The organism is Streptomyces sp. NPDC093221, assembly GCF_044753885.1.
In the GTDB taxonomy this organism is placed as follows: Bacteria; Actinomycetota; Actinomycetes; order Streptomycetales; family Streptomycetaceae; genus Actinacidiphila.
On sequence record NZ_JBIVOA010000013.1, the window covers coordinates 68606 to 126276 of the forward strand.

Sequence of the window (57671 nt, forward strand, 5' to 3'; positions counted from 1 at the left end):
GTGTGCTGCTTGGGGCGCGGGGGGGCGTCTCCGGTTGGGTTATGTCTCGCCCGCGGGGGCGGCCCCTTTTGTTCGACCGGGGGGGGGGGGGGGGGGCCCGGGGGCCCCCCCGCCCCCACCGCCCTTTTCCGGCCCTTCCGGTCCCTCACGCGATTGCCTCCCCCGCACAGGGACGATCTCCGGCGTCAACGCCACTACGATGGCGCGGTGTTGGTGAAGTGGATGCGCTGCGGGGTTGTGGATCAGGCGGGGTTCGACCGGGGGCAGCGCAGGTGGGCGGCGCTCAAGGACCAGCCCGGCTTCCGAGGGCAGGGCGGCGGCTGGAGCCGTGCCCAGCCCGGAATGGCGCATCTCTTCGCCTTCTGGGACAGCCGGCGGTCCTACGACGCCTTCATGGCCGGGCCGCACGATGGGATCGCCGCGTCGCAGGGCGACACCTACGAGATGCTCGCGGTGAATCTCTTCGAGCACCGGCTGGACGTCAAGGTCGGCTTCGAACCGACCTTCGCCGACGTCGATGTCCTGCGCGTCGCCCTGTGCAAAGTGCGGCCGGACCGTGTCGACCACTTCACATCGATGCAGCAACGGGTGTGGAATCCCGCCATGGCGGGTTCTCCCGGCATGCTGCGCGGCGTCTTCGGCCAGGGTCCGGGAAACGACTTCCTGGTGCTGTCCATGTGGAATTCGGCGACGGAGCGCGGTAAATACCGCGAGGGAGCGGTGACGCGGCTGTCGGAGCGCGCCGAACTCGACACCGATGTGGTGTCCGTGGCGGGTGACGTGGTGGATGTGGTGCAGGGGTGGACGGTCTGAGAGCGGATGGCTCGGGTGACACGGGTGGTGCCGACCGCCCGCCGGATATAGGCGGCGCTGTCACGGGTGGGGTGGAAGCCACCGCTGTGACAGCAGTGGCGGCCGACGATACGCAAGCCCTTTCCCCGCACCAGGTGCGGCTTTTCGGGGCCGCTTATCGGATGCTCGGATCGGCGTGCGCGGCGGACGAGGCCGTACGGCACGCGCTCACCCGTACGGCCGACACCGGCGCGGGTGACGCGCTGCCCGAGCTGGTCCGCGAGGTCTTCGGCGCGATACGGGCCGTGCCCGAGCAGGCGGCGCGGCACCGGCGTGAAGCGCACGCGGGCTCCTGGCTGCCGGAACCGGTGCTCACCGAGGGCGGCGCGATGGGCGCCCTGGGCGCTCTGGAGACGGTCGAGAGCCGGGAATCGGTGTCCATGGCGCGGCTGGTCGCGCTGGAACGCCTGTCGTCGGCCGAGCGGGCCGCGTACGTCCTGCGGGAGACCTTCGGCTACGGGTCGGCGGAAACCGCCGTCGTCCTCGGACTGCCCGAAGTGCAGTGCCGCGCCCTGCGGCGCCGGGCACGGCAACGGGTGCGGGAGTCCGCCACCGGCGTTGACCTGCCCTGGCCGCAGCGGCGGCAGCTGGCCGAGGACCTGATGCGGGCCGCTTCGCACGCGGACCAGCAGGCGCTGGCGGAACTGCTCGCCGACGACGTGGTGGCCTGGTCGGACGGCGGCGGTGTCCCCGGGACGGCCCGGCGTCCCGCCCTTGGAGCCGCCAAAGTGGCCCGTTTCCTGGCCGGACTGATCAGCCAGGCACCGGCGGGAACGCGCGGCCGGATCGTCGAGATCAACGGCGACGCGGCGGTGCTGGCGACGACCGGGGATGTCGTGGTGGCCGTCGTGGCGCCGGAGTTCGGGCCGCAGGGGCTGGTCGGCATCCGCACGGTGGCCGATCCGGGACGACTGGTGTTCCTCAACCGACAGTGGGCGCGGCGGGGGTTGCGGCGCTGACCGGTGCCTGCTCTTTCGCCTGCGCGCTCACCTGCTCTTTCGCTTGCGCGCTCACCTGCTCCTTCGCCGATGAGGCCGCGCCTGTGCTCGCGTCTACGCTTGTGGTCGCGCGTGCCCCGGTGGGTCCGTCCGCGCTCAGCAGCTTTGCCAGGGCGGTGGTGATCTGTTCCCCCAGGCTCGCGTCCACCGGCGCGTGGTGGCTGATCAGCCGGTACCACATGGCGCCGAAGGCGAAGTCGACCGCGAGGTCCAGCGTCCGGTCCTCCCCGGCCAGTTCACCGCGCTCCACCCCGCGGGCCAGGAGCGCGCGGAGCGCCTGCCGCCGGGGCCCGATCACCGTGGACTGGAGCCGCTGTGAGAGGTCCGGGTCGTGCTGGGCATCGGCCATCAGTCCGACCAGGGCCTTGCCGGTGAGTTTGCGGGTGAGCACGAAGGTGGCGTCGAGCAGCGTACGGACGTCGCGCAGCGTGTCGCCGCTGTCGGGGTCCAGGTGCTCCGCCTTGCGCAGACCCAGGTCGCGCAGGGCGTCGAGCAGGACGTCCTGCTTGGCGGGCCACCAGCGGTACACAGTCTGGCGGCCGACCCCCGCGTTCTCCGCGATGCCCTTCATGGTCAGGGCCTGATAACCGCCGTCCTGGCAGAGCCGCAGGGCCGCGTCGAGCACGGCGCGGCGGGCGGTCTCACTGCGGGGTCTGCCCCGCGCGGGTGTCTCGTCCACGAATCCACTTTACAAGGCATGGTGTCTCGCATACTCTTAACGAGTCAGCATGTCTCGTAAATGGAGCTCGCAATGAACGAACGCGTTGTCGGCGGCCGGGGGGAGCGCCCCGAGGGCAAGGCCGAAACCGACTCCCGGCGGACGATCCTGATCACCGGTTCCACTGACGGCCTGGGTCGCTGGCTCGCCATACGCCTCGCGACCGACGGAGCCCGTGTGCTGATCCATGGCCGCGACGCCCGCCGGGCCGAGGAGGTTCGCGACGCCATACGGGAGGCGACGGGTGAGGACCGCGCGGAGGTGCTGCTCGCCGACGTCTCCGATCTCGGGCAGGTCGACCGGCTCGCCGACGAGGTGCTGGCCCGTGCCGACCGGCTGGACGTGCTGGTCAACAACGCGGGAATCGGGACCGCCTCGCCGGGCGGAGCGCGGGAGGCGGACGAGCACGGCGTGGAGCGGCGGTTCGCGGTGAACTACCTGGCGGGGTACCGGCTCACGCACCGGCTCCTGCCCTTGCTGACGGCGTCGGCGCCGTCCCGCATCGTCAACGTCGCCTCCGCGGGTCAGCAGGCGATCGACTTCGGCGACCCGATGCTGACCAAGGACTACGAGGGCGGGCGGGCGTACACGCAGAGCAAGCTCGCACAGGTCATGTTCACCTTCGACCTGGCCGAGGCGTTGAAAGGCACCGGTGTGACGGTGAACGCGCTGCATCCGGCCACGTACATGGACACCACCATGGTCAGAGAGGGAGGCATAGCGCCGTGGAGCTCGGTGGAGGAGGGCGGGGAGGCGACCTTGCGGCTCATCGAAGGCACCGATGTCGGCACCGGCCGGTACTTCAACGGCACCCGGGAAGCCAGGGCCGACCGGCAGGCGTACGACGGGGACGCCCGACGTCGGCTGCGGGAGCTGTCGGAGGAGCTGACGGCGCGACTGTGAGGCGGATGACCCCCGGATCAGCGCGCCGGAGCGACAGTCGCGCAATAGGCTGATCGTCATGGGACGCCCTCGCCGCATTGTGCTCATCCGGCACGGCGAGTCCCAGGGAAACAGGGACGACACCATTTACGAGCGGGTGCCGGACCACGCCCTGGAACTCACCGCCACCGGCCTTCAACAGGCGAGGGAGGCGGGAACGGGTTTGCGTGAGCTGTTCGGCGAGGAACGGGTCCAGGCATTCGTCTCTCCGTACCGCCGCACCTGGCACACCTTCCGGGCACTGGGGCTCGACCCCCGGCTGACCCGGGCCAAGGAGGAGCCGCGCCTGCGGGAACAGGACTGGGGAAACTGGCAGGACGTCGAGGACATCCAGCGGCAGCGCAAAGCCCGCGACGCCTACGGCCACTTCTTCTACCGCTTCGCGATGGGGGAGAGCGGCGCGGACGTCTACGACCGGGTCGGGGCCTTCCTGGAGACGCTGTACCGCGCCTTCGACAAGGAGGACTTCCCGCCGAACGTGCTGGTGGTCACCCACGGGCTGACGATGCGGTTGTTCTGCATGCGCTGGTTCCACTGGACGGTGGAGGAGTTCGAGGCGCTGTCCAACCCCGACAACGCCGAGACCCGCACACTCCTGCTCGGCCCCTCCGGCGGCTATACCCTGGACCGTCCGTTCGCGAGGTGGCGGACGCCCGGCCCGCCTGGCGGCGGGGAGTGGTGAAGTCGGCCGGTGACTTTGGGCACACGGAGATTGACCGGGATTGAACACGATGTCAGAGTTTCCGACGCCATGACCCCTCACACCACTGAAACCGACCGCGCCGCGCGCGCCGTGGCCAGCCTCCGCGGGCTGGCCGTGGGCGACGCCCTGGGCTCCCAGTTCTTCGTCCCCGCCAACTACCCGGCACTTCAGAACGGCCAACTGCCACCCGGCACATGGGAGTGGACGGACGACACGGAGATGGCCTGCTCGGTGGTCTCGGTGCTGATCAAGCACGGACGCGTCGACCAGGACGCCCTGGCCCACTCCTTCGCCGAGCACCACGACTTCGACCGCGGCTACGGCCCGGCTGTCAACCGGATGCTGCGGCTGATCCGCCAGGAAGGCGGCGACTGGCGGGAACTCGCGGCCGGCCTGTTCAACGGGCAGGGCTCGTGGGGCAATGGCGCCGCGATGCGGGTCGCGCCCCTTGGTGCCTGGTACGCGGGTGACGCCGTCCAGGCCACCCACCAGGCGGAGATCTCCGCCTACACGACGCATCAGCACCGTGAGGCGGTCGTCGGGGCCATGGCGGTCGCCGCCGCGGCGGCCCTCGTCGCCGACCCCACGGGACCCCAGGCACCGTCCGACCTTCTCGGCGCGGTTCTCGACCTCGTACCGCGCAGCGCGGTGCACGCGGGTATCCGACGGGCCAGGGACATGCTCGACTACGCGGACGTCGCCACGGTGGCCGCCGTGCTGGGCTGCGGGCGGCGCACCAGCGCCCATGACACCGTGCCCTTCGCCCTGTGGGCGGCGGCCCGCCATCTCGACGATTACGAGCAGGCGTTCTGGACCACCGCCAGGGCCGGTGGAGACGTGGACACGACCTGCGCGATCGTCGGCGGCATCGTCGCGTCCCGGCCGGGCGGCCAACCGCCGGTCGACTGGCGGGAGCGGACCGAAGTCCTCCCGGACTGGGCGTTGTCCGACTGACCGACCACCGTGGGACGGCGTGAAGCAGCGGGGTAGGCTTGGTACTGCCATGCCGTACGAACCACCCACCCACAGCGTCGAACGCTCCCTTCGTGCCACCCTCGGGGCGCGGACCGTGGCGGGTGTGGACGAAGTCGGCCGCGGCGCCTGGGCCGGACCCGTCACCGTGTGCGCCGCTGTCACCGGACTGCGTCGCGCGCCCGAGGGGTTGACCGACTCCAAGCTGATCACCCCCAAGCGCCGGGCCCGGCTGGCCGCCGTCCTCGGCGACTGGGTCACCTCCTACGCCCTCGGGCACGCCTCACCCGAGGAGATCGACGACCTCGGGATGACGGCCGCGCTCCGGCTGGCGGCCGTACGGGCGTTGGAGGGACTGCCGGAACGGCCGGACGCGGTGATCCTCGACGGCAAGCACAATTACCTCGGCGGTTCCTGGAAGGTCAGGACCGTGATCAAGGGCGACCAGTCCTGCGTCGCGGTCGCCGCCGCGTCCGTCATCGCCAAAGTGCAGCGGGACACGGCGATGGCCGAACTCGGCGCGGATTACACGCCGTTCGCCTTCGCCGACAACGCCGGATATCCGTCTCCTGTTCACCGTGCGGCCCTGGAGGAGTTGGGGCCCACCGCGCAGCACCGGATGTCGTGGTCGTATCTGGACGCGCTGCCCCGCTGGCAGCACCTCAAGAAGGTCCGTCAGCCGGTCGAGTCAGGGGAACAACTCGGTTTCGATTTCTGATCCACACGCCACCCCCCGCTGCGCATCCGTGCGGCATTTGATAGACATCAACTCATGCCTCTCATCCCCGAGGAGCCTCAGATTCACGAGAGCGTCCCGGGTCCCCGTACAGCTCCGGCCACCGGCCGCAGTGCGTCGACCCCCCGTCCTGTCCCCGGTCCGCCGCGGCCCGCAGCGCCGCGTCCCGCGCCGCCGAGGGAAGCCGCCGCAGGCGTCGGTCCGGGCCGTCACGGCCCCGCCCGTCCCATCGGTACCCCTGGTCCCGCCGCACCCTCCGGCCCGGTGACCCCGGCCGCGACGGCGGTTCCTCCCACCGTGCCGCAGCAGCGCACCCAAGAGCCCGCCGCCGCCCAGATCCAACTCATCCCCGCGCCGACCGACGGTGCGCTCGACGCCGCCGACGAGACGGTCGACCTGCTCCTTGACACGGGTCGGGCACCCGGCGAAATCCTGGTCCTCACCACCGGTGACCAGCACCCGTGGGCGGCGCACGAACTCACCTTCGGCGAAGCGTCCTACTGGGCGCAGTACGACGCGGCCGACGATGTCTTCTACGCAGACATCTCCGCCGAACGCACCGCCGGGCGACCGGTCGTGGTCGTCGCCGTCAACGGCGGCAGCGACGACACGCTGCCGAGGGCGCTGGCGGGCGCATTGGCCAACGCGGGCGTCCTGCTGATCGTCTGCGGCGACCCGGCCAGGGTCAATTCCCTGCTGGGCGCCAGCGCCTGACCGTCAGCGCGCGGCCGCGCGGCGAAGAGCCTGCGTCGTCCCACCGGGGATGCCGTGCGCCGCGTCGCCCGGCCGCCGCGACCACGAAGCGGCGTTCGGTGTGCGGCCGACGCGATTCTCGCCGATCACATTCCAGCCGTCGGCGGTCAGGGTGACGTACGACCCGGAGCGAAGGCCGTGCAGGGTGCAGGCGTCACGCAGCCCCCACATCCACGCCCCGTCCTCCTCGGTCCAGCCGGGACCACCGTCCCGGCAGACCATCAGGACAGCGGTGCGTACCGGTTTGCGCAGTCGCAGATCGTGCGGGATGACGCGGCGCAGGTGCGAGAGCAGCGCATTGCGCCGCTCCCAGCCGTCGACCACCCCGCTGCGGGCGGTGAAGGAGGCGCTGGCCCGGATCCGGCCGTCCGGGTCGTACACCGCGATCACCGCGGTGGACGGGGACGGCAGGTGCCGGGCGTGCAGGTCCTTGATCACGTCACGCGGATTGGCCAGCAAAGGTACGCCGATGCCTGCCCATTCGGCCGGCTCCAGAGTGCGCGACGCGAGGGAAGTTGCGGCGGAGGACGTCTCCGGAACGAAGCCGATGGTCACGGTCCTCCTTTCATGGATGCACCCGTAGACCGGGCGCGGGCGCACGCCGGTCAGATGGCTCGATGAGCCGATAGGGGATCCGGCATCAATTCTCGCTCCCGTATTGCCCCGCGGCAACGGGCAATTGAAGCCGCCGACCGGTATGGACCTGTCCGCCGCTTAGATCCTGTCCCGTCCGGCGCCTCGCCACGCACATTCACCCCTGAACGGCCAGGACCAGCGGGAAGACAGCCGTCGCACCGGCCCGCCGCAGCAGCCTGGCCAGGACCGCCAGTGTCCAGCCCGTGTCGGAGAGATCGTCGACCAGCAGCACGGGACCGGGATTCGCCTGAAGGGCCGCGGCCAACTCCTGCGGTACGACGAAAGCCCCGTGCAGGGCGCGTACCCGCTGTGCGCTGTTACTGCGCGGTACGCCGCCCGGGTCTCCCTGATCCGCGTACTCGACCCGGCCGAGCAGGGGCATTCTGCCGACCTCGGCGATACGGGTGCTAAGCGATTCCACCAGCACGCCGTGGCGGCGAGAGGCGACACCGACCACGCCGACCGGGCGTGCGGGGGCGTCCGGCGCGCCGCTGGCCCAACCGCCGGGCCCCTTGGCCCAGTCGGCGAGCACCTGGATCACGGCGTCCACCGCTTCCGGCGAAACCGGCTGGTCGACGGCTCCTTCGGCGAACAGCGGCCGCAGCCGGTTGCCCCACCCGATGTCGGACAGACGGCCCAACGCCCGCCCGGTGGACGCCTGTTCCGTCGCCGGAATACGCCCCTTGAGCGCGACCCCGATCGCCTCGAGACCGGTCGGCCACATCTTGCGTGCTTCCAGCTCGACTCCGGGGCGCCCGAGCGCCGCGCGTGCCGCGTCCAGCGCGGCGTTCGACACCTCCAGCGGGAAGCGCGCGCCCGCGCAGTTGTCGCAGCGTCCGCAGGGCGCGGCCTGCTCGTCGTCCAACTGCCGGCGCAGGAACTCCATCCGGCATCCGGTGGTGGTCGCGTAGTCCCGCATGGCCTGCTGCTCGGTCTCGCGCTGGCGGGCCACCCACGCGTACCGCTCGGTGTCGTACGCCCACGGCTGCCCGGTCGCGGTCCAGCCGCCGCGCACCCGGTGCACCGCGCCGTCGACGTCCAGCACCTTCAGCATGATCTCCAGGCGGGAGCGGCGCAGATCGACGCGTGTTTCCAGCGCGGGGATGGACACCGGGCGGTCGGAGGCCGCGAGCACTTCCAGGGTGCGGCGCACCTGCTCCTCGGGCGGGAAGGCGAGCGACGCGAAATACCGCCAGATCGACTCGTCCTCGCGCCCGGGCAGGAGCAGGACCTCGGCGTGGTCGACGCCGCGTCCGGCGCGGCCCACCTGCTGGTAGTAGGCGATCGGCGACGAGGGCGATCCGACGTGCACGACGAATCCGAGATCGGGCTTGTCGAAGCCCATGCCCAGGGCCGAGGTGGCCACGAGTGCCTTGACACGGTTGGCGAGCAGATCCGCCTCGGCCGCCTGCCGGTCCGCGTTCTCCGTCTTCCCCGAGTAGGAGGCGACGGGGAAGCCGCGCTGCCGCAGGAACGCGGTGATCTCGTCGGCCGCCGCCACGGTGAGGGTGTAGATGATGCCGGAGCCCGGAAGCGTTTCGAGGTGGTCGGCCAGCCAGGCCAGCCGGTGGGCGGCGTCGGGCAGTCGCAGCACGCCGAGCGACAGGCTCTCGCGGTCCAGCGGGCCGCGCAGGATGAGGGCGCCTTCCTGACCAGCCCCGCTGGCGCCGGTACCGAGCTGCTCGGCGACGTCGGCGGTCACGCGGGCGTTGGCGGTGGCCGTGGTCGCCAGCACGGGGACGCCGGGCGGCAGATCGGCGAGCATCGTCCTCAGCCGTCGGTAGTCCGGGCGGAAGTCGTGACCCCAGTCCGAAATGCAGTGCGCCTCGTCGACGACGAGCAGGCCGGTGGTGGCGGCGAGCTTGGGCAGCACCTGATCGCGGAAGTCCGGGTTGTTGAGGCGTTCCGGGCTGACGAGCAGGACATCCACCTCGCCCGCCGCGACCTCCGCCTCGATCTCGCCCCATTCCTCGGTGTTGGACGAGTTGATCGTGCGGGCCCGGATGCCCGCGCGTGCGGCGGCTTCCACCTGGTTGCGCATGAGGGCCAGCAGCGGCGACACGATGACCGTCGGGCCGCTGCCCCGCTCGCGCAGCAGAGCCGTGGCCACGAAGTACACGGCCGACTTCCCCCAGCCGGTGCGCTGGACGACCAGCGTTCTGCGGCCGTGCGCGACCAGCGACTCGACGGCGAGCCACTGGTCCTCGCGGAGCCGTGCGGTGCCCGGCTCGGCGCCGACGAGTCGGCTCAGTACGGTGTCGGCCGCGGAACGCAGCGCGGTGGGGGTCTCGGTCATGCCCCCATGCAACCTGATCGCACCGACATCGCGCCAACCCCGCTCCGTGGCCTGTGGATAACTCCACCGAAAGTTATCCACAGGTTTTTGGGGGGTCTGGTGTGATTCGCGCGATTACGGCATCGTCGATCTCATGACACAGAGCAACGAGATTCAGCACGGAGAGTCATCATCCGAAGCGGCCGACGTCAAAGTCACCTTGCGCGGGCCCGCCGACCTGGCCGACGCATTGCCGTACTTGATGGGTTTTCATCCCAATGACTCCGTCGTGCTCGTCGCACTGCACGGCGAGCACGGCCGCTTCGGCGGCCGACTGCGACTGGGCCTGCCGGAGGACCCGAGTGAGTGGCCGGAGACCGCCGACCAACTCGCCGACTGCCTCGTGAGAAACAGCACCCGGCGCGGTGGGCGACCCGACGCCATCGTGCTGTTCCTGTGCCGGGACCCGCGTGAAGGAGAGCGCGCGTCGGCCGTGATGGAAAGGCTGAGGCCGCTCGCCCAGCGGATCCGGGTGGCCTGCGGGGCGCTGGACGTGCCCGTCGTCGAGGCGTTGTGCGTCTCGGCCGGCCGTTGGTGGTCGTACTGCCGCCCCGCGGAGACCGTCCCGGCGGAGGGAACGGTCCTGGCTCCGCCCGGCCGGTCCACGATGGCGGCGGCCAGCGCCTACGCGGGAATCCCGGCGCCGGGTTCGCTGCGGGACATGGAAGCCAGGCTGAAGCCGTCCGAGGCGCGGAATCGTGATCACGAGATCGCCCTCGACGCGGCCTGCGCCGAATTGGTGCCCCGCATGCTCGACGACGGTGACTGTGAGAGCGTCCGGCAGCGAACACTCGCCCTGGCCCGTGCGGCACTTGAGAAGTTCCGCTCCGCGCCGCGGATCGACGATCCCGCGCGTGCGGACCGGCGGGACGACCGGCTCCTCTCCGACGACGAGGGCGCGGCGGTCATCCTCGGCCTCCAGGACCGCACGGCACGCGACCGCGCCGCCGAATGGATGGAGCCCGAGCGAGCGGACGCCGCCCTTCGACTGTGGCGGGCGCTCGCCCGGCGCTGCGCAGGACCGTACGCGGACCATGCCGCGGCCCCGCTCGCCCTGGCGGGCTGGGTCGCCTGGTCCTCGGGGGACGAGGCCGAGGCGCGGGTCGCCCTCGGCCTCGCGCTGGACCTCGAACCCCAATACACCTTCGCGCGGTTGCTCCACCACTCCGTCAACGAGGGTCTGGACCCTGAGCTGTTGCGGCGGAGCCTGCGGCAGGAGCGGCGGCAGCGCGTGATCGCCTCGACTACAGCTCGCCGCGGGCCAGTCGGATCAGCCGGTCGAGGACCCGGCCGCCACTCACCCGGAGACCGTCGTGTTCGAACTCGTCGGTGACCCAGGTCCGCAGCCCGCGCACCGCACGCGCGGTGGCCAGCGAGTGGGCGGTGTCGACGTACATGTCGTCGTGGTAGATCGCCGCCGCCACCGGAATCTCATTGGCCGCCAACTGGCGGGTGTCATAGAGGTCCGGCCACTTCTCGCGGCGCGCGACAAGCTCCGCCGTCTCGCGCAGTGGTGCGAGCGCCGGATCGGACGTGAACATCCACGGATGGATGCTCTCTCCCGTGAACAGCACGGGAGCGTCCCCTGCCAGCGCGCGCTCGGCGTCGAACCGCGGGAATTCACCGCGGACGGCCTCGGCGGCCCAGCCGGTGCCGTGAGGAGAGACGGACCCCTGTCCGTAGACCGACTCGTGCAGCACCGCGTAAAGGGGATTCGCGGCGAAGGACAGATGCTGCTGGACCTGGGAGAGAAAGGAGTCGGAGAAGACGGGACCGGAGGGACCCGTCACGAACGCGTACTCCAGCAGGTAGTGCAGGGTGTGCGAACCGGTGCCGGTGCCGAGCATGAGACCGAGGGACTGGAACGCCTCAGGTGTGAGGCGGCCTCCGCCGGGCAGCGACACCGCCTCGTCGCGCAGGCGGCGGACGATGGTGCGCACCGTCTCGACGTCTTCGGGGTAACGGGCGTAGTGACCGGCGTTCTTGCGCTCGATGCGGGGATAGGCGGCGCGGTAGACGGCCTCGGCGGTCACATCAAGACCCGGCAGGCCGCCCGTGACGAACACCTCCCGCAGACCTTCGGGCGCCGACGACAGATAGGTGACCGCGCAGAAGCCGCCGAAACTCTGGCCCAGCACGCTCCAGCGCGCGTCCTCTCCGAGGAGCTGACGCCTGATGAATTCGCAGTCCCGGACAATCGAGTCGGCCCTGAAGTACGACAGGTAGTGCGCCTGGGCGGCGGCGTCGCCACGGGTGGGCAGCGTCTGGCGGGTGGCGGGCGTGGAGCGCCCGGTGCCGCGCTGGTCGAGCAGCAGCACCCGGAAGTCGTCGAGCGCGCGCGGCAGCCAGCCGTCCCGTCCCAGCGGGCGCGGCGAGCCGAAGCCCGGACCGCCCTGGAGATACAGCAGCCAAGGCAACGACTCGCGCTCCCGGCCCGCCGCCACGACCTCGCGGGCGTAGACCTCGATCCGCTCCCCGTCCGGGGAGGAGTGATCGAGCGGTACGGCGAACGTGTGGTCGGTGATGACGGTGCCTGGCTGGCGGTGGACGGTCATGGAGTCTCTTTTCGGGGGTGCGGGCCGTGCGGGGAGCCGGGGCTCCCGTTCAGGAACGGTAGACGGGCCGTGACCTGTGCGCTCGGCGGGGCGTTCACCCGGCGTGCAGCACTCTCCCGGAAGACGAATCCCGTACGAGCGGGCGGCGGCTCCGGCCGTCGCCCGGGCCGCACGCGCGGCGGAGGACGGAGCCCGGTGAGCACGCCGCCGGTCGTCGCACCGCGCCGGGCGGCACCCGGCCCGGTACCCGTCCACGACGCCGTCATCTGCGTGGCGGCGCCGGCCCTCGCGGTGTCCGCACAGCACGGGCAGATGCGCGGCGACGGTCTGGACGGCTTCTACCGCGACGGCAGGCGACTGCTGAGCCGCTGCGAGCTGACGGTCGCGGGAGCCGAACCGGTGACCGTGCAGGCCAGGCTGCTCGACGCGGGACGGGCACGTTTCCTGGCGGTCGTCCGGACACCCGGCGACCGTGGCCCCGACCCGGTCGTCACGGTGGAGCGTGTCAGGACCGCCGAGGGCGGTGAGCGGATCACGTTCGCCAACGCGGGGCCGGTACGGGTGGCGCTGCCCGTCGAGATCGCGTTCGGCACGGATCTCGCGGCGCTCTCCGCGGTGGCCGCAGGGCAGGCCGGGGCGGATCTGACGGCCGGCGTCAGCGGCTCGGGGCTGCGCTGGTCGAGCGGCGGGGGATCGGCGCGGGTCACCGCGACTCCCGCGCCGGACGCGGCGCTGGGCGCGTCGGGACTGCTGAGGTGGGACCTGGAGGTGGCGCCGGGAGCGGCACGGACGATCGAGCTGCGGGTGGAGCCGGCACCGGCGGCCACGGCGGCGGGCAGCGCGCGGTCACCGGTCGGCGACAGACCGCCGCCGATGTGGGCCGACGCGCGGCTGGAGGGCGACGACCCCAGAGCCGGTGTCCTGCTGGACGCCTCGCTCGGGGACGCACAGGCCCTGCTGCTCCGCGCGCCGGAACATCCCGCCGACCTCTACGTCGCGGCCGGGGCGCCCTGGCGGATGGGGCTGGCGCCCGTGGACGCGTTGTGGGCGGCGCGGATGCTGCTGCCGTTCGGCACGCGGCTGGCGGCGGGCACGCTCCGCATGCTGGCCAGGTTGCAGGACCCCGCGACGGGCCGTGTGCCCGGAGTGCCGCGGCACTCCGGACCGCACCTGCCGCCGTTGGACTCGGGCGTGGAGGCGACGCTGCTCTTCGTGACCGTGCTGGCCGAGGCCCGACGCTGGGGGCTTCCGGCTCGCGAGGTGGAGCCGTTGCTCCCGGCGGCGGAGCGGTGCCTCGGCTGGATGCGGGCGGCGACGACGGATTCCGGCCTGGTCGTGGACCCGTCGGCGGAGGGTCCGGTGCGGGCGGAGGTACAGGCGTACGCGTATCGCGCGGCGGTGCAGGGTGCGGATCTGCTCGACGCCCACGAACGGAGTGGGGCGGACGGCTGGCGGGAGTACGCGGCGGCGCTGCGGGCGGGCTTCCGGCGGGGATTCTGGCTGGAGGATCCGGGCGGTGGGCGGCCCGCGCTGGCGCTGGCCCCCGGGGGAAGACCGGTGCCAGTGCTGTCCTCGTCGCTCGCGCACCTCCTCGACACCGGGCTGCTCGGCGAAGGGGTGCTCGCTCCCGGGTTGTTGGACAAGGGGCAGACGGAACAGCTCGGCAAGCTGTTCGCCGCGCCGGACATGAACTCCGGGTGGGGTCTGCGGACGATGTCGGCGAAGACGCCCGGCTTCAGCCCCTTCGGCCACCGCGGAGGCGCGGTGCGCGTCCATGAGACGGCGCTCGCCGTGTCCGGACTCGCCGCGGCGGGGCTGGAGAAGGAGGCGTCCGCGTTGGTGGGCGGGGTGCTGGACGCTGCGGCGGAGTTCGGACTGCGGATGCCGGAGATATACGGGGGCGAGCAGCGTTCTGCGGGCGGTGCGCCGTGCCCGCACCCCATGGCGTGCCGTCCGGCGGCGGTCGCGGCGGCCGGGGCCGTCCATCTGCTGACGGCGCTCGCCGGGGTGCGGCCGGACGCGCCGGGCGGCACGGTGGCGGTCCGGCCGATCAGCGCCGCGCCGCTGGGAGCCGTGCATCTGACGGGGTTGCGGGTCGCGGAGCAGCCGTTCTCCATTCGGGTCAGCCGTCTGGGGATGGCCATGATCGAGGAGGCGGCGCCGGGACTGCGCCTCGGGACCTGACCATGGGCGGGGACCGAGCGGAGAGGGACGGGAAAACGTATCGATCCGATAGGGATCAGGCTCCCGATCCGGCTGATTATCGTCAGGCAGACGACTATGATCGCGCCATGTCGCCCTACGACCCGTCGGCTTTCCCGCCCTTCGCCGTCACCGTCGACCTGGTCGTGCTGACCGTGCGACATCACGCGCTGTGCGCACTGTCGGTAAGGCGCGGCGAGCCGCCCTTCCAGGGGCGGTGGGCGCTGCCCGGCGGATTCGTCCGCGAGGACGAGGATCTTTCCCGGGCCGCGGCGCGGGAACTGGCCGAGGAGACGGGGCTCCGGGCGCAGAGCGGCGCTCATCTGGAGCAGCTCGCCACCTACGGGGATCCGCAGCGCGATCCGCGGATGCGGGTGGTCAGCGTCGCGCATCTGGTGCTCGCGCCCGACCTGCCCGCGCCCCGGGCGGGCGGTGACGCCCGCAGCGCGCGCTGGGCGCCGGTCGGGACGTTGCTGGGCGAAGGGGGACAGGAGCACGCGGGGGAGACGGCGCCGCTCGCGTTCGACCATGCCCGGATCCTGGGGGACGGGGTCGAGCGCGCGCGGTCGAAGATCGAGTACTCGTCGCTGGCCACCGCCTTCTGCCCGCCCGAATTCACGGTGGGGGAGCTGCGGCGGGTGTACGAGGCGGTGTGGGGTGTCGCGCTCGACCCGCGCAATTTCCACCGCAAGGTGACCGGCACGGTCGGTTTCCTCGTGCCGACCGGGGGGACGACGACCCGTCAGGGCGGCCGTCCCGCGCAGTTGTTCAGGGCGGGCGGGGCCGCACTGCTCAATCCGCCGATGCTGCGGCCCGAGGTGTAGAACCGGCTCTTTCCGCAAAACGCCCATTTGCGGAGCTATGGTGCAAGGGTGATCCAGGCCATCGGGTTGACCAGCATGCCCCGCCGCAACGCCCCGCCCGCCGTCACCGACCTCACGTTCGACATCAGGGCCGGTGAAGTCACCGGCCTGCTCGGTCCCGCCGGATCGGGAAAGTCCACGGCGCTGCGCCTGCTGCTCGGGCTGGAGGGCGGACGCGGCGCCACCCTCGTCGACGGCCGGCCGCTGCGCGACCTCCCCCACCCCGCCCGCGTCGTCGGCGCCCTCCTGGGTGACGTGCCCGGACATCCCGGACGCACCGCCCGAAGCCACCTCCGCATGCTCTGCGCCGCCTTCGGACTGCCCGCCACCCGCGCCGACCAGGTGCTCGACCAGGTCGGCCTCGCCGAGGTCGCCGAACAGCGGCTCGGCACGTACTCGCTGGGCATGGACCGCCGTCTCGGTTTCGCCGCGGCCCTGCTCGCCGACCCCCGCGCGCTGATCCTGGACGACCCGGTGCGCGAACTCCCGGCCCGCGAAGCCGCCTGGGTGCACGCGCTCGTACGACGGCATGTCGCCGCCGGGGGCGCGGTCCTGCTCACCGGCCGTGATACCAAAGCCCTCGCCCGTACCGCCGACCACGTGATCGCGATCGACAAGGGGCGCCTGGTCGCGGACCAGTCGGCCGCGCACTTCGCCCGCACGAGGATGCGCCCGTACGTGGCCGTCCGCTCGCCCTACGCCGAGCGCCTGGCCACGCTGCTCACCGAGGACGGCGCCGAGGTGATCGCCGCGACCGGCAGCCGTATCGCCATCTACGGCACCAACTCTGCCGCGGTGGGGGAGACCGCCTACCGCCACGGCATCCTGCTGCACCACCTCGCCGACGAGAGCGGAAACGGCGTCACAACCCCGGACGTCACCCCCGAGGCAGAAGGCGGCGTGGCGGCCGCCGTACCGCCCGCCCTGCCGCAGCCGCGGCGGCGTCCGGCACGGCAGCACGGCCCGGTCCGGCCGCTGCGGTACGAACTGCGGCGCGCCTTCGGGGTCCTCACGCCGTGGCCGATCGCCGGAGCGGCGCTGGTCGGCTCGGTGCTCGGCACGGTCCTGATGGCACGCACCGGGGCTGTGTCCGTACCGCCGTTGCGGTTGATCTCCGGATGGGCGGTCCGGCTGCCGCTGCCCGCGGCGGCCGTGGGCGCGGGCGTGCTGGGCGCACTCGCCTACGGGCAGGAGTTCCGCTACCCCGCCCTCGCGCCGGGGTACGGCCCCGAGCCGCGGGTCCTGCGGCTGCTCGGCGCCAAACTCGCCGTGAGCGGAGTCTGCGCGCTGCTGCTCGCCGCGTTCGCCGCCGTCGCCGACACCCTGGTGCTGCGGCTGACCCTCGGCCCGGGAAAGGCGCCGGATCTGACGACGCTTCCTGCCGCGCTCGGCGGGTGGGCGGCGCTCGCCGTCGGCTGCGCCTGGGCGGGGGTGCTCGCGGCGGGCGTGTTCCGTACCACCGCGCTCGGTGTGGCCGCCGTCCTCGCCGTACCGCTGCTGGTCGCTCCGGCCGTACGGGGACTGTTCGGTGGGCCGGTGGCACGACAACTCGCCGACGCGGGCGGAGCGTTGTGGTCGGTGGTCAGCGGGGTCTCGCAGGGCGGCGGCGGAACGGTCGAGGGACTGCTGCGCTTCGCCGCCCAACCGGTGGTCTCCGCGCTGTCGTTGTCACTCACCGTGCTGGTATGCGCCTATCTGGCAACCGCGTTGCGCGGACGGCGACGCTGGCGCCGCCCAACTGCCCCACGCGTCAGCCGAACTGCGCCGCTTACCAGCAAGAAGGGATGATTCATCGCCATAAAACGTCAATTATGAGGTGATGAGCGCTCACCCTTTCGTGTGCTTTTCAGCAAAGCCCTCAAGGCGCGCATCGGCATCGCCGACAAAGGATGCGTGAGTACCCTTGCGCACACCATGATGACCGCGGCTCGTTCTGCCGACTCCGGAATCGCCGGATCGGGCGAGCTGGACCGCTATTCGTACGCCGAAGCCCCTGGCACCGACCGACCTGGACTGACGTCCTGGGAGGGCATGGAGCCGGATATGAACCGGATGGGCCGCCGGGCCGGCGGCAGCCGTGGCCGGGGACTGCACGGACAACTCGTCCAGCAGCTCGGGCAGATGATCGTCTCCGGCGATCTGGGCGCCGACCGCCCGCTGGTCCCCGAGGAGATCGGCCAGCGCTTCGAGGTCTCCCGCACCGTGGTGCGCGAGTCCCTGCGCGTGCTGGAGGCCAAGGGCCTGGTCAGCGCCCGGCCCAACGTCGGAACCCGGGTCCGCCCGGTGAGCGACTGGAATCTGCTCGACCCCGACATCATCGAATGGCGTGCCTTCGGGCCGCAGCGCGACGACCAGCGCCGCGAACTGCTCGAACTGCGCTGGACGATCGAGCCGCTGGCCGCCCGGCTCGCCGCGGGCCACGGCCGCGAGGACGTACAGCAGCGCCTCGCCGACATGGCGGAGATCATGGCGCACGCCGCCGCACAGGGCGACGCGCTGACCTTCTCCAGGGCCGACGCCGAATTCCACGCCCTGCTCCTCCAGGTCGCGGGCAACCGGATGCTGGAGCACCTGTCGGGGATCGTCTCCTCCGCGCTGCACGTGTCCGGCGGCCCGGTGACCGGCTGCGACCGCCCCGGCGACACCTCGGTCGGCCTGCACCAGCGGATCGTCGAAGCGCTCGCCGAGAGCGACGGCGGCACGGCGGAGGCGGCGATGCGCCAGCTCCTCACCGTCCTGCCCGAGCAGCCCGAGTCCGCTCCCGCCGACCACGTCGTCCCCGGTCCGCGCGAGCAGCACTGACCGTGTCGCCCTCCGCCGCGGGCCCCGGAACACCTGGGGTCGGCGGCGGTCCCATGTGGTCCCCCGTGGCTCTCCCGGCCGGTCTCCCGCGCCCTCGCACGACCGAACGGGTCATGTGTCCGGATTTATGACCGATCTGCACGATTTAGGGTGTGACTCGGGCCACGTAGGGTGGGCGTAACGCTTGGCGAGGCAGCGCGATGACTTAAGAGGTGGCCACGGCACAAGGAATATTCAGCGACGATTTTGACGCTGAGTGGCTGTGCGGTTCCACCGAGTCGTTCCCATCGTTCCGAGAGGTTGTTCGTGTCGGCCAGCACATCCCGTACGCTCCCGTCCGAGATCGCCGAGTCCGAGTCTCTGATGGCGCTCATCGAGCAGGGTAAGGCCCAGGGGCAGATCGCCGGCGACGACGTGCGTCGGGCGTTCGAAGCGGACCAGATTCCGGCAACCCAGTGGAAGAACGTTCTGCGCAGCCTCAACCAGGTCCTCGACGAGGAGGGTGTGACGCTGATGGTGACTGCCGCTGAGGCGCCCAAGCGCACCCGTAAGAGCGTCGCAGCCAAGAGCCCGGCGAAGCGTACTGCCACCAAGACGGTCGCCTCCAGGGCGACCCCTGTCAAGAAGACCGCTGCGCCCAAGGCCGCCGCCCCGGAGGCGGAGGCCGAGGCCGAGACCACGGTGGAGCCATCGGTGGAGGCGGAGAGCCCAGCAAGGAAGGCGCCGGCGAAGAAGGCCGCCGTCAAGAAGACCGTTGCCAAGAAGGCCCCCGCCAAGAAGGTGGCGGCCAAGAAGACGGCCGCAGGCGAGGACGAGGCCGTCGACGCGGAGGAGACGGTCGAGGAGGCCGCCGCGGGCAAGGGCGGCGAGGAGGAGACCGAGAAGTCGGAGTCCGAGAGCTTCGTGCTCTCCGACGACGACGAGGACGACGCGCCCGCACAGCAGGTCGCCGTCGCCGGTGCCACCGCCGACCCGGTCAAGGACTACCTCAAGCAGATCGGCAAGGTCCCGCTGCTCAACGCCGAGCAGGAGGTCGAGCTGGCCAAGCGCATCGAGGCCGGTCTCTTCGCCGAGGACAAGCTGGCCGCGGCCGACAAGCTCGCCCCCAAGCTCAAGCGCGAGCTGGAGATCATCGCCGAGGACGGCCGCTGGGCCAAGAACCACCTGCTTGAGGCCAACCTCCGCCTCGTGGTCTCGCTGGCCAAGCGCTACACCGGTCGCGGCATGCTCTTCCTGGACCTGATCCAGGAGGGCAACCTGGGTCTGATCCGCGCGGTCGAGAAGTTCGACTACACCAAGGGCTTCAAGTTCTCCACCTATGCCACCTGGTGGATCCGGCAGGCGATCACCCGCGCGATGGCCGACCAGGCCCGCACCATCCGTATCCCTGTGCACATGGTCGAGGTCATCAACAAGCTGGCCCGCGTACAGCGCCAGATGCTCCAGGACCTGGGCCGCGAGCCCACCCCGGAGGAGCTGGCCAAGGAACTCGACATGACCCCCGAGAAGGTCATCGAGGTCCAGAAGTACGGCCGCGAGCCGATCTCCCTGCACACCCCGCTGGGCGAGGACGGCGACAGCGAGTTCGGTGACCTCATCGAGGACTCCGAGGCGGTCGTGCCGGCCGACGCGGTCAGCTTCACGCTGCTGCAGGAACAGCTCCACTCGGTGCTCGACACCCTCTCCGAGCGGGAGGCGGGCGTGGTCTCCATGCGCTTCGGCCTCACGGACGGGCAGCCGAAGACGCTGGACGAGATCGGCAAGGTCTACGGGGTCACGCGCGAGCGGATCCGGCAGATCGAGTCCAAGACGATGTCCAAGCTGCGTCACCCGTCGCGGTCCCAGGTGCTGCGCGACTACCTGGACTGACCCGGCCGGGCTGACCCGACGTCATTTCCGCGGAGTTCTCCGGAGTCCTTCGGGCCTCCGGAGAACTTCGCGGACGTCTTTCGGGCGACATGGCCTCTTTGCGGATGCGGCCTCCGGCCCTATCGATCACTCTGGGTGTCCAGAGTGCTCCACAGGGTCAGGAGGCCGCATGCGTTTCCCCTTCCGTGCCGTGACCGGTCGTCGTCGTGCTGTGATCGGCGGTCTCGCGGCGGCGCTGTTGCCGACGCTGGCCGTCCCGCTGGCCGCGCCCGCGACCCCGGCCGCCGCCAACGGCGTCGTGATCGGTGGCAACCCGGCCAGCACGGACAGCACGCCATGGGTGATGGCCCTGGCCAGCCGCAAGCGCTTCGGCTCCGGCAGGTCCGGCCAGTTCTGCGGCGCCGTGGCCGTCGGGCCTCGTACGGTGATCACCGCGGCCCACTGCTTCGGCCGTGAGGCGCTCGGAGTGAGCGACTGGCACCAACTGCCCGACCTGCGTGTGATCGCCGGTCGTACGGACCTCAGCGGCGGTCGTGGGCAGGAACTGGGCCTGTCGCAGGTGTGGGTCAACCCCGGCTTCGACTCGACGACGAACTCCGGCGACATCGCGGTCATCACGCTGGCGACAGCGCTGCCGAAGGGCGCCACGATCCCGATCGCGGACTCCTCCGACGAGCAGGACTACCGGGCGGGCACTCAGGCGCAGGTCTACGGGTGGGGTGACACGACCGGCCGCGGCACGTACTCGAACACGCTGCGTTCCGCGACGGTCACGGTTTTCGCGGACACGGTGTGCGCGCAGGCGTATCCGGGGAGTTTCGACGGCACTTATGTGCGCGCCTCGATGATGTGCGCGGGCGCCAAGGGCGGCGGCCGGGACGCCTGTCAGGGCGACAGCGGCGGCCCGCTGGTCGTGGGGGACCGGGTCGTCGGTCTGGTCTCGTGGGGCAGCGGCTGCGCGGAGGCGGCCTATCCAGGGGTCTACACGCGCGTCTCGGCGATGGCCTCACTGGTGGCGGCGCACAGTAGCTGAGCGCTGGCGCAACGCGGTCGAGTGCTGGCGGAAACCAGCTGAGCTGCGGCGGGCCGCGGTTGAACGGAAGACGGCGGGCGGACACCCCCTGGAGGGGTCTGTCCGCCCGCCGACTCGAATTCGTCGCTGATGCGAAGTGTCAGCGCTCGTCTTCTCCCGCCGTTGCCGGGGTGTCGGTCAGCCGTCCGGTCTCGTCCTGTATTTCCGAAGCGATCTTCTTGAGCTCCGGCTCGAACTTGCGTCCATGGTGTCCGCAGAAGAGCAGCTCACCACCGCTGATGAGGACAACGCGCAGGTATGCCTGAGCGCCGCAACGGTCGCAGCGGTCTGCCGCTGTCAGCGGACTCGCGGGGGTCAGAACAGTAGTCACGTCGCCTCTTCTCTAGCTCGACGAGCTGTCGTACCAGGGTCAACATCCAACCAGGCCGAAAACGTTCCCGCTCTCAGCTTTTCCTCGAAAACCGACCTCGGGGTGACTGGATGTTACCGATTGGCGGCGAATAGGAGTCAGTTGCGTCAGATGTCGCTTATGGAGCTGTTGTCCGGACTTGCTCCCGGCTGGCTTGCCGGTTGTTGCTGAGGACGTGCCCGGAGCCTAAATGGTTCATGCCTCTTTGGGAACGTGACATGTGTATCACTCGCGCGGGTTATCGAACGCATGCTCGAAGAGGGCTAGCATGGAAGCCGGGACGAGGGCCGTGTTGAGGCCCGGATACCGGGTCGCGGCGCTGTCACCCCTCCCGGCATCGGTACCCTCTCACCGACACGGCTGAAAAAAACTTCAGAACATTCCTGATCGAGGAGCTGCCCGCGTGACCGCCGAAACATCCGTGCCGTCCTCTGCGCTGCTGACGGGTGCAGATCGCGACGGCTCCAACTACACCGCGCGGCACCTGCTCGTCCTCGAAGGGCTGGAAGCGGTTCGCAAGCGGCCCGGTATGTACATCGGGTCAACAGACAGTCGCGGTCTGATGCACTGCGTCTGGGAGATCATCGACAACTCCGTCGACGAGGCGCTCGGCGGTCACGGCGACCGCATCGAGGTCATCCTGCACGAGGACGGCTCGGTCGAGGTCCGGGACAACGGCCGCGGCATCCCGGTGGACGTGGAGCCCAAGACGGGCCTGTCCGGCGTCGAGGTCGTCATGACCAAGCTGCACGCCGGCGGGAAGTTCGGCGGCGGCTCGTACGCGGCCTCCGGCGGTCTGCACGGTGTCGGCGCGTCCGTGGTGAACGCGCTGTCGGCCCGGCTGGACGTCGAGGTCGACCGCAACGGCGCCACGCACGCCATCAGCTTCCGCCGCGGGGTCCCCGGGATCTTCACCGAATCCGGCGCCGAGGCGCCCTTCGACCCCGCCAGCGGGCTCACCAAGGCCAAGCGGGTCCCCAAGACCCGCACCGGCACCCGCGTGCGCTACTGGGCCGACCGGCAGATCTTCCTCAAGGACGCCAAGCTCTCCCTGGACCACCTGCACCAGCGCGCCCGCCAGACCGCCTTCCTGGTGCCCGGCCTGACCATCGTGGTGCGCGACGAGCGCGGCATCGAGACCGACAAGCCCGTCGAGGAGGTCTTTCACTTCGACGGCGGCATCAGCGAATTCTGCGAGTTCCTCGCCCCCGACAAGCCGATCTGCGACGTCCTGCGCCTGTCCGGCAGCGGCACCTTCAAGGAGACCGTGCCCGTCCTCGACGACCGCGGCCACATGACCCCCACCGAGGTCACCCGCGAGCTGGGCGTCGACATCGCGCTGCGCTGGGGCACCGGCTACGAGACGACCGCCAAGTCCTTCGTGAACATCATCGCCACCCCCAAGGGCGGCACCCATGTGACCGGATTCGAGCGCTCCGTCACCAAGACGATGAACGAGGTGCTGCGCTCGGCCAAACTACTGCGCGTCGCCGAGGACGACATCGTCAAGGACGACGCCATGGAGGGCCTGACGTCGGTGATCACCGTGCGTCTGGCCGAGCCGCAGTTCGAGGGCCAGACCAAGGAAGTGCTCGGCACCTCCGCCGCCAACCGCATCGTGGCCAATGTCGTCGCCACCGAACTGCGCGAGTTCCTGACCTCCACCAAGCGGGACGCCAAGGCCCAGGCGCGCGCCGTCCTGGAGAAGACCGTCGCCGCCGCCAGGACCCGCATCGCGGCCCGGCAGCACAAAGAGGCGCAGCGCAGGAAGACCGCGCTGGAGACCTCCTCGCTCCCCGCCAAGCTGGCCGACTGCCGCAGCGACGCCGTCGACCGCAGCGAACTGTTCATCGTCGAGGGCGACTCGGCACTCGGCACCGCCAAACTGGCCCGCAACTCCGAGTTCCAGGCGCTGCTGCCGATCCGCGGCAAGATCCTCAACGTCCAGAAGTCGTCCATCTCGGACATGCTCAAGAACGCCGAGTGCGGCGCGATCATCCAGGTCATAGGAGCCGGGTCCGGCCGCACCTTCGACATCGACCAGGCCCGCTACGGCAAGGTCATCTTCCTGGCCGACGCCGATGTCGACGGCGCCCACATCCGCTGCCTCCTGCTCACCCTTTTCCAGCGCTATATGCGCCCGATGGTCGAACAGGGCCGGGTGTTCTCCGCCGTCCCCCCGCTCCACCGCATCGAACTCGTCCAGCCCAAGAAGGGCCAGGACAAGTACGTCTACACCTACTCGGACAACGAGCTGCGCCAGACCCTCCTCGACCTCCAGCGCCGCAACGTCCGCTACAAGGACAGCATCCAGCGCTACAAGGGCCTCGGTGAGATGGACGCCAACCAGTTGGCCGAAACCACCATGGACCCCCGCCACCGCACCCTGCGCCGCATCAACATCAGCGACCTCGAATCCGCCGAGCAGGCCTTCGACCTCCTGATGGGCAACGAGGTCGCCCCCCGCAAGGAGTTCATCACCAACTCCGCCACGACCCTGGACCGGTCGCGGATCGACGTCTGACCTGCGGCCGGGCCGGGCGTCAGGGGGTTGTTGGGTTCTGGAGGGTGCGGCGGAGGCGGGCGGCGGGGGCGGGGCGGTCGGCGGCGGTGAGGAGTTCTATGAGGCGGGAACCGACGCGGTGGTGGAGGGCCGGGCCGCCCTGAGGGGAGATCGCGTAGAGGTCCATGATCTCGGTGGCCTCGTCGAAGAGGGTGAGGGCTTCGTCGAGGCGGGGGTCGGCCGGGGTGACGCGGACTTCCGCGGCGATGAGCAGGGCCCCCGCGAGGCGGTGGAGGGCCACGGGGTCCTTCTCGGTCATGCGGCGGCAGACCATGACGCACTCGTCGGCTGTGTCGGTGGCCTCGGCGAAGCGGCCCGTGACCATCAGCGCGCCGAGCAGGACGCCGAGAGCCTCGGCCAAGGTGTGCTGTTCGGCGATCGCCTCGCGGGCGCTGACGCGGCGGAGGATCGCGACGCTCTCGTAAGCCGCGGTCAGGCTCTCCTCCGGGCGTTGGGCGACGAGCAGGCGTACGGCGAGTCCGTTGAGCCCGTCGGCGAGTTCGCGCTCGTAGGCGGCGGGATTGACCCGGGCGAGGTCGCGGTAGAGCTCGACGGCCTCGTGGGCCAGCGGGACGCTGTCGGGATCGCCGACACGTTCGAGGGCGGCGGCCAGGTGATAGAGCGCGTTGGCCAGGGACATGGCGTGGGCGGACGGGTCCTTCGCGTGCAGACGGCGGCGCAGGGCGACGCTCTCCCGGCCGTGTGAGACCGCCGACCGCGGACGGTCGATACGCAGGTGGCACACGCCGAGGGCGGCCAGGGCGGCGGAGAGGTTCGACTCGTGCTTGCCGGGCTCTTCCGCGGCCAGCGCGCGCAGGAGCGTCACGGACTCCTCCAGGGCAGCCGTCGCGTCGTCCCAGCGCTGCGCGTACGACAGATCCCGTCCGATACCGAGCAGGCCGCTCGCCAGGTCGGGGCGGTACTGCTCGTCGTACGCGGCCAGCCTGCGCTGTACGGCGACGGCTTCCTCGGTGGCGGCCAGGGCCTCCGCCCGGCGTCCGACCTCGCCCAGGCGGTCCGCGTACGCCTTGAGGGCGAACGCCAGATTGCCTTCGACCACGGGGACGAGCGAGGGATTGGGGACGCCGTCACGGGCGATGGCCCGGAACTGGGCCAGGACGGCCTCGGATTCGGCCAGCGCCTCCTCCAGCCGACCGGCGTGGTGGAGGCGGACGCCGTGTTCGTGCCGCTCCGCGGCCTGGTCGTTGGGGTTTCTGGCGCGCTCCAGGCGGTGCGGGAGCAGCCGGGTGCTGACGGCGGCGATTCCGGGGTCCAGGTCGGGACTGCGCCGGTTGAACGGCGGGAAGAACATCGCGACGGCTTCGAGGAGTTCGGGGCTGATGTCGTCAAGGGCGGCGAGCGTGGCCAGCGCGGCGCTGCCCCCGATGACGGCGAGTTGAGGGGCCGTGCCGAGCAGCGGGAACAGGTGGAGGGGGCCGACGTGGGGCCAGCGCTGGGCGGCGGCGGTCAGAAAGACCACGGCGCGCGGCATCCAGCTTCCGGTGACCGCGTCGCTCACCACGTCGGTGCCGCTGAGCATGGCGCTGACGGTGCGCCCGGCCCAGTCCTGGGCCGGGTAGTCGGCCCGGTGGCCGGGAAGGGTCAGCGCCAGGAAGTCCTCGGCGAGCCGGTCCGGGTACAGCGGTTCCAGGACGGTGTCGCGGTCGGCCTCGGCCGGTGGGTAGCAGACCGCGTGATCCGCGAGGATGCGATCGGCCGGCAGCCGGACCGCGAGGTCGCTGATGGCCACCCGCCCCTCCTCCGGGCTGACCGGCCCGGTGAGCGCCGCGGTGAACACGGTGCGGTTCATGAGCGCGGGCGAGGTGCGGAACGCTGGTGCGGACGGGGCGATCTCGTGATCCGGGTCCCCGTACAGCCGCGCCCAGTGCAACTGCTCCCGGTCCAGCAGATAGCTGGACAGGCCCGCGAGGTCGGTGGGCGCGCGCAGCCCGTGGGCGTCGGCGTCCACGGCGACCAGGGCGGCCATGTGCACGGCCAGGGTCAGGCCGAAGGCCGCGTCACCGAGCGGGGCCGGTGCCGCGATGCCGCCGGGGGAGACGCCGTAACGCGCGGCGAAGCTGTCGCGGGCCACGGCGAACATCTCGGACCGCGGGGACGCGGCGGCGCCGTCACCGCCGACCTCGTCGGACAGCGGCGCGAGCCGTTGCAGCGAGGTCCTGGCCTGCTGGTTCGCGAGAGCGGCGCGCACGCTCGGCCAGACCTCGTCGCCGCGGGCGATCAGCAGCACCCGGGCGCCGCGCCCGCTGTCGCGGTGCACCAGCGCGTTGCCGAACAGCCACATGAGATGGGTCAGCGGCCAGCGGTCGGCGTAGTCGACGACCAGCAGCACACCCGCGTCGCCCCGGTCGCGGAGGTCCTGACTGCCAGGAGGCGGCAGCACGCTCCCCGGTCCGTGGGTGGCGGTGACGACCTGCCAGCCCTCGGCCAGCGACTCCTGCGCGAAGCGGTCCGCGAGACGGGTCTTGCCCTGTCCGCCCGGCGCGCACAGCCACTGCACGGCCAGCGGACCGCCGCCGTCGCGCCAGCGCCGCAACGAGGTCAACTCGGCGGTGCGTCCGGTGAACTCCACGACCCGGAAACGCGCGTTGAGCATCCGGCTCGGTACATTCAACAGAAAGCCGTCGTCCGGCAGGACCGGCGGCTGCCAGCGTTGCAGCAGGTAGACCGGGACGCCGTCGCCGAACACGTGGATGTCCGCGCCCACGACCCCGTAGGCGAAACCGCTCTCGGCGCGTACGGACTGGCTCACGCTCCCGCCTCCCCACCGTGCGGTGTCCGGCGCTCCACGTTCCGCTGGCCGAGATCCGACACGGTGCCCTCCCCGTTGTCCGACGATCCGATCGCCGGTCGCTGGAAAAGCGTACGCAGCGCCGCCCCCCGGACGCAGGGGATCCGCTCACCGGGCGGGCGCTCGGACCGGTGCCGGACCGGCGCCGGAACGGCGTGGTCGCCCACAGCACGGGGGCGTTGGTGGAGGGGGCTCCACCCGGGGGTGGAGAGGGAGATTCAACCCCCGGTTTGATCCGCTGAGCTGGGGGTTTCCGTAGATTCTGAGATGTCGGCGAACCCGCCGGCCTCGTGGGAGTCGCTTTACGGAGGCGTCCGTCATGTCCGGTCTGATCGATGCGCTGGTGATCGTGGCGGTCATCGGTGTGGTGGTCACCCGCCAGTTGCGGCCCAGGAAGGTCACGGGCGGCCGGCGGTGGTGGCTGATACCGGCGGTGCTGGTGTTCATGTCGCTGCGGCAGCACGGGCTGATCGACCCGGAGCACCGGCAGACGGCGGTCGCGCTGCTGGCCGTGGAGTTGGTGGTCGCTGTGGGGATGGGGTTGGCATGGGCGTGGACCACACGGTTGTGGACCGAGAGGGACGGGACGGTCTGGGCGCAGGGAGGGAAGGTCACCGTCGCGGTCTGGGCGGCGGGGGTCGCGGTGCGGATCGGGCTGTACGGGGTGGGTACGGCGATGGGGGTCCACCAGGACAGCGGCTCGTTCCTGATAGCGCTCGCGGCCACGCTGCTGATACGCGCCGGGGTGCTCGCCTGGCGGGCCCAGAGCGTGGCGCCGTCGTACCGTACGGCCTCATGAGCGGTTGGACGTCCTGGCCTTCGAAGGAGGCGCTGTCCCGCGAGAACCGGTCGTCCGCGCGGCGGGCGTTCGGCCGGGGAGTGCGGCTGCTCTTCGCCGCCGCGGCGCTCTGGGGGATTTTGGCCCGCACGGACCTCAACGGGTGGCTGACCGCGGCGTCCGTGCTGGGGCTGGCGGTGGCGGCCGTCGTGGTGTGGGCGTTCTTCCGGTTCACGCTCGCGCACCGGGCGGCGCCGTCCGTCGCACTGATCGCACTGATGTTGGGCGCCGCCTTCGGGCTGCACGCGGCGGGCGCCGATGTGCCCGCGACGTTGCTGTGGTGCGGCTGCGCGGTGCTCGGGATGGAGCGGCTGCCGCTGGCTGCGGCGGCGCCCCTCGCCGGTACGGCGCTGGCCGCCTACGCACTGGTCGGCGACTCCGGCGGCTGGCTGGTCACGTCGCTGACGGTGGCGGGGCTGGGGCTGATCGGGTACGTCGTGCGGCTGGACGCCGAGGCGCGGGGGAACACGCAGCGGTTGCTGGTCCAGGAGCGGGCGGCGCGGGCGGCGGAGGCCGAGTCGGCGGCGTTGGCGGAGCGGGCCCGGATCGCGCGGGAGATCCACGATGTGCTGGCGCACAGCCTGTCGGCGCAGACGGTGCACCTGGAGGCGACGCGGCTGCTGATCGAGCGGGGCGTCGAGCGGGACGTGGTGCTGGGGCGGGTGATCGCGGCCCGGCAGATGGCGCGGGAGGGGCTGGCCGAGACGCGGCAGGCGCTGTCGGCGCTGCGTGGGGAGATGGCATCGGTGGAGGATTTCCTGCGGGAGCTGGTCGCTTCGGAGGGGGCGGACCTGGAAGTGGAAGGGGAAGCGCGGTATCTGCCCGCGGAGGCGGGGTTGGCGGTGCGGCGGGTGGCACAGGAGGCGATGACGAATGTGCGCAAGCACGCGCCGGGAGCGAAGGTCGCGCTGCGGCTGGAGTACCGGAGTGAGGAGGTGGAGCTGGAGTTCCGGGACTTCGGGAGCAGGACGCCTGTGGATAACTCTTTGAGGGCATCCGGATCGGGCTACGGTCTTCTGGGGATGCGGGAGCGCGCGGAGCTGCTGGGCGGCGCGCTCGACGCCGGACCGGCCGAGGAGGGCTTCGTGGTGCGCTTGCGGGTGCCCGCGTGACGCGGGTGGTGGTCGCGGACGACCAGACAGTGGTGCGTGAGGGAATTGTGATGCTACTGGGGCTGCTGCCCGACATCGAGGTGGTGGGAGCGGCGGCCGACGGGGAGGAGGCGGTACGGCTGGTGGGGGAACACCGGCCGGAGGTGGTGCTGATGGACCTGCGGATGCCGCGCTGCGACGGGGTGGAGGCCACGCGGCGGATCAGGTCGCGGTATCCGGGGACGCAGGTGGTGGTGCTGACGACGTTCGCGGACGACGGCTCGCTCTTTCCCGCGCTGCGGGCGGGGGCGCGGGGATACCTGACCAAGGACGCGGGAGGGGAGGAGATCGCGCGGGCCATCGCGGAGGTGACGGCCGGGCGGGCGGGGCTGTCGCCCGCGGTGCAGGGCAGGATGCTGGACGCGCTGACCGGGGCGGGCCCCGAGCGGCGGCCGGAGGGACGGGGGAGCGGACCGGGCGGGGCGGGAGAGCCGGGCCAAGGGGCGGCGGGACGGGGGGAGTTGCCCGACGGGCTGACGGCCCGGGAGGCGGAAGTGCTGGCCTTGGTGGCCGAAGGGCTGTCCAACGCCGAGATCGCCGCGCGGCTGCACGTGAGCATGGCGACGGTGAAGACGCACATCAACAACCTGTTCGCCAAAACCGGGGCGCGGGACCGCGCACAGGCGGTCGGATATGCCTACCGGCACGGCATCACCTGATGGGGTGAAGGTTTCTACTTGTTCGTTCTGGATCTTCCCGCTCTGTCCATGATTGGGCACATCGGCCGATCGGCCGATGGAACGAGGAGTGTTCGGTGGACAAGCACGACGGGGGCGACCCCGGGGCGCTGCGGGTGAACGACCCGTGGCAGGACGCGGCGGACGCCGGTCTCTGGGTCCCGGATCAGACGGCCCCCGACCCCGCGCCGGGGCGGACCCGGCCCGAGGGCACACCGCAGGCGGGCCAGGACGGACGGCCGGTGGACCGGTCGGCGGTGTATCTGGAGGTGCAGGGCAGCGCGGCGTTCCAGGAGGTGCGCGACCGGTACCGGAGCTTCACCTTCCCGGTGGTGGCGGGCTTCCTGGCCTGGTACCTGCTGTACGTGGTGGCGGCCACCACGGCACCGGGCCTGATGGGACATCAGGTCGCGGGTGACGTGAATGTGGCGATGGTCGCGGGGCTGGCGCAGTTCGCCACGACGTTCCTGCTGACGTGGGCCTACGCCCGGCACGCGCGGCTGCGCAGGGACCGGGCGGCGCTCGATCTGCGCTGGACGCTGGCGACCAGGACCGGGCAGGAGCGGGTGCGTTGAACAGCGGTCGGTTCAATGGCGGGTATCTGGCGGATTCGGCCGGGGAACATCAGGGCCTCGCGATCGTGCTGTTCACGATCTTCGTGTCGGTGACGCTGGCGATCACGGCGTGGGCGGGACGGCGGCGGAGCTCGTCGGTGGAGTTCTTCGCCGGGGGACGGTTGTTCACCCCGATGGAGAACGGCCTGGCCATCGCGGGCGACTACATGTCGGCTGCGTCCTTCCTCGGCATCTCCGGGCTCATCGCGCTCTTCGGGTACGACGGCCTGCTGTACTCGGTCGGGTTCTTCGTCGCGTGGCTCGTGGTCCTCATGCTGGTCGCCGAGTTGGTGCGCAACTGCGGGCGGTACACGCTCGCCGATGTGCTGTCCGCGCGGATGAGACAGCGGCCGGTGCGGATCGCGGCGGGCACGTCGTCCGTGGTGGTGTCGATCCTGTATCTGGTGGCGCAGATGGTCGGCGCCGGGAGCCTGGTCGGGTTGCTGCTCGGCGGGCACGGCGCGGCGCGCACCTGGACGGTGGTCGGGGTCGGCGCGCTGATGGTGTTCTACGTGTCCTTCGGCGGGATGCGGGCGACGACGTGGATCCAGATCGTCAAGACGGTGCTGCTGATCGGCGGCACGGTGACGCTCACCGTGATGGTCCTGGTCCGCTTCCACGGCAATCCGGGGAGTCTGCTGCACGCCGCCGCGGCGGGCAGCGGGCACGGCAACGCCTTCCTGGCTCCCGGGTTGAAGTACGGCGGGAGTTGGGCGTCGAAGCTGGACTTCATCAGCCTCGGCCTGGCGCTGGTACTCGGGACGGCGGGCCTGCCGCACATCCTGTCCCGCTTCTACACGGTGCCCACGGCACGCTCCGCGCGGCGGTCGGTGGTCTGGGCGATCGGGCTGATCGGCGCCTTCTACCTGATGACGATCGTGCTCGGTTTCGGAGCGGCGGCGGTCGTCGGCACCGACACCGTCCGCTCGTCCAACGCCGCGGGCAACACCGCGGTGCCGCTGCTCGCCGAGATCCTGGGCGGCGGGGAGGGGACGACAGGGGGCACCGTGCTGTTCGCGGTGGTCGGCGCGGTGGCCTTCGCGACGATCCTGGCCGTGGTGGCGGGCATCACCCTGGCGTCGTCGGCCTCCGTGGCCCACGACCTCTACGCCACGCTGCGCCGCCGCCCCGTCGCGGAAACGCAGGCACGGCAGAACAGGCGCGCCAAGCGCGAGGCCGCGGCCCCCGGCACCGCGCGGGTCACCGCCGACGCGGTGGAGGAAGGGGCGATGGAGGAGGACGAGGTGCGGGTGGCCAGATTCGCGGCCGTCGGGATCGGCGCGGTCGCCATCGGGCTCAGCCTCTTCGCGCAGGACCAGAACATCGCCTTCCTGGTCGGCCTCGCCTTCGCCGTCGCCGCGTCCGCGAATCTGCCCGCCCTGCTCTACTCCCTGTTCTGGCACCGGTTCACCACCCGCGGCGCGGTCTGGTCGATCTACGGCGGCCTCGTACCGGCCCTGCTCCTGGTGGTGTTCTCGCCCGTCATCTCCGGCAGGCCCGACGCGCTCTTCCCCGGCGTCGACTTCCACCTCTTCCCGCTGGAGAACCCGGGCCTGATCTCCATCCCGCTCGGCTTCCTCGCGGGCTGGCTCGGCACCCTGCTGTCGCCGGAGGAGGCGGACGCGGGCAAGTACGCGGAGACGGAGGTGCGTTCGCTCACCGGCGCCGGGGCCGCGTAACGGCGGTTCAGCCGGTGGCGGCCCAGGCGTAGCGGTGTTCGGGACGGCCCGTGTCGCCGTATTTGAGGGTGAGGCTCAACCGCCCCGCCTGCTCCAGGTACTTCAGGTAGCGCTGGGCGGTGGAGCGGCTGAGCCCGGCGCGTTCGGCGACCTCGTGGGCGGACAGCGGGCGGCCCGCCTCGTGCAGGACGCGGCGGATCAGGTCGGCGGTCGGCGCGGAGTGCCCCTTGGGCAGTTCGGCCGAGGACGCGCCCGCCGTACGCAGGGCGCCGAAGATCCGGTCGACCTGCTCCTGCCCGGCCTCGCCGCGCCCGCCCACCCCCTCCAGGGTGCGGCGCAGCGCCGCGTAACCGTCCAGCTTGGCCCGCAGACCGGCGAAGCTGAACGGCTTCACCAGGTACTGCAACGCGCCGAGCCGCATCGCCGCCTGCACGGTGGCGACATCACGCGCCGCCGTCACCATGATCACGTCCGCGTGGTGCCCGTGCTGCCGCATCCGGCGGACCAGCGTCAGACCCGTCTCGTCCGGCAGATAGTGGTCGAGCAGCACCAGGTCGATCCGGGTGCGCTCCAGCACCGACAGCGCGTGCGCCGCGGTGTGGGCCCGCCCGGCCACCCGGAAGCCCGGCACCTTGCCCACATAGGCCGAGTTGATCTCCGCCACCCGGAAGTCGTCGTCCACCACCAGTACGTCGATCATCGCGCCGCCTCCCCAGCCGCGGAAAGCACTCCTCCGGCCAGCGCCCCACCGGCCAGCACTCCTTCGGCCAGCGCCTCGGGCAGCACCACCGTGAACACCGCGCCACCGCCCGCCCGCGCCGTCACCCGCGCCAGACCCCCGTACCGCTCGGCGAGCCTGCGCACCAGCGCGAGGCCCAGACCGCGCCCCCGGTGCGGCGGACGTTCCTTCGTCGACCAGCCCTCGGTGAAGATCAGTTCGCGCGCCTCCGGCGGCACTCCCGGCCCCGTGTCCGACACCCGCAGCAGCAGGGTCGTGTCGTCCTCGGCGCGCAGTTCGACCTCCACGAAAGGCGCGGCGGACATCGCCGGGGACACGCGGTGCCCGGCGGCGGCGTCCAGCGCGTTGTCGATGAGATTGCCCAGCACCGTCACCAGATCGCGCGGGTCCACCACCCGGTCGGGCAGCAGCGTGCTCTGCGCGACCCGCAGCGACACCCCGCGCTCCGCCGCGATGGCGGCCTTGCCGACCAGCAGCGCGGACACCAGCGGATCGTGCACCCGGTCCGCGATCACCTCGGCCGACGCCCGATGGGTGTCGGCGACCTCCGCGACATAGCCCACCGCCTCCTCGTGCAGGCCCAGTTCCAGCAGGCCCAGCACGGTGTGCAGCCGGTTGGCGTGCTCGTGGTCCTGGGCGCGCAGCGCGTCCAGCAGCCCGTGGGTGGAGTCCAGTTCGCGGCCGAGCAGCTCCAGTTCCGTACGGTCCCGCAGCGTCACCACGGCCCCGCCGTCACCGGTCGGCATGCGGTTGGCGACCAGTACCCGGCCGCCGCTGACCGTCAGCAGATCCGCGCCCTCGACCCGCCCCGCCAGCACGTCCGTCGTACGGCCAGGCGGCAGCAGCTCGTCCAGCGGCCGCCCGGTGGCCGCGCCGTCACCGGCGCCGTCGAGCCCGAGCAGCCGCTGCGCCTCGTCGTTGACCAGCCGCACCCGCCCCTGCCGGTCCAGTGCGACCACGCCCTCGCGGACGCCGTGCAGCATGGCCTCCCGCTCGTCGAGCAGCGCCGATATGTCCGCGAAGGCCAGCCCGTGCGTGGCCCTCTGCAACCGCCGCGAACCCCACACCGCCGCCAGCACGCCCACGCCCAGCGCCGCGCCCGCGTACATCAGCAGACCCGGCACCAGGCCGATCGCCCGGTTGAGGATGCCGTCGTACCTGATGCCCACCGACACCGCGCCCACGATCCGGTGGGAGGAGTCGTACAGCGGCACCTTGCCGCGGGTGCTGCGCCCCAGCGTGCCGCGGTCGATCTGCATGATCTCGTCACCGGCCAGCGCCACGCTGGGATCGGTCGAGACGGGTTCGCCGATCCGCTTGGGGTCGGTGTGCGACCACCGGATGCCGTGGGTGTCCATCACCACGATGTAGAGGGCCTTCGTGGCGATCCTGACCCGTTCCGCCTCCGCCTGCACCGGGCCGTCCGGCGTCGGCCGGGACGAGACCACGGCCCGCGCGACCTCGGGATCGACGGCCACGGTCTCCGCGATGGCCAGCGCCCTGTGCATCGCCTCTTCGTCGAGCTGGTGGCTGAGCGGCGCCAGGAAGAGCCCGGTGGCGAGCGCCGTGACGCCCGCCGTGATCGCCAGTTGCACCAACAGGACCTGCGCCGAGACACGGCGCGGCCATCCGATCCGCATCGTGGGGCTCCTCCGCATTCCAACCGGTCCGCCGACAGTCGCGGCGGCCGACCCGCGTCCCCACCCCACGCGTACGTCGACAGCCCTGTCGTCAACGCAAGGTAAACCCCGCGGAGCCGGATGGGCAGACTCCGTTTCGCTTTCGTTGTGCGCGGGCGAGCAAAACGAGCAGAAGACCGGCTTGCGCGCAGAAGGCTCCTTGCGCCCACAAGACTGCCGCCGCCGCGGTGGTCGCTCCTAGCCTCCACCGCCATGAGCAGCGAAACGAGCCCCGCCATCGAGCTGCGGGGGGCGAGCAAGGCGTTCAGGACCCCGTCCGGCGCCTTGCACACCGCCGTGAGAGACCTGGACCTGACCGTGGAACGCGGTGAGTTCGTCGCGGTCGTCGGACCGACCGGCTGCGGCAAATCGACGACACTGACCCTGGTCAGCGGCCTGGAGGAGCCCACGGAAGGCGAGGTGCTGGTCTCGGGAGAGGCCGTGAACGGCATCAACCCCGGCGTCGGCTTCGTCTTCCAGCAGGACGCCGTCTTCCCCTGGCGGACCGTGCTGTCCAACGTCATGGCCGGGCCGCGCTTCCGCGGTGTCGGCAAGGCCGAGGCCAAGGAGCGGGCCCGCGACTGGCTGGCCCGCGTGGGCCTGACCGCCTTCGAGGACCGCTATCCGCACCAGCTCTCCGGCGGCCAGCGCAAGCGCGTCGCGCTCGCCGCGACCTTCGTCAACGACCCCGACATCCTGCTGATGGACGAGCCGTTCTCCGCGCTCGACGTGCAGACCAGGGCCCTGATGTCCGACGAACTCCTGGAGCTGTGGTCCGGTACCGGGTCCTCGGTGGTGTTCGTCACCCACGACCTGGAGGAGTCCATCGCACTGGCCGACAAGGTCGTCGTGATGACCGCGGGGCCCGCCACCGTCAAGGAGGTCTTCACGATCGACCTGCCGCGGCCCCGCAAGGTCGAGGAGGTCAGGCTCCAGCCGCGCTTCGTGGAGATCTACCGCGAGATCTGGTCGTCGCTTGGCGAAGAGGTCCGCATCACCCGCGAGAGGAGCGTCGGACATGCCGCCTGAGTCCGCAGCCCCGGCCGCCCCCCGGACCGGGGCCGCCCCCGAGGACGCCGTCCCGGCCGGGCCCGGCGCCGGCACCCAGCGCACCGAGGCCCGCGCCCGCGCCGTCCGCAACCGCACCCTCCTGGTGTACGCCAGCCGCCTCGCCGTCCTCGTCCTCGTGCTCGGCCTGTGGGAGTGGTCGGCCCGCACCGGGGTCATCGACCCGTTCAACTTCTCCATGCCGTCCAAGATCTGGGACCAGATCCGGCAGTGGACGATGCACGGCACACCGCAGGGCCCCCTGGGCGAGCAGATCTGGTACACGCTCTACGAGGCGCTGTACGGCTGGGTCATCGGCGTCGCCGGCGGTGTGGTGCTGGGCATCGCGCTCGGCCGGATCCCCTTCCTCTCGGACGTCTTCGGCCCGTACGTGAAGGTGCTCAACGCGATGCCGCGCATCGTGCTGGCGCCGATCTTCCTCATCTGGTTCGGCCTCGGCCCGGCCTCCAAGGTGGCCTCCGCCGTCGTCCTGGTCTTCTTCCCGGTGTTCTTCAACGCCTTCCAGGGGGCCCGCGAGGTCGACCGCAATCTGGTCGCCAACGCCCGCGTCCTCGGCGCGAGCAACCGCCGCGTCACCCTCCAGGTGGTGATCCCGGCCGCCACGTCGTGGATCTTCACCAGCCTGCACGTCAGCTTCGGTTTCGCCCTGATCGGCGCGATCGTCGGCGAGTACATCGGCGCGACCAAGGGCATCGGCCTGCTGGTCTCCGCCTCGCAGGGCACCTTCAACGCCGCCGGTGTCTACGCGGCCATGGTGATCCTCGCCGTCGTCGCCCTCATCGCCGAGGGCCTGCTGACCTACCTGGAGAAGCGGCTCTTCCGCTGGAAGCCCGCCCAGCCCGGCGCCGAACGCTGAGCCGCGGTCGCCCTCCCCGAAATCCCGCGCCCCCGCGCGCGCCCACCCTCCGCTCTCACAAGGACGTGACCATGCGCCAGTACGCCAAGCTCCCGGCATTCGCCCTCGCCGGAGCCCTCGCCCTCACCACACTCACCGCCTGTGCCAACGACGCCGCGTCCGGCTCCGGCTCCGGCTCGGATTCCACCGGGGACGCGGGCTCCACGGCCCCGGCGGCCAAGAACGCCGAGAAGGTCAAGATCATGGTCGGCGGCCTGGACAAGGTCATCTACATGCCCGCCATGCTCACCCAGAGACTCGGCTTCTTCCAGGCCGAGGGCCTCGACGTGACGCTGCTGAGCGAACCGGCCGGTGTGCAGGCCACCACGGCGCTGGTCTCCGGTGACGTGCAGGGCGCCGTCGGCTTCTACGACCACACCCTCGACCTCCAGACCAAGAACAAGATGATCGAGTCCGTCGTGCAGTTCGCACAGGCCCCCGGTGAGGTCGAGGTGGTCTCCACCAAGGCCGCGGGCGACATCACCTCCGCCAAGGACTTCAAGGGCAAGAAGCTCGGTGTGACCGGCCTCGGCTCGTCCACCGACTTCCTCACCAAGTACCTCGCGGTGCACAACGGCCTCAAGGTCAGCGACTTCACGCCCGTCACCGTCGGCGCTGGCCAGACCTTCATCGCCGCCCTCCAACAGGGCTCCATCCAGGCCGGTATGACCACCGACCCGACCGTCGCGCAGATCCTCGACAAGGGCATCGGCAAGGTGCTGTACGACATGCGCACGCCGGAGGGCTCGCGGGAGGCGCTCGGCGGCCTCTACCCGTCCTCCAGCCTCTACATGAACACCGACTGGGTGAACGGCCACAAGGAGACCGTGCAGAAGCTGGCCAACGCCTTCGTGAAGACCCTCAAGTGGATGTCCACGCACACCCCCGAGGAGATCGCCGCGAAGATGCCCTCCGACTACGCGCAGGGCGGCGCCAAGCTGTACGCCGACTCCATCAAGGCCACGCTGCCGATGTTCACCACCGACGGCGTGATGCCCCCCGACGGCCCGGCCACCGTGGAGGCGGTCCTGAAGTCCTTCAACCCGAACCTCAAGGGCAAGAAGGTCGACCTGGAGAAGACCTACACCACGGAGTTCGTCAAGAACGTCAAGTAGCGCCCGGTCATGTAGCGCCTGCTCACATAACGCCTGCTCATGTAGCGCCTGCTCACGCAGCGCCTCGCCGTGAGCGCCCGGCGAAGAGCCCTACGACGCGCGGCCCCCGGCCACCCGCTCGATCCCCGTGACCTCCATCCGGGCGGGTGTGCCGAGGGCCGCGCCGCAGCTCTCCGGGCGCGGCGGCAGCGACGCGACCTGCGCCACCGTCACCTCCCAGACCCGCCCGTCGACGTGCGCCACCCGCACCGCCCAGGTGCCGTCGCCCGAAGGCGCCGGGGCCGTACGCTCCACGGCTTCCACGACCACGGCCGCCGTACGGTCCTCACCGGTCAGCTCCCGTACGGCCAGATCGGCCGCCTGTCCGGGACGGTCCCACGCCGAGCGGCCCCGGCAGCCGTCCAGCACCATTCGCCCGGAGCGCGCCGCCTCCAGTACGTCCTTCGCGTGGTGCGCGTCCACCCGGCCGTACGTGTAGCCGTAGGGCAGCACGAGCATGGTCGGCGCGAAACGGTGTCCGCCGAGGTGGGTGACCTCCCAGACCTCGCTGCCGCCCGAGGCGGTCAGCTCCGCGGCGAGCGGCCGGCCGCGCACCGCGCAGCAGCGGTCCCGCTTGCCGTTGGTGCACACCAGGGCGAGGGGCGCGCCGTCGTACGCGTCGCCGAATCCGTTGTGCGCGCCCGCGCCCAGCGCGGTGAAGTCCAGCGCGGTCAGCTCCGCCGGGTCGGCGACCTCGGCGGTATGGACCCAGGAGGCGCCCGGCGCGGTGTGCGCGAGGTAGACCCGGTGCCGACGCGGAAGGTGCAGGTCGGCGTGTCTGCCGGGGCGGCGGATCAGGGCGACGCGGGTGCCGGTGCCGTCGGCGAGCCGTTCCAGTTGGCGGCCGGTCGCCGGGTCCAGCCGGCTCGCCCCCAGCGCCTTCGCCCCCCACGGGCCCGGCTGCTCGATCAGCAGCCACGTCCGTGCGGTGGCCGCGGTGGCGGCCACCGGTTCGGCGAGGGACGCCGAGGCGCTGGTGCAGGTGCTCACCCGGCTGAGCCTATTGCCTCCCGGCGGCCCCCGAATCCCGGGGCGCGGCGGCCCCCGCCACCGCGCCCGTATCCAGCGACCCGTACGACAGCCTGTACGACCGGCCGCACGACAGCCTGTACGACAAGCCGCACGCCCCCGTGCGACCGGCCCGCGTACGGCCCGGCGCTACACCGGTCCCGCCACCACCGCGACCGGCTTGACCAGCGGCACCCCCGAGCCGTCGCGGCGCGGGTCCTTCGGCGGCAGCTCGGCGGGCGTGCCGGTGGGCGTGGCGGCGCGGGCGGGCGCGGGACCCGCCCAGGCCAGCGCGAGACCGACCTCGCCGCGCAGGAACCGCTGGCAGCGCACACCGCCGGTGGCGCGCCCCTTGCGCGGATACTGCTCGAACGGCGTCAGCTTCGCGGTGCCCTCGGTCGTGTCGTCCAGCGTGCCCTCGGCGCGCGCGACGGTGAACACCACCGCGTCCACGGCGGGATCGACGGCGGTGAAGGAGATCACCTTGGCGCCGTCGGCGAGCTTGACGCCCGCCATGCCGCCCGCGGGCCGCCCCTGTGGGCGTACCTGCGCGGCCGGGTAGCGCAGCAGTTGCGCGTCGTCGGTGATGAAGACCAGGTCCTCCTCGCCGGTGCGCAGCTCCATCGCGCCGACCACCCGGTCACCGTCCTTGAGGCCGATGACCTCCAAGTCGTCCTTGTTCGACGGGTAGTCGGGCACGACGCGCTTGACGACGCCCTGTTCGGTGCCGAGCGCGAGGCCGGGCGAGGACTCGTCGAGCGTGGTCAGGCACAGCACCCGCTCGCCGTCCTCCAGGGTGAGGAACTCCGACAGCGCGGCGCCGCCCGCCAGCGACGGCGCCCCGGCCGTGTCCGGCAGCATCGGCAGGTCGATCACGGTCAGCCGCAGCAGCCGCCCGGCGGACGTCACCGCGCCGATGTCGGCGCGCGCCGTGGTCGGCACCGCCGAGACGATCACATCGTGCTTGGCGCGCTTGGCACCGCCGTCGCTGAAGTCCTCGCCGTTGGTCGTACGGGCCAGCAGCCCGGTCGAGGAGAGCAGCACGCGGCACGGGTCGTCGGCCACTTCGAGCGGCACCGAGGACAGCGGCGCGCCCGCCGACTCCAGCAGGACCGTACGGCGCTCGGTGCCGTACTGCTTGGCGACCGCGGCCAGTTCGGCCGAGACCAGCTTGCGCAGCTCCGCGTCCGAGTCGAGGATCCGGGTCAGCTCGGCGATCTCCGCGTTCAGCCGGTCGCGCTCGGACTCCAGCTCGATCCGGTCGAAGCGGGTGAGGCGGCGCAGCGGGGTGTCCAGGATGTACTGCGTCTGGATCTCGGAGAGCCCGAAGCGCTCCATCAGGCTTTCCTTGGCCGCCGACGAGTTGTCGCTGGCCCGGATGATCGCGATGACCTCGTCGATGTCGATGAGGGCCACCAGCAGACCGTCCACCAGGTGCAGCCGGTCGCGGCGCTTGGTGCGGCGGAATTCGCTGCGGCGGCGGACGACCTCGAAGCGGTGGTCGACGTACACCTGGAGCAGTTCGCGCAGGCCCAGGGTGAGCGGCTGCCCGTCCACCAGGCACACGTTGTTGATGCCGAAGGAGTCCTCCATCGGCGTCAGCTTGTAGAGCTGCTCCAGGACGGCCTCGGGGTTGAAGCCGTTCTTGATCTCGATGACCAGCCGCAGGCCGTGCTCGCGGTCGGTGAGGTCCTTGACGTCCGCGATGCCCTGGAGCTTCTTCGCGTTGACCATGTCCTTGATCTTCGCGATCACCTTCTCCGGGCCGACCGTGAAGGGCAGTTCGGTGACGACCAGGCCCTTGCGGCGCGGCGTCACGTCGTCCACCGCGACCGTCGCGCGGATCTTGAAGGTGCCCCGGCCCGACTCGTACGCGTCCCGGATGCCGGTCAGTCCGATGATCCGGCCGCCGGTCGGCAGGTCGGGGCCGGGCACGAAGCGCATCAGTGTGTCGAGGTCGGCGTTCGGGTGCCTGATGAGGTGGCGCGCGGCGGCGATGACCTCGCCCAGATTGTGCGGCGGCATGTTGGTGGCCATGCCGACGGCGATGCCGGAGGCGCCGTTGACCAGCAGGTTGGGGTACGCGGACGGCAGGACCGCGGGCTCCTGCTCCTGGCCGTCGTAGTTGGGGGCGAAGTCGACGGTGTCCTCGTCGATCGACTCCACCATGAGCTGGGCCGGGCCGGACATCCGGGCCTCGGTGTAACGCATCGCCGCGGGCAGGTCGTCCAGCGAGCCGAAGTTGCCGTGTCCGTCGACCAGCGGGAGCCGCTGCGAGAACGGCTGGGCCATCCGCACCATGGCGTCGTAGATCGACGCGTCCCCGTGCGGGTGAAGCTTGCCCATCACCTCGCCGACCACGCGGGCACACTTGACGAAGCCGCGGTCGGGCCGCAGCCCCATCTCGTTCATCTGGTAGACGATGCGGCGGTGTACCGGCTTCATCCCGTCACGGGCGTCGGGAAGCGCCCGCGAGTAGATCACCGAGTAGGCGTACTCGAGGTAGGAGGCCTGCATCTCGTCCACGACGTCGATGTCGAGGATGCGCTCCTCGAAATCGTCGGGCGGCGGGGTCTTCGCGGTGCGGCGGGCCATCTCGGCGGCTGCTCCTTCATCTGGACGGGCGGACAGGCGATCGGTCGGGCGGTCGGGCGGTGGCCGGTCGGACGATCGGACGGGCGATCAGCCGAACGGTCGGACGATCAGTCGAGCGATCAGTCGAGCGGTCGGACGGGCACAAGGCTCGGGTGGGACGCCGACCATTGTGGACCGCACTACCGACATCGCGGACCACCACCCGGTACGAGCGTGCCGTGGACGGCACGTTCACCCACGACGCGGCGGGCACGTTCACCCACGGCGTGACCGGGAACTTCGCGGACGGTCGGCTCCCTTGCCTAGAGTGGCAGCACTCTACGCAGTCACACAGCAGCGACCGGAAGGACAGCTTGCCCATGGGTCACACGGCCACGCCGGAGGCACACTCCAGCGGCCTGACAGCCACCGAGCACCGCCTGGCGAACGGCCTGCGGGTGGTGCTCTCCGAGGACCACCTCACTCCGGTCGCGGCCGTCTGCCTCTGGTACGACGTCGGTTCCCGCCACGAGGTCAAGGGCCGTACCGGCCTCGCCCACCTCTTCGAGCACCTGATGTTCCAGGGCTCTGCCAGCGTCAAGGGCAACGGGCACTTCGAACTGGTGCAGGGCGCGGGCGGCTCGCTGAACGGCACCACCAGCTTCGAGCGCACCAATTACTTCGAGACCATGCCCGCCCACCAGGTCGAACTGGCCCTGTGGCTGGAGGCCGACCGGATGGGCAGCCTGCTCACCGCGCTCGACCTGGAGAGCCTGGACAACCAGCGCGACGTGGTGAAGAACGAGCGCCGCCAGCGGTACGACAACGTCCCCTACGGCACGGCCTTCGAGCGGCTGACCGCGCTGGCCTACCCCGAGGGACACCCGTACCACCACACGCCGATCGGCTCGATGGCCGACCTGGACGCGGCGTCGCTGGAGGACGCGCAGGCGTTCTTCCGTACGTACTACGCGCCCGGCAACGCGGTGCTGGCCGTGGTCGGCGACATCGACCCCGAGCAGACGCTGGCGTGGGTCGAGAAGTACTTCGGCAGTATCCCGGCCCACGACGGCAAGCCCGCACCGCGCGACGGCTCGCTGCCCGAGGTGATGGGCGGCCAGCTCCGCGAGGTGATCGAGGAGGACGTGCCCTCGCGCGCGCTGATGGCGGCCTACCGGCTGCCGGAGGACGGCACCGCCGACGGCGACGCGGCCGACCTGGCGCTGACCATGCTCGGCGGCGGCGAGTCGTCCCGGCTGCACAACCGGCTGGTACGGCGCGACCGCAGCGCCGTCGCCGCGGGCTTCGGCCTGCTGCGCCTCGCGGGCGCGCCGTCGCTCGGCTGGCTGGACATCAAGGCGTCCAGCGGGGTCGAACTGAGCACCATCGAGGCCGCGGTGGACGAGGAGCTGGCCCGCTTCGCCCAGGAGGGCCCCAGCCCCGAGGAGATGGAGCGCGCCCAGGCGCAGATCGAGCGCGAGTGGCTCGACCGGCTCGCCACCGTGGGCGGCCGGGCCGACGAACTGTGCCGTTACGCGGTGCTGTTCGGCGACCCGCAGCTCGCCCTCACCGCCGTCCAGCGGGTGCTGGCCGTCACCCCCGAGCAGGTGCGGGCCGTGGCCGCCGCGCGGCTGCGCCCCGACAACCGCGCGGTCCTCGTCTACGAGCCCACCGGCGGCGACGCGGCGGAGGACGCCACTGACGAAGCCACCGACGACGCCACTGACGAAGCGACCGAGCAGGAGGGCGAGCTGTGAGCGAGACCGCGGCCGTCATGACGTTCCACCCGCAGCCGCAGGCCGGGGAGCCCCGGCCGTGGGCGTTCCCCGCCCCCGACCGCGGCACCCTGGGCAACGGTCTGACGGTGCTGACCAGCCACCGCCCGGGACAGCAGGTCGTCGCCGTCGAGCTGCTGCTCGACGCGCCGCTGGACGCCGAGCCCGAGGGTCTGGACGGCGTCGGCACCATCATGGCCAGGGCGCTGTCGGAGGGCACGGAGCAGCACACCGCCGAGGAGTTCGCGGCCGAGCTGGAGCGCTGCGGCGCCACGCTGGACGCGCACGCCGACCACCCCGGTGTGCGGGTCTCCCTCGAAGTGCCCGCCTCCCGGCTCGACAAGGCGCTCGCCCTGCTCGCGGAGGCGCTGCTGACCCCGGCCTTCCCCGAGGACGAGATCAAGCGCCTGGTCGCCAACCGGCTCGACGAGATCCCGCACGAGCTGGCCAACCCCGCCCGCAGGGCCGCGATGGCGCTGTCCAAGGAGCTGTTCGCACCGGAGCTGCGCTGCTCCCGGCCGCGCCAGGGCACCGAGGAGACCGTCCGCAGGATCGACGCGGCGGCCGTACGCGCCTTCTACCGGGCCCATGTCCGCCCGTCCACCGCGACCGCCGTGGTGGTCGGCGACCTCACCGGCATCGACCTGCCGCGGCTGCTCGACGACACCCTGGGCGGCTGGAGCGGCTCGGCCGCCAAGCCCCGCCCGCGCCCGGCGATCACCTCGGACGACACCGCGCGCGTGGTCATCGTGGACCGGCCGGGCGCGGTGCAGACCCAGCTCCTCATCGGCCGTACCGGTGCCGACCGGCACGACCCGGTGTGGGCGGCCCGCGTGATCGGCACCTACTGCCTGGGCGGCACCCTGACCTCCCGCCTGGACCGCGTGCTGCGCGAGGAGAAGGGCTACACCTACGGCGTACGCGCCTTCGGACAGGTGCTGCTCGGCTCCGCCGACGGTACGGGCGCCGCGCTGCTGGGCATCAGCGGCTCGGTGGCCACCGAGGTCACCGGGCCCGCGCTCGCCGACACCTGGCAGGTCATCAGGACGCTCGGCGAGGGCGGCCTGACCGACGAGGAGCGGGACGTCGCCGTACAGAATCTGGTCGGTGTGGCGCCGCTGCGCTACGAGACGTCGGCGGCCGTCGCGGCCACGCTGACCGACCAGGTCGAGCAGCAGCTCCCGGACGACTACCAGGCCAAGCTCTACGCGCGGCTGGCGGCCACGGGCACGGTGGAGGCGACCGCCGCGGTCGTCAACGCCTTCCCGCTCGACCGGCTCGTGGTGGTCCTGGTCGGGGACGCGTCCGTCATCGCCGGGCCGGTGGGCGAGTTGGGCATCGGACCGGTGAACATCATCACGTAGCACCGGACGGTCGGACCCGCGTCACGCGGGTCACGCGCCACCCGGCGCGAGCGGTCGGCACCGCTCGTGCCACCCGTCCCCGGAACCCCGGCCGCCCCCTGCGGCGCCGGGGTTCCGGGCGTTTTCGACCGCCGCGCGGGCGTTTTCGAGCGCGGTGCGGGATTTGGGGAGGGCTTGCGGGGGAGTGTCAGCGAAGTGTGGCGTACGCAACAAATCAGCTGATCTGTTTGGCGGATGGGCGAAACCGCGGTTAGCGTCTTCGCTCGTTGCCCGTCAGCAGCAGCCGCGTCCGGCGGCACGCGGGCACACATCGCCGAGTCCCCGTCAGGGGAGCCGGGGACCCAGCCCTCTCACGAGGGAGCAGTCCCTGGGGTGAATCGGGACCGACCGCCGAGCGGCGGGCGGACCCGTAGGAGACCTTCCTGCTCCGAACCCGTCAGCTAACCCGGTAGGCGAGAAGGAAGGAAAGGAGCGACGCCTCTTCATGGCGTTCACCGTTCTGCCCGCGCCCAGCGGGAAGCACCGCCGTCCCCGTCGCGGCGCCGCACGCACCGTCCGCGGTGGCGGCACGCTCGCCGGAGTCGCGGTGCTCACCGCGACCGGAGCGTTCGGGGCCACCTCGATGACCGCCACGGCCCACGCCGAGAGCGCGCACGACGCCGTCGCGAACACCGTCTTCGCCCGTACCGCCGATGTGACCGGCTCGCTCGCCGACTCCCTGGCCGCGCAGGCGGAGGCCCAGCGCAAGGCCGCCGAGGCCGCGAAGGCCACGGCGGAGGCCGACCGCAAGCAGGCCGAGGCCGCCGCCCGCGCCAAGGCGGCCAAGGCCAAGGCCGACGCGGCAGCCGCGAAGGCCACGGCGGAGGCCGCGGCCAAGGTCCGGGCCGCCCGCGAGGCCAAGGCCCGCGCCGACCGCGCCGCCGCCGAGCGCAAGCGCCTCGGCTCCTTCGTCCTGCCGGTCGACAGCTCCTACGTCTCCACCGCCTACCACTCCTCCAGCGGCCTGTGGTCCTCCGGCTACCACACCGGCATCGACTTCCACGCGGCCAGCGGCACCACCGTGCACGCGGTCGGCTCCGGCACCGTGGTCGAGGCCGGCTGGGGCGGCTCGTACGGCAACAACATCGTGATCCGGATGTCCGACGGGATGTACACCCAGTACGGCCACCTGTCCTCGATCCAGGTCTCGGTCGGCCAGAGCGTCACGCCCGGCCAGCAGATCGCCCTGTCCGGCGCGACCGGCAACGTCACCGGGCCGCACCTGCACTTCGAGGCCCGTACCGGACCCGACTACGGCTCCGACGTCGACCCCATCGCCTACCTGCGCAAGCACGGCGTCTCGGTCTGACCCCAGGACCCCGCAGGGGTTCCGCCACCGCCCCCTGGAACCACCGCACCACCCCCCTCAGCACGAAGGCCCCGGCTCCCCCCGCCGGGGCCTTCGTCCGTCCCGTACCCGTCCCGTACCCGTCCCGTGCCCGTCCCGTACCGGTCCCGCATCGGTCCCGCGCGCCAAAAGAAGTCCCATATTCGGGACTGTGATCGGAATCCCTGGTGTGCTGGAATAGGGTTACCGCAGAATGTGCGGAAAGAATGGGGTCCTGCGATGCGGAATCGGATGTGAACGGGACGGACGGCACGGGGCGGCGTATCTCCGCCCAGGTGGTGTGTACGGCCATCCGCGACGACATTGTCAGCGGTTTCTTCCCGCCGGGCGGCCGACTGACGGAGGAACTGCTCGCGCAGCGGTACGGGGTGTCGCGCGTGCCGGTCCGCGAGGCGCTGCGCACCTTGGAGTCCGAGGGCTTCGTCCGCACCCGCAGGCACGCCGGCGCTTCGGTGGCCGAGCCCACCGAGCAGGAGGCGGCCGACCTTCTGGAACTGCGCGGCCTGTTGGAGCCGCTGGGCGCCGCGCGCGCCGCCCAGCGCCGTACCGACGCGCATCTGAAGGTGCTGCGCGGGCTCGTACGCCTAGGTCAGGAGCGCGCGGTCCAGGGCCAGTTGTCCGACCTGCCGTCGCTCGGCGGCTGGTTCCACGAGACGCTGGCGCAGGCGTCGGGCAGTCCCACGCTGGCCGCGCTGCTCACGCAGCTGCGCCACAAGATCGCCTGGGTGTACGGCGACGACGTGCCCACGCGCGCGGTGGAGTCGTGGGAGGAGCACGCGGCGCTCGTGGACGCGGTGGCGCGCGGTGACGCCGAGCGGGCCCGCAAACTGGCCGCGGGGCACGTGGAGCGGAGCGCCGCGGTGAGGATTCTGAAACATCCCGTAAACGCGGTGCGCCGCCGCCATTAACAATCGCACCGTATACAAGTGCGTAGAATTGCGGCACCCGTAAATGCAATAAAGCGGGGCCGGTGCAATCCGGGTGGATTGTCCGGCCCCGCTGAATTCCGCTGTCCGGTGGCGGGACAAAGATCCCCGGACGTGTTCCGGCCACGCGGAGGGCGCTTCGCGCGGCAGGGCGCACCGCCCGAAGGCCCGGTCGCGCGAAAGCGCGGCCGGGGAGGGCGGGTGCGCCCCGCCGCGTCTCAGACGGTCTCGGGAAGCTCTTCCAGGCCCTCGGCGACGAGCTTCGCCAGCCGGTCGAGCGCGGCGTCGGCGCCGTCGGCCTCCGAGGCGAGCACGATCTCCTCGCCGCCCTGCGCGCCGAGGCTCAGCACCGCCAGCATGGACGCGGCGTTCACCGGGCCGCCGTCGGCCTTCGCGATCGTCACGGGGACGCCCGCGGCCATGGCCGCGCGGACGAAGATGGACGCGGGACGGGCGTGCAGGCCCTCCGCCCAGCCGACGTTGACACGGCGCTCAACCATGGTGCTGCCCTTCGGGTCGTTCCAGTTGTCTAGACCAGTTTCGCACGGCCGGAGCGCTGCTCCGGCACGTCGGCACGATCGCGGCCCCCACCAGACTGCCCCCTGCGCGTCGGCTCCGCGAGTGTGACGCGCCCGCCGGGCCACCCGCTTACGCTGGGGCCATGAGCGAGCAGACGGCGCATCCGTACCCCGTCCACTGGGAGGCGGACGTCGTACTGCGGGACGGCGGGATCGCCCACATCCGGCCGATCGGGCCCGACGACGCGGGACGGCTCGTCGACTTCTACGAGCAGGTCTCCGACGAGTCGAAGTACTACCGCTTCTTCGCGCCCTACCCCCGGCTGTCCGACCGGGACGTGCACCGCTTCACGCACCACGACTACAACGACCGCGTCGGCCTGGCCGCCACCGTCGGCGGCGACTTCATCGCCACCGTCCGCTACGACCGCACCGACGACGCGGGCCGGGCCGTCTCCGCCGACAAGGGCACCACCGGCACCCGCGCCGAGGTCGCCTTCCTCGTCCAGGACGCGCACCAGGGCCGCGGCGTCGCCTCCGCGCTGCTCGAACACATCGCCGCCGTCGCCCGCGAGCGCGGCATCCTGCACTTCACCGCCGAAGTCCTGCCCACCAACCGCAAGATGGTCAAGGTCTTCACCGACGCGGGCTTCACCCAGCAGCGCAGCTTCACCGACGGCGTCGTCCACCTCGAACTCGACCTGGAACCCACCGAGCAGTCCGTCCAGGTCATGCGGGCCCGCGAGCACCGCGCCGAGGCCCGCTCCGTCCAGCGGCTGCTGCGCCCCGGCTCGGTCGCCGTCGTCGGCACCGGCCGCAGGCCGGGCGGCGTCGGCCGTACGCTGCTGCGCAACATCGTCGCGGGCGGCTTCACCGGCCACGTCTACGCCGTCAACCGCTCCTTCCCCGACGGCGGAACCGACATCGACGGCGTGCCCGGCCACCGCTCCGTCCTCGGCATCGGCGCGCCCGTCGACCTCGCCGTGATCGCCGTGCCCGCCGACCGGGTCCCCGAGGCCGTCGCCGACTGCGGCGCCGCGGGCGTCCAGGGCCTGGTGGTGGTCGCCGCCGGATACTCCGAGACCGGCGAGGAGGGCAGGGCGCGCCAGCGCGAGCTGGTCCGGCAGGCCAGGAGCCACGGCATGCGGGTGATCGGCCCGAACGCCTTCGGCGTCCTCAACACCGCCGCCGGGGTCCGGCTCAACGCCTCCCTGTCGCCCGAGATGCCGCGCAGCGGACGCCTCGGCCTGTTCACCCAGTCCGGCTCGATCGGCATCGCCCTGCTCTCCGGACTGCACCGCCGCGGCGCGGGCCCCTCCTCCTTCGTCTCCGCGGGCAACCGCGCCGACGTCTCGGGCAACGACCTCCTCCAGTACTGGCAGGACGACCCCGACACCGACGCCGTCCTGATGTACCTCGAATCCTTCGGCAACCCGCGGAAGTTCACCCGGCTCGCCCGCCGCACCGCCGCCGCCAAACCGGTGGTCGTCGTCAAGGGCGCCCTGCACTCCGGCTCCGTCCCGGCAGGACACGCCGTGCCCGCCACCCGCATCCCCGACTCCACCGTCTCCGCGCTCTTCCGGCAGGCCGGGGTGATCCGCGTGGACACCGTCACCGAACTGCTGGACGCCGGACTCTTCCTGGCCCTCCAGCCGCTGCCCGCGGGCGACCGGATCGCCGTCCTCGGCAACTCCGAATCGCTCGGCCTGCTCACCTACGACGCCGCGCTCACCGCGGGACTGCGGCCCGCCGCGCCCCTCGACCTCACCACCGCGGCCACCCCCGACGACTTCGCCGCCGCCCTCGGCGCCGCGCTCGCCGACCCCGGCAGCGACGCCGTCGTCGTCACCGCGATCCCGCGCGTCGGCTCCGAGGACGCCCCCGACCCCGAGTCCGGCGACGACCCGGCGCTCGCCGAGGCGCTGCGCCGTACGACCGCCGCCGCGGGCGGCGGCAAGCCGGTGGTGGTCGCCCACCTCGCCCTGGAGACCCTGGCCGACCGGCTCGGCGCGCCCGGCGACGAGGCCGCCTCCCGTATCCCCGCCTACTCCGCGCCCGACCGGGCCGTGCGCGCGCTCGCCGAGGCCGCCGCCTACGCGGCCTGGCGCGCCGGATCGGCGGACCCCGGCCGGATCCCGCAGTTCGACGACATCCAGGAGGCCGCGGCGGCCGACGACGTACGCCGCCTGCTGCCGCCCGGCGAGGCGCCCGAGGGCGGGATCGCGCTCGGCGACGCGGACACCGCGACGCTGCTCGGCCGGTACGGCATCCAGGTGCGCGGCGCGCTGCCCGCTCCCGACGCCGACACCGCCGTGGCCGCCGCCGCCCGGCTCGGCTACCCGGTCGCCCTCAAGACCACCGCCCCCCACCTGCGGCACCGCGCCGACCTCGGCGGCGTACGCCTGGACCTGGCGGACGAGGGCGACCTGCGGCGCGCCTACGACGAGCTGACCGCGCGGCTGGGCACCCCGCGGGAGCTGCTGCCCGTCGTGCAGGCGATGGCGCCGCGCGGGGTGGACACGGTGGTACGGGCGGGCGTCGACCCCGCCGCGGGCGCCGTCCTGTCCTTCGGCCTGGCGGGCGCGCCCTCGGAGCTGCTCGGCGACACCGCGCACCGGCTCGTCCCCGCCACCGACCGGGACGCGGCCGAACTGGTCCGCTCCATCAAGGCCGCGCCGCTGCTGTTCGGCTGGCGCGGCGCCGAGCCGGTCGACACCGACGCGCTGGAGGAGCTGCTGCTGCGCGTGTCGCTGCTGACCGCCGACCTCCCGGAGGTCGTCGCGGTCGACCTGGAACCGGTGGTGGTCTCCTCGCGCGGCCTGACCGTCCTCGGCGCGTCCGTCCGCCTGGCCAGGCCGCCCGCCCGCACCGATCTCGGGCCGCGGGCGCTGTCCTCGTTCTGACCCGGCGCCCGCTCCCGCGCCCGCCCGCACGCCGGGTCGCGCTCCGAGCACGTCGCGGTCGTACCTGGCCCTTAGGATGGTCGGCATGGCGAAGACCGGTACTACGACTCAGGGCCTGCGCACGGCCATCGAGCGCAGCGGCTACTACCCCACCCTCGTGGCGGAGGCCGTCGAGGCGGCGGTCGGACGCGAGCCGGTCTCCTCCTACCTGGTCCACCAGGAGACCAGCTTCGACGCCAACGAGGTCCGTCGTCATGTGACCGTGCTGGTGCTCACCGACAGCCGCTTCATCGTCAGCCACACCGACGAGCAGGCCGCCGACGACACCTCGCCGACGCCGTACGCCACCACGTCCACCGAATCGGTGAAGATCGGCCGGATCTCCTCGGTCGTGGTCAGCCGGGTGGTCGCGAACCCGGAGTCGTACACGCCCGGCACGCTGCCCCGCGAAGTGGTGCTCACCATCGGCTGGGGCGCGGTCTCGCGGCTCGACCTGGAGCCCGCCGCCTGCGGCGACCCCAACTGCGAGGCCGACCACGGCTACACCGGCTCCTCGACCGCCGACGACCTGTCGCTGCGGGTCAGCGAGGCGGGCGACGGCCCGGACACCGTCCGCCAGACCCTGGCCTTCGCGCAGGCGCTCTCCGAGGCGACAGCGGCCACTGACTGATGGTCCAGCCGCTGCACGGCGGGTACGGTTCCGCGCCGCTCGATCCGCGTACCGCTCCCGTACCCGACTACGGCACCGGGGCGCTCTGTGACGTCATCCCGGCCGCCGTCGCCGGATTCGCCGTCCCCGGCATGCCGGCCACCGGCCTGGAACTGGCGCCCGCCGACCGGGTCTGCGTCTTCCTCGTGGACGGCCTCGGCTGGGAGCTGATCCTCGCCCACCCCGACGAGGCGCCGTACCTCACCTCGCTGCTGCCGACCTCGCGCGGCGGCACCGGCCGCCCGCTGACCGCCGGATTCCCGGCGACGACCGCGACCTCGCTCGGCTCGGTCGGCACCGGGCTGCCGCCGTCCGCGCACGGCCTGGCGGGCTACACCACGCTCAATCCGGCCACCGGCGAGCTGATGAACCAGCTGCGCTGGCAGCCCTGGACCGCGCCGCACGTCTGGCAGCCGCACCCCACCGTCTTCCAGCTCGCCGACGCCGCCGGGATCGCCACCTGCCAGGTCTCCTCGCCGACCTTCGTCAACACCCCGCTGACCAAGGTCGCGCTGTCCGGCGGCACCTTCCACGGGCGCCTCACCGGCGAGGAGCGGATGGACCTGGCCGCCGACCGGCTCGGCGCCGCCGACCGCACGCTGGTCTACACGTACTACAGCGAGCTGGACGGCATGGGGCACCGGCACGGCGTCGACTCCGACGCCTGGCGCGGCCAGCTCATGATGGTCGACCGGCTGGCGCAGCGGCTCGCCGAGCAACTGCCGCCGCGCAGCGCCCTGTACGTCACCGCCGACCACGGCATGATCGACATCCCCTTCGACGAGCGGTCCCGGATCGACTTCGACGAGGACTGGGAACTGCGCGCCGGGGTCGCGGTGCTCGGCGGCGAGGCCCGCGCCCGGCACGTCTACGCGGTGCCCGGCGCCGCCGCCGACGTGCACGCGGTGTGGAGCGAGGTCCTCGGCGAGCAGATGTGGGTGGCGACCAGGGCCGAGGCGATCGAGGCGGGCTGGTTCGGACCGCCGCCCGACGAGCGGGTGTTCGGCCGGATCGGCGACGTCGTGGCCGTCGCCCGCGACGACATCGCGGTCGTCGCCCACCGCACGGAATCGGGGGAGTCGAAGATGGTCGGCCTGCACGGCTCGATGGCCGCCGCCGAGCAGCTCGTACCGCTGCTCGAAGTACGCTCCTGAGGCCCGCCCGCCCCCGCGCTCTCCTGCCCCCGCGCTCTCCTGCCCCCGCGCTCTCCCGCCCCCCCATCGAAAGGCCGTCGTCCTTCCCATGCCCGAGCTGGTCTTCTTCTCCGGAACGATGGACTGCGGCAAAAGCACCCTCGCCCTCCAGATCGTCCACAACCGCACCGCTCGCGGCCTCCAGTCGGTGATCTTCACCAGGGACGACCGCGCGGGCGAGGGCAAGCTCTCCTCGCGGCTCGGCCTGGTCACCGACGCCGTCGAGGTCGCGGACGGCATGGACCTGTACGGCCACGTGGTCGGCGTGCTCAGCCGCGGCGGCCGGGTGGACTACGTGATCGTGGACGAGGCGCAGTTCCTCGCGCCCGAGCAGATCGACCAGTTGGCGCGGGTGGTCGACGAACTCGACTTGGACGTCCACGCGTTCGGCATCACCACCGACTTCCGCACCCGGCTCTTCCCCGGCTCGCAGCGGCTGATCGAACTCGCCGACCGGGTCGAGGCCCTTCAGGTCGAGGCGCTGTGCTGGTGCGGCGAGCGCGCCACCCACAACGCCCGTACGGTCGACGGCGTGATGGTCGTCGAGGGCGCGCAGGTGGTGATCGGCGACGTCGACCGGTCCGGCGAGGTCGGCTACGAGGTGCTGTGCCGCCGTCACCACCGCCGCCGGATGACCAGCGCGACCGCGGGCGCGGGCACGCTCTCGCCCGACGTGCTGCCGGTCACCCACTCCTGACCGCGGCGGTCACCCGCTCATGACGACGGGCCCGGCCGGCCGCACGACGGCGGTCGACCGGGCCCGCCCGCCGGTCAGTTGACGCCGACCGGACCGAAACGCGCCACGACCGTACGGTCCCCGGTCACCGGCACGGTGACCGTCGGCCCGCTGTCGGGCAGTTGGGCGCCGTCGAGCGTCCAGCCCAGCAGTTGGAAGCCGGGCGCCGGTACGGCCGTCACGGTCGCGGTGTCGCCGCGCTCGAAGCGGCCCGGCTCCGTCTGGTTCCCGCCGACGGTGACCTTCCCGCCGCTCGCGGGCTCGGCCGTGGCGGTCACCGACTGCTGCACCATGTTGATCGCCATGATGCCCAGCAGCTTCGCGGGACCGGTGGACGTCGCGCCGTTGTAGCGCAGCACGTTGACCGCCGTGACGTCGGCCGAGGCGCCCGCCTTCACGGTGTAACCGCCGTCGCCGAGGTTGTCCGTGCCCAGGTTGAAGGCGCGGACGTCACCGGAGGTGACCACCAGACCGTTGTGCATGCCGTAGCCGAAGACGTCCGAGACCGTCAGGCCGCGGGCGCCGTCGACATGCACCAGGTCGGTGTTCTTGCGGGTGAACCCGTCGATGGTCTGCGCGAACAGATCGCTGCCGAGGCCCCAGCCGGGAATGCCGAAGCCGGTGCGGTTCACCGCGTTGCCGTTGCTGAGCACACCGTCGACCAGACCGCCGCGGCCCGCGCGCGCCGTGACGCCCCGGTTGAGGAAGACCCCGGTCAGCTTGTGCACCACGAAGCCGTCGTTGCCCTCGTCCACGGCGTTCCACGCGTTGGTCAGACCGACGTCGACCACATACGTGCCGCGGCCGGTGCCCCGGATGTCGTACGGGTAGGGGACGTAGCCGGTCGCGGGGTTGTTCTCCGGGTGGAAGACCCGCAGACCGCGCACGCCCGAGCCGTTTCCGGCGAGCGTGACGAAGGCGGCGTCGGTGTCGGCGTTCGCGGTGTTCCGGCCCGCGTAGGCGAACAGCACGGTGCCGCCGCTGGCGCCGTCCTCGTCGCGGTTCGGCGAGGACGAGGCGCCCCGCAGTTCGACCCCGGCCGGTACCCGCAGCCGGCCCTCGACCCGGTACCAGCCCGCGGGCAGGTACACGGTGCCGCCGCCCCGCGCGCCCGCCCGGTCCAGCAGCCGCTGGATGCCCGCGGTGGCGTCGGCGGCGGGCTGATAGCCCACGCCGTGCGGGACGGCGCCCGCCGCGTACAGCGCGTGCCCGCGAGGCGCGGGCAGGTCGGGTGCGGCGGCCCGGACCGGTACGGGACCGGGCATCGTCACGACCGTGCCGGAGGTCGCGCCGTCCAGCGCCGTGCCGGTGACCTTCACAAATCCCTTGGTGGCGTTGCGGATCGACGCGACGCTGCCCTGGAGCGTGCCCCCGGCCACCGTCATGCCCCAGCGGGTGTCGATGTCGTCCACCTGGAGGGCCACATCGGTGCGCACCACCCGGGTCTGCTGGAACGCGCCGACGAAAGCCGCCCGTTGGCCCTTCACGACCTGGATGCCGGTGCGGTAGTCGGACAGCGAGATCCGGGAGAACTGGTCCCACTCCAGGTCACCGAGGACGAGTCCCGTGCCGTTGGCCCGCGTCCACCGGTCGAGCGCCGACCGCGCGGGCGGGTCGTACGCCGAAGGCGCGTGCGCCCAGTAGGAGTTGGAGAAGGTGATGTCGCTCCAGGTGCCGACGTCCGAGCCGTTGTAACCGGTGGCCCCGGTGAACAGCACCGTCCCCTTGATGTCGGCGAGCGTCGCCGACTCGTGCACCTGGCCCTGCACCGCGGGCCTGCCGCGGTCGTCGGTCTTCGTGGAGACCCCGACACCCTTGTACGAGTTGAGCATCGTGACGTGCGCGACCGTGCTCATCATGAAATTCGCGTCGCTCTGCCAGGCCGAACCCGGAATCTCGAAGGTGTTGTTGTACGGCACCGGGTGGGCCGCGTTCTGCCGCGGGTAGTAGGTGGTCAGGCCCTGGACGGAGGCGCTGCCGCCGACCCGGAAGAGCACCGGCCCGTCGGCGCCCGGCGGCAGGTCGGCGCGGATCACCGTGCCGTAGCCGCCGGACCCGCGGTCCGGGTCGCGCCGGTCGCCGATCAGCGAGCAGAAGGCCGGGACCTCCACGGTGGTGGTGAGGCGGTAGGTGCCCGCGCCCAGCCACACCGTGCCGCCGCCCGCGTCCTGGCAGTCGTAGAGCGCGGACTGCACGGCGGCGGTCGCGTCCCTCTTCCCCGAGGTGTCGACGCCGTAGTCGCGGATGTCGAAGTCGGCGACGACCGGAGCGCCGGTCGAGTAGCGGGTGGTGACCAGCTTCGGGTGCGGTGTGACCACCCGCTGGTCGCGGACCTCGAGGACGGCGAGACCCACCTTGGTCTGGCCCGCGCTGTACCCGTGGATCGCCAGCCGGACGTACCGGGCGGTCGTCGGAGCGAAGGCGGTGGTGAACACCGAGCCGCCGACGGCCCCGGTGCGGCCCACGTCTGTGAAGCGCGTCCCGTCCGTGGACACCTGGACGGTGTAGTCGGAGGAGAAGGCGCCGGTCCAGCCGGCCTTGACCTGGTTGAAGCGCTTGGCCGCGCCCAGGTCCACGGTGAAGGTCTCGCCCGTCCCGCCGTCCCCGCTGACCCAGGCGCTGCCGCCGTTCCCGTCGATCGCCGCGGCCGGGGCGGACCCGGCGGCGGTGGACGAGGCGGTGGCGGTGCCCAGGTGCGCCAGGTCGGTGTTCACGGCGGCGGCGTGGAAGACGTCGAGCGCGGCGGCCAGCGCGTGGAAGGCGGTACGGGCCTGCTCGTCGGTGACGCCGGTGCCGTTCGCGACCGCGCGGGCCGCGTCGGCGGCCTGCTGGAGCGCGGCCTTCGCGCCGACCGGGTACTGCCCGTCGCGGGTGCCCTCGCGGGCCGCGAGGTAGGCCAGATCGGCCTGCGCCACAAGCTGCTTGAGGCCGGTCGTCGGGTCGAGCACGCGCGGCAGCGCGGTCACCGAGACGCGGGCGACCTTCAGTTCGGCCGGGCTGCCGCCGGTGGTGATGCGGAAGTCCGAGCCGTTGGAGCGGTTGGTGAGGATCGCGTCGTCCAGCAGGAAGGTGTGGGTCTTCCAGGTCCCCGAGTCGCCGTAGGTGAAGACCGGCGAGTTCTTGAACATCTCCGGGATCGTGTCGCCGGGGGAGTCGTACTGGAGCTGGATCGCTCCGTTGCCCCGGTCGAGGTAGTCGACGGTGACCGCGACCGGGTCGCGGTTGTCGTACAGCGCGGTGTCGTCCACGTTCATGTAGAAGAAGCCGGTCTCGGCGCCCGGGTGGCTCTGGTCGGTGCCCCAGTAGCCGCGGCCCGCCTCCGTGCCGGTCACCAGGTGCGTGTCGTTGTCGCCCGCCCGCGGCGAGATGCCGTGCGCGTCGACCGCGGTGCCGAGGTCCACGGACTGGCCCGCGGCGACCCTCACCGACGCCACCGTCACGTCGGCGGGCGCCCCGTCCTTCGTCCCCGACAGCCGCAGCTCACGGCCCGCCTCCGTCCCGAAGTCCGCCGGTACGGTGAAGGCTTCCGTCGTCCATCCGGCCGCTCCGGTGAGCGGCACGCTGCCGACGAGGTCGCTCGCGCCGCGCGTCAGCCGAAGCGTCGTCCCGTCGGGCGCGTCGTCGTACGTCACCGCCACGGTGACCTGGCCGGCGCCGCCGACGGTGTCGGTCCACTCCCGGTCCAGCGCCAACTTGATGTAGTCCGTGCCGGCCGCCACATCGGTCTGCCAGTACGGCTTTCCGTTCTTCTCACCGGTGCGCAGGCCGTCGGCGGAGTCGCCCGCGCTCGCGGTCAGGCCCAGCGTGACCGGTTTCGGGCCGAGGTCGGCGCCGACGCCCAGCGGATACAGCGCCGCCGCGGCGGCCCGCGACGACGGAGGGAGCAGCAGGGCCGCGAGCAGCAGCAGTGCTAACGCGGCGGGGGGCCGCAGCCATCGTGCGAGGGTGGGTCTCATGTGGCTTCTCCTACGGAGGGTCGGTTTCCAGGGGGAAGGGCGGTACGCCAGGTCTTGAGGGGCGCGGGGAACGGTGCGATCGGCCACGACGGGCCTGCGGGGGCAACCGGCCCGCGTCGGGCGGACACTAAGGACGCGCCAGGCGGAGCGTCAGGATCTGGAACGGGCGCAGGTCCAGCGGGAAGGAGCCGTCCCCGGCCCGGGGGAGGGGAGCGGTGGGGCTCTCCAGGAGGTCGGTGACGTGCGCCGCGGCAACGGGGAAGCCGGTGTGCAGCGCCCCGCGCGCGCCGCCGCCGCGCGACTCGTAGAGCCGGACGACCACGTCGCCGCCGCGGTCGTCGGCGAGTTTCACCGTCTCCACGACGATGCCGGGGTTGTCGACGGTGACGAACGACGGCCCGGCGGCGGCCCCGCCGGTCGACGCCGAACTGCCCGGCCGCAGCGGCAGGTTGAAGGAGTAGCCGGAGGCGACGGCGTCGCCGACCCCGGCGCCGACCACCAGGCCGTAGGCGAAGGAGTGCCGCCCCCGGTCGGCCTGCGGGTCGGGGCTGTGCGGCGCGCGCAGCAGCGACAGCCGCAGCGTGGTGGTCGTACCGCCGTCGTCGCGGGTCAGGCGCGAGACGTCGTGGCCGTAGGTGGAGTCGTTGACGACGGCGGCTCCCCAGCCGTGCTCGCCCACGTGCACCCAGCGGTGGGCCCAGAGTTCGAAGCGGGCGGCGTCCCAGCTCGTGTTCTCGTGGGTGGGGCGCTGGACGTGCCCGAACTGGATCTCGGCGCTCTCGCGCTCCGCGTGCACGTTCAGCGGCCACGCGGCCTTGAGGAGGGTGTCCCGCTCCTGCCAGTCGATGTCGGTCCGGACGGTCAACCGGGCGCTTCCGGCGGTGAGTTGCAGGTCCTGCGTGAGGTGCGAGCCGCCGAAGGAGCGCGTGACGCGCACCGACGCGAGCAGCGGCCCGGCCTCGGTGACCTCGACGGCGTCGGCGGCGGTGAGGTCGCGGACGGTGTCCCGGTAGTAGCCGTCGATGTTCCAGGCGCTCCACCGGTTGGGGTCGTCCGGGTGGAGTTGCAGCAGATTGCCCGCCGCGCCGGGGGCGATCGCCTCGCGTCCGGCGCGCAGGTCGTACGCGGACCGCACGAGGCCGTCGGTGTCGATCCGTAGCCGCAGCACCCCGTTGTCGAGGGTGATCCCGGTGGTGTCCTCGGTGACCGAGACCGGGGGCAGCGCGGAGCGCACGGCCTGACCGGTGCCGAAGGCGGGGGCCTCGACGAGGACGGCGGTACGTCCGTCGGACAGCGGCTGGCCGTCGGCGGCGGGGGTGCCCGCGGGCAGGACGGCCACCTCGCGGCGCGCGTAGGGCCCGGCGTTGTAGAAGACGGG

Annotated in this window: 44 protein-coding genes and 1 riboswitch (1 of these 45 cut by a window edge); of the genes, 31 read left to right on the top strand and 13 right to left on the bottom strand. The window is 72.0% G+C overall.

The features are described from left to right. The first annotated feature begins 207 nt into the window (after nt 1-207). Complete coding sequence (locus ACIQCJ_RS33765; protein WP_391049019.1) at nt 208-813, top strand: DUF4937 domain-containing protein; 606 nt, start codon at nt 208-210, stop codon at nt 811-813. Nucleotides 814-974: 161 nt separating this feature from the next. Next, entirely contained in the window at nt 975-1811 is an 837-nt protein-coding gene (locus ACIQCJ_RS33770) for a sigma factor-like helix-turn-helix DNA-binding protein (RefSeq protein WP_402713633.1), read from the top strand. On the opposite strand, the gene ACIQCJ_RS33775 is transcribed toward ACIQCJ_RS33770, so the two are convergent. Continuing rightward, nucleotides 1774-2529 carry a TetR/AcrR family transcriptional regulator gene (locus ACIQCJ_RS33775; RefSeq protein WP_402713635.1) on the bottom strand — a complete coding sequence of 252 codons (756 nt, stop codon included), beginning with the start codon at nt 2527-2529 and terminating at the stop codon, nt 1774-1776. The two genes, ACIQCJ_RS33770 and ACIQCJ_RS33775, sit on opposite strands and share 38 nt — an antisense overlap. A gap of 72 nt (nt 2530-2601) precedes the next feature. On the opposite strand from ACIQCJ_RS33775, the gene ACIQCJ_RS33780 reads away from it, so the two are divergent. From ACIQCJ_RS33780 to ACIQCJ_RS33800, 5 genes are all read left to right on the top strand, one after another. After that, a complete protein-coding gene (locus tag ACIQCJ_RS33780; RefSeq protein WP_355338245.1) occupies nt 2602-3471 on the top strand; it encodes an SDR family NAD(P)-dependent oxidoreductase in 870 nt (289 codons plus the stop codon). A gap of 58 nt (nt 3472-3529) precedes the next feature. Further along, nucleotides 3530-4192 carry a histidine phosphatase family protein gene (locus ACIQCJ_RS33785; RefSeq protein ID WP_401857237.1) on the top strand — a complete coding sequence of 221 codons (663 nt, stop codon included), beginning with the start codon at nt 3530-3532 and terminating at the stop codon, nt 4190-4192. A gap of 69 nt (nt 4193-4261) precedes the next feature. Continuing rightward, a complete protein-coding gene (locus ACIQCJ_RS33790; RefSeq protein WP_402713638.1) occupies nt 4262-5167 on the top strand; it encodes an ADP-ribosylglycohydrolase family protein in 906 nt (301 codons plus the stop codon). A gap of 49 nt (nt 5168-5216) precedes the next feature. Continuing rightward, the gene (locus ACIQCJ_RS33795) at nt 5217-5903 is read left to right on the top strand and encodes a ribonuclease HII (protein WP_355338254.1); all 687 of its coding nucleotides are present in this window, start codon (nt 5217-5219) and stop codon (nt 5901-5903) included. Nucleotides 5904-5957: 54 nt separating this feature from the next. Next, entirely contained in the window at nt 5958-6635 is a 678-nt protein-coding gene (locus ACIQCJ_RS33800) for a hypothetical protein (RefSeq protein WP_402713640.1), read from the top strand. Between the two features lie 3 nt (nt 6636-6638). Here ACIQCJ_RS33800 and ACIQCJ_RS33805 read toward each other — a convergent pair whose 3' ends face one another. Both ACIQCJ_RS33805 and ACIQCJ_RS33810 read right to left on the bottom strand, forming a co-directional pair. Continuing rightward, a complete protein-coding gene (locus tag ACIQCJ_RS33805; protein WP_355338259.1) occupies nt 6639-7229 on the bottom strand; it encodes a hypothetical protein in 591 nt (196 codons plus the stop codon). 196 nt (nt 7230-7425) lie between these two features. Continuing rightward, nucleotides 7426-9606 carry a DEAD/DEAH box helicase gene (locus tag ACIQCJ_RS33810; protein ID WP_402713642.1) on the bottom strand — a complete coding sequence of 727 codons (2181 nt, stop codon included), beginning with the start codon at nt 9604-9606 and terminating at the stop codon, nt 7426-7428. 133 nt (nt 9607-9739) lie between these two features. On the opposite strand from ACIQCJ_RS33810, the gene ACIQCJ_RS33815 reads away from it, so the two are divergent. Then, nucleotides 9740-10978, top strand: coding sequence for a DUF4192 domain-containing protein (locus ACIQCJ_RS33815; protein ID WP_402713644.1), 1239 nt, complete (start codon nt 9740-9742; stop codon nt 10976-10978). Here the strand turns inward: ACIQCJ_RS33815 and ACIQCJ_RS33820 are convergent. After that, the gene (locus tag ACIQCJ_RS33820) at nt 10890-12200 is read right to left on the bottom strand and encodes an alpha/beta fold hydrolase (RefSeq protein WP_401725351.1); all 1311 of its coding nucleotides are present in this window, start codon (nt 12198-12200) and stop codon (nt 10890-10892) included. The genes ACIQCJ_RS33815 and ACIQCJ_RS33820 overlap by 89 nt on opposite strands. 195 nt (nt 12201-12395) lie before the next feature. Between ACIQCJ_RS33820 and ACIQCJ_RS33825 the strand changes: the two genes are divergently transcribed. From ACIQCJ_RS33825 to ACIQCJ_RS33850, 6 genes are all read left to right on the top strand, one after another. Next, entirely contained in the window at nt 12396-14384 is a 1989-nt protein-coding gene (locus tag ACIQCJ_RS33825) for a glycogen debranching N-terminal domain-containing protein (protein WP_402713646.1), read from the top strand. A gap of 107 nt (nt 14385-14491) precedes the next feature. Further along, nucleotides 14492-15226, top strand: coding sequence for an NUDIX domain-containing protein (locus tag ACIQCJ_RS33830; protein WP_402713648.1), 735 nt, complete (start codon nt 14492-14494; stop codon nt 15224-15226). Nucleotides 15227-15274: 48 nt separating this feature from the next. Next, nucleotides 15275-17053: an ATP-binding cassette domain-containing protein gene (locus tag ACIQCJ_RS33835; RefSeq protein WP_402713650.1), complete on the top strand. Its 1779-nt coding sequence runs from the start codon at nt 15275-15277 to the stop codon at nt 17051-17053. 105 nt (nt 17054-17158) lie between these two features. Continuing rightward, nucleotides 17159-18067, top strand: coding sequence for a FadR/GntR family transcriptional regulator (locus ACIQCJ_RS33840; protein WP_355338277.1), 909 nt, complete (start codon nt 17159-17161; stop codon nt 18065-18067). Between the two features lie 306 nt (nt 18068-18373). Next, nucleotides 18374-19936, top strand: coding sequence for an RNA polymerase sigma factor (locus tag ACIQCJ_RS33845; RefSeq protein ID WP_391048985.1), 1563 nt, complete (start codon nt 18374-18376; stop codon nt 19934-19936). Nucleotides 19937-20105: 169 nt separating this feature from the next. Further along, nucleotides 20106-20969: a S1 family serine peptidase gene (locus ACIQCJ_RS33850; RefSeq protein WP_402713653.1), complete on the top strand. Its 864-nt coding sequence runs from the start codon at nt 20106-20108 to the stop codon at nt 20967-20969. 139 nt (nt 20970-21108) lie between these two features. On the opposite strand, the gene ACIQCJ_RS33855 is transcribed toward ACIQCJ_RS33850, so the two are convergent. Continuing rightward, nucleotides 21109-21339 (bottom strand): hypothetical protein, encoded by a 231-nt coding sequence (locus ACIQCJ_RS33855; protein ID WP_188286081.1) that lies wholly within the window; start codon nt 21337-21339, stop codon nt 21109-21111. A 442-nt stretch (nt 21340-21781) separates the two neighbouring features. On the opposite strand from ACIQCJ_RS33855, the gene ACIQCJ_RS33860 reads away from it, so the two are divergent. Next, a complete protein-coding gene (locus ACIQCJ_RS33860; RefSeq protein WP_402713655.1) occupies nt 21782-23902 on the top strand; it encodes a type IIA DNA topoisomerase subunit B in 2121 nt (706 codons plus the stop codon). A gap of 19 nt (nt 23903-23921) precedes the next feature. On the opposite strand, the gene ACIQCJ_RS33865 is transcribed toward ACIQCJ_RS33860, so the two are convergent. After that, complete coding sequence (locus ACIQCJ_RS33865) at nt 23922-26711, bottom strand: hypothetical protein (protein WP_402713657.1); 2790 nt, start codon at nt 26709-26711, stop codon at nt 23922-23924. 358 nt (nt 26712-27069) lie between these two features. Here ACIQCJ_RS33865 and ACIQCJ_RS33870 point away from each other — a divergent pair, with 358 nt between their 5' ends. The 5 genes from ACIQCJ_RS33870 (at nt 27070) to ACIQCJ_RS33890 (ending at nt 31709) form a co-directional block, all read left to right on the top strand. Then, nucleotides 27070-27549, top strand: a complete 480-nt coding sequence (locus tag ACIQCJ_RS33870) for a DUF1453 domain-containing protein (RefSeq protein WP_391048978.1) — start codon at nt 27070-27072, stop codon at nt 27547-27549. Then, nucleotides 27546-28700 carry a sensor histidine kinase gene (locus ACIQCJ_RS33875; protein ID WP_401723830.1) on the top strand — a complete coding sequence of 385 codons (1155 nt, stop codon included), beginning with the start codon at nt 27546-27548 and terminating at the stop codon, nt 28698-28700. Before ACIQCJ_RS33870 ends, ACIQCJ_RS33875 begins: the two co-directional genes overlap by 4 nt. 50 nt (nt 28701-28750) lie before the next feature. Then, nucleotides 28751-29398 carry a response regulator gene (locus tag ACIQCJ_RS33880; protein WP_401724033.1) on the top strand — a complete coding sequence of 216 codons (648 nt, stop codon included), beginning with the start codon at nt 28751-28753 and terminating at the stop codon, nt 29396-29398. Nucleotides 29399-29493: 95 nt separating this feature from the next. Next, complete coding sequence (locus ACIQCJ_RS33885) at nt 29494-29991, top strand: DUF485 domain-containing protein (RefSeq protein WP_355338358.1); 498 nt, start codon at nt 29494-29496, stop codon at nt 29989-29991. After that, nucleotides 29988-31709 (top strand): cation acetate symporter, encoded by a 1722-nt coding sequence (locus tag ACIQCJ_RS33890; protein ID WP_355338361.1) that lies wholly within the window; start codon nt 29988-29990, stop codon nt 31707-31709. The genes ACIQCJ_RS33885 and ACIQCJ_RS33890 overlap by 4 nt, the downstream gene beginning before the upstream one ends. A 7-nt stretch (nt 31710-31716) precedes the next feature. Here ACIQCJ_RS33890 and ACIQCJ_RS33895 read toward each other — a convergent pair whose 3' ends face one another. Next, entirely contained in the window at nt 31717-32409 is a 693-nt protein-coding gene (locus tag ACIQCJ_RS33895; protein ID WP_355338364.1) for a response regulator, read from the bottom strand. Then, entirely contained in the window at nt 32406-34088 is a 1683-nt protein-coding gene (locus ACIQCJ_RS33900; RefSeq protein ID WP_355338367.1) for a sensor histidine kinase, read from the bottom strand. Before ACIQCJ_RS33900 ends, ACIQCJ_RS33895 begins: the two co-directional genes overlap by 4 nt. A gap of 252 nt (nt 34089-34340) precedes the next feature. On the opposite strand from ACIQCJ_RS33900, the gene ACIQCJ_RS33905 reads away from it, so the two are divergent. The 3 genes from ACIQCJ_RS33905 to ACIQCJ_RS33915 all read left to right on the top strand — a co-directional run bounded on the left by ACIQCJ_RS33905 (nt 34341) and on the right by ACIQCJ_RS33915 (nt 37205). After that, the gene (locus ACIQCJ_RS33905; protein ID WP_355338370.1) at nt 34341-35156 is read left to right on the top strand and encodes an ABC transporter ATP-binding protein; all 816 of its coding nucleotides are present in this window, start codon (nt 34341-34343) and stop codon (nt 35154-35156) included. Continuing rightward, nucleotides 35146-36051, top strand: coding sequence for an ABC transporter permease (locus tag ACIQCJ_RS33910; protein WP_402713662.1), 906 nt, complete (start codon nt 35146-35148; stop codon nt 36049-36051). The genes ACIQCJ_RS33905 and ACIQCJ_RS33910 overlap by 11 nt, the downstream gene beginning before the upstream one ends. Nucleotides 36052-36122: 71 nt before the next feature. Then, on the top strand, nt 36123-37205 hold the full coding sequence (locus ACIQCJ_RS33915; protein ID WP_355338375.1) for an ABC transporter substrate-binding protein: 1083 nt from the start codon (nt 36123-36125) through the stop codon (nt 37203-37205). Between the two features lie 90 nt (nt 37206-37295). On the opposite strand, the gene ACIQCJ_RS33920 is transcribed toward ACIQCJ_RS33915, so the two are convergent. Continuing rightward, nucleotides 37296-38234: a sucrase ferredoxin gene (locus ACIQCJ_RS33920; protein WP_402713664.1), complete on the bottom strand. Its 939-nt coding sequence runs from the start codon at nt 38232-38234 to the stop codon at nt 37296-37298. A 168-nt stretch (nt 38235-38402) separates the two neighbouring features. Beyond that, complete coding sequence (locus tag ACIQCJ_RS33925) at nt 38403-40847, bottom strand: DNA topoisomerase IV subunit A (RefSeq protein WP_355338381.1); 2445 nt, start codon at nt 40845-40847, stop codon at nt 38403-38405. Nucleotides 40848-41206: 359 nt separating this feature from the next. On the opposite strand from ACIQCJ_RS33925, the gene ACIQCJ_RS33930 reads away from it, so the two are divergent. The 4 genes from ACIQCJ_RS33930 (at nt 41207) to ACIQCJ_RS33945 (ending at nt 46260) form a co-directional block, all read left to right on the top strand. After that, nucleotides 41207-42583, top strand: a complete 1377-nt coding sequence (locus ACIQCJ_RS33930) for a M16 family metallopeptidase (protein WP_402713666.1) — start codon at nt 41207-41209, stop codon at nt 42581-42583. Further along, nucleotides 42580-43965, top strand: a complete 1386-nt coding sequence (locus ACIQCJ_RS33935; RefSeq protein ID WP_402713668.1) for a M16 family metallopeptidase — start codon at nt 42580-42582, stop codon at nt 43963-43965. The genes ACIQCJ_RS33930 and ACIQCJ_RS33935 overlap by 4 nt, the downstream gene beginning before the upstream one ends. A gap of 301 nt (nt 43966-44266) precedes the next feature. Then, nucleotides 44267-44434: riboswitch (cyclic di-AMP (ydaO/yuaA leader) on the top strand. A gap of 15 nt (nt 44435-44449) precedes the next feature. Next, nucleotides 44450-45313 (top strand): M23 family metallopeptidase, encoded by an 864-nt coding sequence (locus ACIQCJ_RS33940; RefSeq protein ID WP_401311995.1) that lies wholly within the window; start codon nt 44450-44452, stop codon nt 45311-45313. A gap of 245 nt (nt 45314-45558) precedes the next feature. Further along, the gene (locus ACIQCJ_RS33945; RefSeq protein WP_355338392.1) at nt 45559-46260 is read left to right on the top strand and encodes a GntR family transcriptional regulator; all 702 of its coding nucleotides are present in this window, start codon (nt 45559-45561) and stop codon (nt 46258-46260) included. Nucleotides 46261-46496: 236 nt separating this feature from the next. Here ACIQCJ_RS33945 and ACIQCJ_RS33950 read toward each other — a convergent pair whose 3' ends face one another. Further along, complete coding sequence (locus ACIQCJ_RS33950) at nt 46497-46778, bottom strand: HPr family phosphocarrier protein (RefSeq protein WP_355338395.1); 282 nt, start codon at nt 46776-46778, stop codon at nt 46497-46499. 161 nt (nt 46779-46939) lie between these two features. Here ACIQCJ_RS33950 and ACIQCJ_RS33955 point away from each other — a divergent pair, with 161 nt between their 5' ends. The 4 genes from ACIQCJ_RS33955 (at nt 46940) to ACIQCJ_RS33970 (ending at nt 52298) form a co-directional block, all read left to right on the top strand. After that, nucleotides 46940-49699 (top strand): GNAT family N-acetyltransferase, encoded by a 2760-nt coding sequence (locus tag ACIQCJ_RS33955; protein WP_391163834.1) that lies wholly within the window; start codon nt 46940-46942, stop codon nt 49697-49699. Nucleotides 49700-49775: 76 nt separating this feature from the next. After that, on the top strand, nt 49776-50369 hold the full coding sequence (locus tag ACIQCJ_RS33960; protein ID WP_188286046.1) for a DUF5998 family protein: 594 nt from the start codon (nt 49776-49778) through the stop codon (nt 50367-50369). Then, a complete protein-coding gene (locus tag ACIQCJ_RS33965) occupies nt 50369-51562 on the top strand; it encodes an alkaline phosphatase family protein (protein ID WP_391048945.1) in 1194 nt (397 codons plus the stop codon). Before ACIQCJ_RS33960 ends, ACIQCJ_RS33965 begins: the two co-directional genes overlap by 1 nt. An 88-nt stretch (nt 51563-51650) precedes the next feature. Continuing rightward, a complete protein-coding gene (locus tag ACIQCJ_RS33970) occupies nt 51651-52298 on the top strand; it encodes a thymidine kinase (RefSeq protein ID WP_355338403.1) in 648 nt (215 codons plus the stop codon). Nucleotides 52299-52372: 74 nt separating this feature from the next. On the opposite strand, the gene ACIQCJ_RS33975 is transcribed toward ACIQCJ_RS33970, so the two are convergent. After that, nucleotides 52373-56293: a discoidin domain-containing protein gene (locus ACIQCJ_RS33975; protein WP_402713671.1), complete on the bottom strand. Its 3921-nt coding sequence runs from the start codon at nt 56291-56293 to the stop codon at nt 52373-52375. A gap of 127 nt (nt 56294-56420) precedes the next feature. Further along, nucleotides 56421-57671: the 3' end of an alpha-mannosidase gene (locus ACIQCJ_RS33980; RefSeq protein WP_402713673.1), read on the bottom strand. The gene runs 1917 nt beyond the window's last position; only the last 1251 of its 3168 coding nucleotides appear in the window; its start codon lies off the right edge, out of view; its stop codon occupies nt 56421-56423.

Bases quoted from the DNA above. Each gene is read 5' to 3' on its own strand.
- ACIQCJ_RS33770 (WP_402713633.1), top strand. From the start codon at position 975: ATGCTCGGATCGGCGTGCGCGGCGGACGAGGCCGTACGGCACGCGCTC.
- ACIQCJ_RS33780 (WP_355338245.1), top strand. From the start codon at position 2,602: ATGAACGAACGCGTTGTCGGCGGCCGGGGGGAGCGCCCCGAGGGCAAG.
- ACIQCJ_RS33785 (WP_401857237.1), top strand. From the start codon at position 3,530: ATGGGACGCCCTCGCCGCATTGTGCTCATCCGGCACGGCGAGTCCCAG.
- ACIQCJ_RS33790 (WP_402713638.1), top strand. From the start codon at position 4,262: ATGACCCCTCACACCACTGAAACCGACCGCGCCGCGCGCGCCGTGGCC.
- ACIQCJ_RS33795 (WP_355338254.1), top strand. From the start codon at position 5,217: ATGCCGTACGAACCACCCACCCACAGCGTCGAACGCTCCCTTCGTGCC.
- ACIQCJ_RS33800 (WP_402713640.1), top strand. From the start codon at position 5,958: ATGCCTCTCATCCCCGAGGAGCCTCAGATTCACGAGAGCGTCCCGGGT.
- ACIQCJ_RS33810 (WP_402713642.1), bottom strand. From the start codon at position 9,606: ATGACCGAGACCCCCACCGCGCTGCGTTCCGCGGCCGACACCGTACTG.
- ACIQCJ_RS33815 (WP_402713644.1), top strand. From the start codon at position 9,740: ATGACACAGAGCAACGAGATTCAGCACGGAGAGTCATCATCCGAAGCG.
- ACIQCJ_RS33820 (WP_401725351.1), bottom strand. From the start codon at position 12,200: ATGACCGTCCACCGCCAGCCAGGCACCGTCATCACCGACCACACGTTC.
- ACIQCJ_RS33830 (WP_402713648.1), top strand. From the start codon at position 14,492: ATGTCGCCCTACGACCCGTCGGCTTTCCCGCCCTTCGCCGTCACCGTC.
- ACIQCJ_RS33850 (WP_402713653.1), top strand. From the start codon at position 20,106: ATGCGTTTCCCCTTCCGTGCCGTGACCGGTCGTCGTCGTGCTGTGATC.
- ACIQCJ_RS33870 (WP_391048978.1), top strand. From the start codon at position 27,070: ATGTCCGGTCTGATCGATGCGCTGGTGATCGTGGCGGTCATCGGTGTG.
- ACIQCJ_RS33875 (WP_401723830.1), top strand. From the start codon at position 27,546: ATGAGCGGTTGGACGTCCTGGCCTTCGAAGGAGGCGCTGTCCCGCGAG.
- ACIQCJ_RS33880 (WP_401724033.1), top strand. From the start codon at position 28,751: ATGCTACTGGGGCTGCTGCCCGACATCGAGGTGGTGGGAGCGGCGGCC.
- ACIQCJ_RS33895 (WP_355338364.1), bottom strand. From the start codon at position 32,409: ATGATCGACGTACTGGTGGTGGACGACGACTTCCGGGTGGCGGAGATC.
- ACIQCJ_RS33900 (WP_355338367.1), bottom strand. From the start codon at position 34,088: ATGCGGATCGGATGGCCGCGCCGTGTCTCGGCGCAGGTCCTGTTGGTG.
- ACIQCJ_RS33905 (WP_355338370.1), top strand. From the start codon at position 34,341: ATGAGCAGCGAAACGAGCCCCGCCATCGAGCTGCGGGGGGCGAGCAAG.
- ACIQCJ_RS33910 (WP_402713662.1), top strand. From the start codon at position 35,146: ATGCCGCCTGAGTCCGCAGCCCCGGCCGCCCCCCGGACCGGGGCCGCC.
- ACIQCJ_RS33915 (WP_355338375.1), top strand. From the start codon at position 36,123: ATGCGCCAGTACGCCAAGCTCCCGGCATTCGCCCTCGCCGGAGCCCTC.
- ACIQCJ_RS33925 (WP_355338381.1), bottom strand. From the start codon at position 40,847: ATGGCCCGCCGCACCGCGAAGACCCCGCCGCCCGACGATTTCGAGGAG.
- ACIQCJ_RS33930 (WP_402713666.1), top strand. From the start codon at position 41,207: ATGGGTCACACGGCCACGCCGGAGGCACACTCCAGCGGCCTGACAGCC.
- ACIQCJ_RS33940 (WP_401311995.1), top strand. From the start codon at position 44,450: ATGGCGTTCACCGTTCTGCCCGCGCCCAGCGGGAAGCACCGCCGTCCC.
- ACIQCJ_RS33945 (WP_355338392.1), top strand. From the start codon at position 45,559: ATGGGGTCCTGCGATGCGGAATCGGATGTGAACGGGACGGACGGCACG.
- ACIQCJ_RS33950 (WP_355338395.1), bottom strand. From the start codon at position 46,778: ATGGTTGAGCGCCGTGTCAACGTCGGCTGGGCGGAGGGCCTGCACGCC.
- ACIQCJ_RS33955 (WP_391163834.1), top strand. From the start codon at position 46,940: ATGAGCGAGCAGACGGCGCATCCGTACCCCGTCCACTGGGAGGCGGAC.
- ACIQCJ_RS33960 (WP_188286046.1), top strand. From the start codon at position 49,776: ATGGTCGGCATGGCGAAGACCGGTACTACGACTCAGGGCCTGCGCACG.
- ACIQCJ_RS33965 (WP_391048945.1), top strand. From the start codon at position 50,369: ATGGTCCAGCCGCTGCACGGCGGGTACGGTTCCGCGCCGCTCGATCCG.
- ACIQCJ_RS33970 (WP_355338403.1), top strand. From the start codon at position 51,651: ATGCCCGAGCTGGTCTTCTTCTCCGGAACGATGGACTGCGGCAAAAGC.
- ACIQCJ_RS33975 (WP_402713671.1), bottom strand. From the start codon at position 56,293: ATGAGACCCACCCTCGCACGATGGCTGCGGCCCCCCGCCGCGTTAGCA.